The following is a 57,671-nucleotide window of genomic DNA, read 5'->3' as shown; positions in this document are numbered from 1 at the left end:
CTCGCAGCCCTTCATGCGGCGCGATCGCTCGATATAATTACCCCGAAGGAATTTGACCAACGGACTCGACATCTTTTAGCAGCATTGACAAAATTACCATTATTTGGTGGAGAATTGCCGAGTCGGGGTTATGATACGCGATCGCTGCAATCAGTAGATTATGGGGGAAATCCAGTTCCAGAAGGAAACGGTTGGTCAGCTTTAGATTTAGGTAGAATCCTAGCAGCGCTTTACAACTTAAAAACCTGTCATCCAGAATATACGGCTGCGGTAGATAAAATTGTGCTGGATTGGTCATACTTGCGTGTGGTGCGGGAAGGTATTCTTTCTAGTGCTACCGTTACCAAAGAGCAAGAAGGGCGATCCCTTACTCGCGTCAACCCCGAAACCCGCTTGGGATATGAAGAATATGCAGCTAGAGCTTTTCAATTGTGGGGATTTAATGTTGAACATTCTGCGGTTGGCGGTGAATATCAAACTGCCTTAGTAGAGGGAGTGAAAGTACCAATTCAACGCCGCCGCCCAGATACCAACTCAAAAGTTAACCAATATACAGTTAGCAATCCTTTCTTACTCTATGCGCTGGAGTTTGGACTAGATCCACAAATGCGATCGCTCTTTGAACCAATCTTTCAGGCGCAAGCTGAACGTTCCCGTCGCACCGGCACCCTCACAGCCTCAGCTACCACCTTGAGCGATCGCAAGCCTTACACTGTCCACAGCACAATCACTGGAAAAGGTGAGCCTTGGGTAGCTTTAGCAGATAATGGGCAAATTGTACCAAAGGGACGATTGGTAAGTACAGCAGTCGCTTTTGCCTATCATGCTCTGCTTCCAGAAAATAAGTACAGTCAAGAGTTACTGCAAGGAACCACTGATTTATACAATCCATTAGCCGGATTTTATGAGGGCTTCTATGAAACCACGGGTAAAACGGCAGTTGGTTTCACCAATAGCACCAACAGTATGATTTTGCAATCCTTGCTGTACAAAGTGATGAATCAACAACCTTTAATTCGTCCGAATGTCAACATGAAATCTCCTTGGTGGCAAGAAGTTGGTAAAGGAGATTCTGGGCGAGGTTTACCCAACACTACCAGACAACAAACCAAGTTAATTTCTGATAGTTCTGGAAGTTACTGGATTTCAGGTAGCGAAAAGACTCCCCTAGTAACTGGTACAAAAGTCACAGAGTAAGTTGAAACGCAATTTACTTTAAGCTCATCCCTTCAAGGGATGGGCTTTCCCGCCGACTTTCTGTAATTACCAAGTCGTGTTTGTTATTAATCAGTTGTATTTGGGAATACTTACCACATGATCCAGTGGCTTTCACAAGCAACAGACATCTGGATTCAAAATCCCTGTTTATTCGTTAATAGCAGCAAATCTGCTGGTTATAAAGACGCGGTAAATATATCCGGCTTTCGGCTATTTATCACCTACGGAATTGGCAAAGAAGATATAAATGGCAACAAGCGGCATCAAAAGCATGATTTTGCAATCAGTTTTGTACGCAACGACAAATCAACAACCCCTGCTTTGTCCAATTACGGCGACGCAGCAATGCTCTCCTACCCCATTTATGCTCATTGATGCCCCTGATAACTTTAACTCTGATGTTCAAACACCATCGCCACAAACCGTTCCAGAATGGAATGCTCCCATAGTCACGCCACTACCGCTAAAACCTGTTATTCCTTCGCAAACAACTTCTTTACCACGATTGACCCAAGAAGCGGATCGAATTGCTGCTAAACAGGCTTGGAAATATTTTGAGCGGAACTGGAATCCCCAAACAGGTTTAGTAAATTCGGTAGACAACTTGCCGTGGACAACTTGGTGGGATCAGGGTAGCGCCTTATTGGGAATTCATGCGGCTTACCAGTTAGGGTTATTGCCGCAAGATGTTTTCCAAAAGCGGATGAACACATTGCTAGAGACGTTGGAAAAACTGCCGCTACCACCAAGTGGTTTACCCAACAAAGCTTATAGCACCCGGACTGGCGAAATGCGCCAACTCAATGACACCCCCGATCCCAACGGTATAAGTGGTTGGTCAGTTTTAGATATGGCGCGATTTTTATTAGGATTGCATGTTATGCGATCGCATTATCCAGAATATAGCGATCGTATTAATCGCATCGTCGCTCGCTGGAATCTATCGAAACTTGTCAAAGATGGTTGGTTAAATGGTGCTATCCCTAGAGCAGGTAAACTTCTCGAAGTGCAGGAAGGCCGATTAGGCTACGAGCAATATGCTGCCCACAGTTTAAAGCTGTGGAATATTCAAGCTACTAATGCTCTCTCTAATCCACCAGTAAAGACGGTTCAAGTGGATGGTATTAGTCTGCAAGTCGATCGACGGAATCTAAAAAACTCTGGGGCTACTAACTACCTAACGAACGATCCTTACTTACTTTGGGGTTTAGAAATGGGTTGGACTGATGCTGTTAGACCTCAAGTGCAAAATCTTTTCAAAGTGCAATTACAACGATTTAAGCGCACTGGAATTTTAACTGCTGTAAATGAAGATTCTTTGGATCGTCTCCCTTACTTTCTCTATTACAGTGTCTACGCCAATGGTCAATCTTGGCAAGCCGTTAACACTAGCGGAAAAGCCTATCCCCAATTGCGGTTTGTTAGTACGAAAGCGGCATTTTCTTGGTTTGCACTCATGCCAGATGATTCTTATACGAAAAGACTGCGAGATTTTGCTCAAAATTTATCCGACAAAAATCGCGGCTATTTTTCAGGACGATATGAAAATACCAAATTAGGTATTAATACTTCAGTTGACATTAACACAAATGCGATCGTTTTAGAAAGTTTGCTTTACCAAGCCAGAGGCAGACATCCACTAGTGCTTGAAGACATGAGCCAGGGGAGGCAGCAGAAATAAAAAAATTCTTAACAACTTTTAATTCCCGATTCAGCATTTCTTACCATTGCACTATCCTTTTATATTCATTACTGGTACTAAGATGACTTCAGTTTCTATTAACGATAATTCCTCAAACTTTTCTGGTAACAGTCGCTCATTACTCAAAAAAAGAACGCTGTTATTTCGCTACCTGGCAGAAATAAATTTAATTTTTGGAATTTGGTATTTGCAATGGCGCATCACCCATTCCATTAATTTTGATGCCCTGTGGATCTCTATCCCTTTGCTAATAGCAGAAATTTATAGCTATTTCGGCGGCGTGATGTTTGTGATTGGGTTATGGCGACCTTTAGTGCGACAGGTTAAGTCTCTCGACCAGATGACCCCACCTCTACCCAGATCGGACTGGCCAACAGTGGATGTGTTTGTAACCTGCTACAACGAGCCGCCGGAAATTGTAGAAGAAACTACCAAAGCTGCTCTGGCAATGGATTACCCGCCAACAAAGTTATGTGTTTATATCTTAGATGATGGCAACTCGGCTGATATGCGGGCGATGACAGAAAGATTGCGTATTGAAGATTTGCAGTCACCACAACTACAACAAGAAGCAACTCGGATTGATGCAGAACACTCTTATTTGTTGCAGCGCCTAAAGCAACTGGAAAATCTCACACCTAACACTCAAGCCGCAGAAAAATGGCTGCAAGAATCATCATCAGAACCAGTGGTGAACCAGTTTGCTACTGAATTTGTGCAAAATCTACGACAGTTTATTCTTTGGCTACCTCCGACTCATCAAAGTATTAGCGAACGCCTCGCTACCGAGCGGAAAGCCTTAGAAGAAACTATTAGGAAAAAAGAACTAGAACTGTTGGAACTCTCCCGATTTCGCTACATTGCTCGTCCTAAAACTCCTGGCGTAGCGCATCATGCTAAAGCAGGCAACATCAATTATGCAATTTTTTCTGGAGAAACAGCAGGAACTTTTATTGTTACTTTAGATGCCGATCATATTCCCAAGCCAAATTTTCTCAAGCGAGTTCTGCCTTATTTCTACGCCTATAATCTTTCAACCGGAAAATACGACCAGAATCAAATTGCTTTTGTCCAGACTCGCCAGGATTTTTACAATATTCCTCCAGGCGATCCTTTTGGACATCGAGCAAATTTATTTTATGGGCCGCTTCAACAAGGTAAAGATGGCATGAATGCTGCGTTCTATACTGGCACAAATGCGATCTTGAGGCGTGAGGCATTAGTTAGTGTAGGACTGCAAAATTTTGCTGATGAATTTGCCAAAAATGAAAAACGTTTAGATGAATTTGATTTAGTCGGTGGGGTATCAAGTAATAGCATTACAGAAGATATGAATACAGCCATGCGTCTGCATAGTGCTGGCTGGAAATCAATTTATCATAATGAACTTTTAGCAGAAGGTTTAGCGCCAGATGACTTGAGTTCTACTCTCAAGCAGCGACTACGCTGGGCACAAGGAACTATCCAAGTGCTAGTTAGGGAAAATCCACTGACAAAATCAGGGTTAAGTTTTTGGCAAAGGTTGCAATATTTTAAGACGATGTACAGTTATTTCTCTGGTTTTGCAACTCTAGTGTTTATTTCTTGTCCAATTATCTATTTTTTCACGGATATTGTTCCAGTTAAAACCTACGGGTCTGATTTTGCCATCCACTTTTTCCCAGCTTTTATTATCAACCGTTTGACCTTCTTAGCAGCTACTTGGGGCATTCCAGCTACAGAAGTTTGGCGTTCTGAACAATATGCGATCGCTTTATTCCCCTTGCTAATCCAAGCCGTATGGAGTGTGTTTACAGGACAAAAACTCAATTTTCAAGTCACACCTAAGCAGAGGCAATCTGGTATTTATCTCCGGCTAGTTTGGCCGCAGTTAGTTATCTTTATCCTTACTATCCTGGGGATATTATGGAGCATTTACCGCTTTGCAATTGGTCATCTAAATAATCCTTGGGTTCATCTACTCAATGGTGGGTGGGCTATCTATAACTTGTTACTTTTATCCGTTATCATCCGTGCATCAGTTTGGCAACCGCCGAAAGAAGTCTAAGAGGGACGCAGGAACAAATAAAATAACTCCTAACTCCCTTATAAATCTAATCTAGGAAACATAGCTATGAATACTGATTCAGACTCAAAAAACTTTGGTCAACGAACCGTCTTAACAATTTATGCTCATGCTGATGATGAAGTTCTACCTGCTGCTGGCACTCTCAGTCTCATGTCCAAAGCAGGATGGAATATTCGTTGCTTAATTTTGACTGATGGCAGTCTTTCCAGTTCGCATATTAAGGGTACACGTCATCAAGAAGCGGATGCAGCAGGTAAAATCATCGGTGCAACTTACGAGTTTTATGCACTGGAGGAATATAATTTTTCAACCCAAGCAGTGATTAAAGTTACTGAAGAAGCAATTAAGCGTTGCCAACCCGATCTGATTATTACTCATGCACCACAACCGGAAAAATATGGACATAGAGATCATGAAGTGTGTGCGATCGCAGTTTCTAATGTTGCTACCCGCAAAAACATAACTTTGTGGTATTCCGCCCCACCTGTTTTTTTGCGTGGTTTTGAACCCAACTTTTTTGTGGATATTACTTCTGTAATTGAGGAAAAAGTTGCAGCTATTGGCTGTTATGAATCAGAACTCAATAAAGCATTTATGCAACTTGATGCCATACTAGTTTTATCTCGTTTTTGGGCCCGCGAGTTAGGTCAAAAAGATGGCTATTTTGAAGCTTTTGAAATTTCTAGACAATGTGTAGATGCTAGCTTTTTTACTGCAATAGCTAATAATCACCAAGCAATTAAACACAGCTAAATGCATATACATCACAAAATAATTACTATCTCTATTGCAGTTTTTCTGATGTCAATGCCAAAATAGAATTACATTTTTTTAATCAATAAATAGGACAAAACCATGAGTGTAATTGTGAAAGTACTAGAATTGTCTGGGATTTTAGATGGGATTAGAGGTAATGAACTGCGTCGTGAAGTTAGCGGTATTGTGGCAGACGGAGCCGATATTTTGTTAATTGACATGAAAGAAGTAAAATTTATCGATAGCTCTGGTTTGGGTGCTTTAGTATCAGCAATGCAAATAACGCGAAATGCTAATACTAAACTTTTTATATGTTCGATCAGCGATCAAGTCAGAATGTTATTTGAACTGACTAAAATGGATAGAATTTTTCAAACCTTTGCCGATCAAGATGAATTCAACCGCCAAGTATTGGCAACGCAATAAGCTATGAAACAATACTAAGTTTGAATGTACAGACTTGAATATACTAAGAAAAGTTAACTTTTACCAAAGATAAGTCATCATCAAGATTATCTTGAGCATTTAAGGCGAGAATGTTCGCTAAGAGTTCGTTTAAGTTATAGGTATCTTTCTGGCTATATTTCGTTAGCAAGTCAATGAAAGCATCAATACCCCAAATTTTACTATCTGACTGATTAATCTCATAAGCACCATCACTAAAGATGTACAGAATGCTGTTTTCTTCGATATCAAAAACAGCATCTTCAAATTGCACATCAGGTAAAAAGCCAATTGGTAAATCTAAAGAACTTAGCTGTTTAACTTGGATGCTTGTTGTAGAGGTATTAGATAACAGTAAAGCTGGTGGATGTCCGGCATTGGCATAAATAAGTTGACGTTTAAGGCGGTGATAAACTCCATACCAAATTGTGAAATATTTATCACCGTGCTTTGTCATTTGGAAGGCGTAATTGAGCGCTTTTAGGACTGCACTGGGTTGGCAAAAGTTAGTATTCGGTAGAGATTGCGATCGCAAAACATTTAGGACGGATACAGATAGGAGGGCTGAACCTACCCCGTGACCTGATACATCCAACAAATAAATTGCCAAATGATCCTCGTCGATCCAATGATGGTCGAAGCAATCACCCCCTAGCTGGGCTGAGGGAATAAACAGATTTTCTGTAGTTACTGTTCCTACAAGGGGCGAGGGTAAAAGCGATCGCACATAATCAGCAGCCTCAGCTAATTCTGCTTCCAAAATTTGCTTTTGGGTTTGTAAGTCTTGATTTAGTGTCTCCAAAGCTTCTTTTCGACTTTGTAAATCCTGATTTAGCTGGTGTAATCTTAGTCCTGCTCTTACCCGTGCTTTCAATTCATTCATCTCTATAGGTTTGGAGATAAACTCATCGGCTCCAGCGTCAAGTCCCCTAACTCTATCTTCCTCCTCTCCTCTAGCTGCTCCCCTAGCCGTCAATAGAATAAAAAAAGTGGTTGCCAACTCTGGATCTGTTCTAATTCGACGACACACTTCTAATCCATCTACCTGGGACATCATCCAGTCACAGATGATTAGAGCCGGATGGAGTAATTGTGCTTGTGTAATTCCTTCCTCGCCATTACTAGCTACAGTGGTATCATAACCCTGATTTTGGAGTGTTCTTTTCAGTACTGCTCGGACTATAGGGTCATCATCAATAACCAGAATTTTAAACATAAATTACAGTTCACTAAGTAAAATGATCGGTAAATAGTTGCTTTAATTTAACTTATATGCAATTTAGTTTTTAATGTATAGTATAAATACTCAAATTAAATAAACTAATGAACGAATATGATAATTTCAAAATATTTTTTTGGTTAAGAAGTGAAAAACAAAATTTATCTAAAAATCAATACAGACCTGACAGCTTCGCCTCAAGTGTTAGCTTGGTTTGAGCAAATAAATCAACCACCTATTGCCGATAGACAAATTTGGTGGCAATGTCAAACACTGATGATGGAAGGTTTTACTAATATTGTTGAACACGCACACAAAAATTTACCTCTTGAAACTCCTATTGAGATCGAAGCTGTGCGGTTAAATGAATTTATAGAAATTCGCATTTGGTCTAAAGGTGAACCCTTTGACTTAGAGCAGCAATTGCAACAAACATCTGAATTTGAGGAAAATGAGCAAGAGCGAGGGCGGGGTTTAAAAATTATGTCCGCCATTGCCGACAAATTGATTTATGAGCCGACGGTAGATAATCGTTACTGTTTATTTATTAGTAAATCTTACTAAAGTTATAACAGTAATTAGGAGTTAGGAGTGCTGATTAAAAATTCTTGGATGCGTTTCACGAACTCTTCTAAGCCTAAAATTAAGTTATTAGTACCTCGATCCTCTTGGTTATAAGCTAGTTGTTCTAGTTTTTCTGCTAACAGATGCATCGTTATAGCTCCAATATTGACACTAGCACCTTTAATTTGATGTGATTGAAGCGCTATTTGGTCAAAATCATGAGATGCGATCGCTATTTTAACTGCCTCTAGACGAGGTTGAATATCTTCAATAAATATTTGCAGTAGTTCTAATTCAAATTCTGGGTTGTTTTCTGAGAGTTGATGCAAGCGTTCCCAATCAATTGGGAGGTCAACTGAACCTATATTTGTTGTAGAAACTGTCCGATCTAAGACTTCTATTTCTTCTACTCTGAATATCATCCTTGCCCAATGATCTAGAGTCGCCGCTAATTTTTCTTTCATTACTGGCTTGCTCAAATAGTCATCCATTCCTGCATCTAGGCACATTTGTTGGTCTTCTTTCATCGCATTAGCTGTCATCGCAACTACCACAGGACGACGACCGCTAGCAAAGTTACTTTCTTGCCAACGAAGAATTTGTTTTGTGGTTTCTAATCCGTCGAGAATTGGCATTTGGCAATCCATTAGAATTAAATCGTAAGGAATTTTTTCTAAAAGATGCAACGCTTCTTTGCCATTATTTGCAACATCAGCACTATAACCCAGGCTTTGGAGTTGCTTCAAGGCTATTTTCTGATTCACCAAATTATCCTCAGTTAAGAGAATTCTTAATTTAGGCAAGTCAGAAGGACGATAATCACAGTTATTTTCAGAATTTCTCACTTGTAACTCCTGTACTGACGCAAGGACTTGCGCCCCTGCTGACTCCTCTGGAATAACAGAAGCGGCAATTGTAAAGTAAAATGTGCTGCCTGTATTGAGTTCACTTTCAACCCAAATTCTGCCGCCCATTAGCTCGCACAGTTGCTTGCAGATAGCAAGACCTAACCCAGTACCGCCATACTGTCGAGTAATAGAGGAGTTTACTTGGCTGAAGGCTTTAAATAAACGTTCCACGCGATCGCTCGGAATACCGATGCCTGTATCTTTAATATTAAACTGGATCTCGTCAGTATTTGTAGCAGAAGAACGATTAATATCTTTATTATTGCGGATAATAATTGAAACTTCTATACTTCCAGTTTGGGTAAATTTAATAGCATTACTGAGTAAATTTATCAAAACTTGGCGTAGTCGGGTGATATCTCCCACAATCGTAGTAGGAAGTTTAAGAGTATCTAAAAATGTAATTTTTAAACCTTTTTCTCTAGCTTGAGGCGCAAGCAAATAAAAAGCTTCATTAATGCAACTTTGCAGAATAAAAGGTTCCTCTTCTAGTTCCAAATGACCCGATTGTACTTTAGAGAAATCAAGAAAATCGTTAATAATTTTGAGTAAGGAATTTCCACTGCTATAAATGATTTCAACAAAGTCTTTTTGCTGACCAATCAATCCACAATCTAGTAACAAACTGGCCATCCCAATTACCGATGCGATCGGAGTCCGAACTTCATGGCTAATCATTGCTAAGAATTCTTGTTTAGCAAGTTCTGCCTGTTTGCGTTCAGTCATGTCTCGCAAAATGTAAACATAGCCTTGAAAATGCTCAACTTCTGTCTTAACAATTGAGTAGGAAAAAGCTACAGAAATTGTTTTTTTACTTTTGGTATAACAAACAGTTTCTACCTCTTTTAGTAAAGAATTTTGGTCTGGATTTAGGAATGTATCAATATTTTCAATATTTCCTATCTCTAATTTATAGCTATCGACTTCTCTAATAACTTTGGTGATCGGTTGACCGATGAGTTCTATTTCGTCATATTCTAACAATACTTGTGCAGCTAGATTCAGTTTTTTTATCTTTCCTGACAGTGTTGTTACCAACAATGCATCTGCCATTGATGTCACAATTTGGTCAATATATTGTTTAGAAGCCTTTAAATTACGTAATAAAAGATTTGCTTCATTTGCACCTTGAAATAAAGATTGCTCAAGAATCATCCTTTCTGTCGAATCTTCTACAATAATGATGAGGGGATTGATAGAAGAATTTTCTTGTATATTCTTAGTAATACGAATATCAATATATAAAGGAGAAGCCGCATCTTGTGAGCGCATAATTCCCTTTAATTCAAAGTTATCTTGCTCGCCATGTCGAATTGCATCAAAAATATCTTCAAGTCCCTCTAATTCGGGAAACGCAATCCGAACATCCTCACCTTGCTTGACTTCATCAGGAATGTTGGCCAAATGATTTAGTCCAACAGATATTTCTACAATTTTCAGGTCTTCATCAAGTATCAAATATTCAATCTTGCATACAGATAATATATTTGTCAACAATGAGTTCATTTTACTAAATTAAACGATGGGCTAAGGTTCTAAATATCTCATCAACATTATTGCCAGTTTTAGCTGAAGTTATATATGTGTCTAATATATTAATTTGATTTGTAAATTGATACATTTCACGGATGTTTTCTAAGTATTCACTCGCAATCATATCTGATTTATTCAGTGCAACAACAATATAGCTTTTAGGATTAACAGCTAAAAAAGTTTGAATATGTTCCCCTATATGATTGAGTGTTTCTGGTTGTGTAACATCACCAACTATCACAGCACCTTTAGAACCTTGAAAATAGTTTTGAGCAACTGCCTTAAACTTATTACTGCCTTCAATATCCCAAATTAGCAACTGTAAATTTTGCCCATCATGCAGGTATTTTGTAGAAACATTAACTAATTTGCGAGAAATTTTCACCCCTACAGTTGAAAGATATTCATCGCTAAATTGACATTCTACAAATTTGCGAATTAGACTAGTTTTGCCAACCCCAAAATCACCAAATAAGCAGATTTTTTTAGAGATTGTAGACATAATTGAATAAACGTAGGTAGGATAATATAAATCAGAGCTATTTTAACTTAAAATTGCTTGTTTATCGCTTCTAGAACTACACAACGGCTTAACCATAAGGGATGAGTTGGATCAATTACTGGTGGTAAACTTGTGCTACCAATAACCTGTAGACGAGATGGCTCGATACCTAATTTAATCAGTGCTTGTTGTACAGCTTTTGCTCGCGTAAGTGCCAAATTTTGAGATGTGTTTGTACCAGTATGGTCATAACTATAACCAATAATTTTTAAATGTTGATTTGGGTGCTGATTGAGGAAAGATTTGACCTGTTGAACCTTATACCCTAAATTCGTTTTGATTAAATTTGCTGAGTCGGGTTGAAAATAAAATCGAACTTCAATCCGCAGAGGTTCTACTTGCACCGCACTAGATACAAATTTTACGCCTGGAATTTGCTCAAATGCATGAGCAATAATCTGAGCATCTGCAATCTGATTGACAGTACCTTCGACAACCACTTTACCAGCACTGTATTGAGCGGAAATAGCTGTACCATTCGTCTGATTTAAAACTGTTGTAACTCGTTTAACTTCAGCAGCAGCTAATACAGGATCTGCTGGTACTTCTACTAATAAAATTTGATTGTCAATCAACCAATGGAGGGAAGTTGCTTTAACAATTTGCTCGGCTTTCTGGCGAAGGAATTGATTAGGTAATAGTCCTGTTAATTTTAATTTATTGTGTTCCACCTGCACGTTGAGCCGATATACGGCTAGTTCTGGAACAGAAGTTAGAGCCAACGAAGTTTTACTTTCAATAGAACGGATGACTCCACTATGGTGTTGCCAAATGCCCCAAGGAATGAGAATAGTGCTGATAACTGTTAAACCTAATATTACTAACGGTGATAATTGATTGGTTTTCTTTTTCGGCGGAATATCTGTACCTTTAAGTTCTTTTAAAACTGTATGAATTTCAATAGGAATTGTATCTCGATCGCCGTCAAATTGTTCAATTAAATTACCATGCTTTTTAACTATTTGACTAAAAGTTTGCCGCATTTTTAGAATAAAGCTTTTGCTAGTGTCTCCTTGCACAACGATCGCTAAATAACAATATCCGGCAACTTCTAAAATTATTTTTGATGTACCGTATTCAATTGCGTCTAATTCTGTTATGGTTCCAGATTGATTGATGCAATCATTGGCAAAGCTGCGAATCGCCGTCAGCATTCCTGCTACCATGTCAGCCTCTAGCTGCTGTGCATCAGAGCGCTGAATGTCTGAGATAACTAAACCAGATGTTTTATGAATCAAAAAAATTGCTTTAATTGTAAATGGGAGAGCTTCTTTAAGAATTAATTCTGCTTCGGAAACTCCCTGTAATTTGGCACGAATTTTACGTTTTATCCCTTCAACACTAAGGGTTTCTTCAACTTGTCGGTTAATTGCACGGATTGTCTCTGCCATATATTTGGCTATCGTACTACCAATAATTGGGTAGAGTGCATCCACAACAATATTCTGTTCAATTTCAATTTGCTTTTTTATGGCTCGTCCCATTGCAGGAGCGATCGCATCTGAAACTTCTTCTGGAGCAACAATAATCTGCTGAGTAATAGCTAGGGGAATTGAAGGTGCGATCGCTTGACTCATGCTAATTTTATCCTGTTCAGTGCGACTGCGGATAGTTTGATCGATAATCGGGGCAATTATCTGTACAATTTCCTCTCTAGACTCTGCAATCTTCAGCCTTAAAAGCTCAGAAATACATGGAAGGAGTAGATTTATTAGCTCTTTAGGTTCGTAAATTTGATTCTCTAATTTTATTAAATTTTGTTCAAACTTAGCTACAATACTATTTGTTTGTGATAATTCATCTCCGACTAATATATCTTTTAACTTTTGCAATGCATCATCTGAATTATCTGTATTTTCCTCAAAAGTTGCAAATAGCTCAATAGACTTCTCTAATTCGTCTTCGACAACTTTTGCAGAATTAGGTGCATTCTGACGAAAATTAAAAGTCGATTCTAAATAAGCCTCACATATTTCTATTGTCACTGGAGTGAGTTGCAATGCTTCAAATTTTGTTGTAGTCAGATTCTCATCACCACGATCGGTTTCAGATGAAAATGAAGAAAAAGATTGCTCAGGTGGTTCGATAATTTTGAGTTCGACAAGTAGATGCACTAAATTGTCAATTTGTATAGCTTCTTCCGGCTTTAACTCAACAGATTGAGAAATTGAATTTTCCACCTGAGTCATATCAGTAAGTTTTGTCTTTAAAAGTGCTGAGTTGAGAGTTAGGAGTGAAGAATTATCTCTTTAATCTTTTTTTGCCTATTGAGTGGATTACGAATGTATTTCTGCTGTATTGTTAGAGTGAGTTGACACTTTTGACAACTTTGTAGTTTCTAGAAGCGGTACAGCAGTATAGTTGTCGTTGTGTTCATCGGCTGCTTCTCGTAATTTAGGAATAAATTCAGTTTCTTTTAGGCGCATTCCCAAGGCAAACAAAGTTTCAGCCATATCGTCCTTAGAAACTTTAGTGTCTGTTAACTGCGAGAAGCGTCGATCTATTTCTTCTAAAATCAGATCCCGTAATGCTGTGACATCATCTTGTAAATGGACTTTAGTTTGAAAGATTTCATCTCGAATTGAGTTAGTTTGGTTATCTAATGTTTCATCAAGGGACTGAACACTGCTAGAGAACTTTTTATTGAGTCTATCAACTTGTTGCCGTAAGTCAAGAGTTTCTTCTTGAGTTGTCAGGTTGAGTGACTTCAGCTTTTTATCCAGCGCCTCAAACCCTGCTTTTAGTTCAGCCGAAAAGTTAGACTTGAGTTGTTCGACATGCAATCGCATTTGTTGTTGCAACAGAGATATGTCTGACTCCAGCTTGCTAAATCGATTTTCGTACTCTCTTAGCTGTGTTCCCAAAATAATATCGCGGATCTGATCGATATTGCCAAGCCGTTCTCGTACATCGTCTTTACTCATCTGACTCATCAGAAAAACCTCACTTTTCGGGAATTTATTGGGGATAGGAGGGATGAATTGAACTGACATTTAGGCTAAAGGTTCTCAGCATAAGATGCAGCTAACTCACCAAACCTACTTTTGGTACATCAAAGTTATTGTTCCCAATTATTCACAAGTTCTATCTTAAAAATAGGAAATGGGTAATGAGAAATTTATAATAAGCATTTTTCATGCTTACTCATAGAGAAATATCACTTTTGATAAGTTAATAAATATTATTAAATTCTCAGGCTTTTGGGTTGTTATCTTCACCGCTCAAAAATTCTTGGATACGTTTCACAAACTCTTCTAATTCCGAGATTAAGTTAGTACTACCTCGACGCTCTTGATTGTAAGATAATTGTTCTAGTTTTTCTGCTGCCAGATGCATAGCTGTAGCTCCAACATTAGCGCTAGCACCTTTTATTTGATGGGCTTCTTGCGCTATCTGGTCAAAATTATGAGTTGCGATCGCTATTTTAATTAGCTCTAGTCGAGGTTGAATATCTTCAACGAATATTTGCAGTAGTTCTAATTCAAATTCTGGGTTATTTTCTGAGAGTTGATGCAAACGTTCCCAATCAATTGGGAGGTGAACTGAACCTACATCTGTTGGAGAAACTGTCTGCTCCAAGGTATCTGTTTCCTTTTCCATGAATATCAGACTTCCCCAACGCCGTAACACCGCCGCCAATTTTTCTTTGATTACTGGCTTGCTCAGATAGTCGTCCATTCCTGCGTCTAGACACATTTGTTGGTCTTCTTTCATGGCATTCGCTGTCATCGCAATTACTAGAGGACGACGACCACTAACAAACCTGCTTTCTTGCCAACAATGAATTTCTTTTGTGGTTTCTAACCCGTCGAGAACTGGCATTTGGCAATCCATCAGAATTAAATCGTAGGGGATTCTTTCTAATAACTGTAAAACTTCTTTCCCATTACCAGCAACATCAGCGCTATAACCCAGGCTTTGGAGTTGCTTCAAGGCAACTTTCTGATTCACCAGATTATCTTCAGCTAAGAGAATTCTTAATTTATGGGAATCATAAGTCGGAAGGCGGCAGCTAGGAGAATGATTGTTGCTGTCGTTTTCGTAATTTTTCAGTTTTAACTTCTCACCCCTCAATTCTGATTCCTCTTGTTCCAACTGCGTTCCTAAAATAGTCATGATGGTATCGAGGAGTCGGGACGGCTTAACAGGTTTGACCAAATAAGCTGCAAATCCTATTTTTAGCGCTCGTTGGATTTCATCGCGTTGATTAGTAGAAGTAAGCATAATCATCGGTAGCCCCGCGATCGCTGAATTTGCCTTAATTTGTTCTCCCAAGGTCAGACCATCTATTTCTGGCATCTGCATATCAATCACAGCAATGTCATAAAGATTTTTTTGTTTGGCAGCCTCCTGAATAGCAATGAGTGCAATACTAGCCGAAGCAGCCTGATCTACCAACATCCCCCAACGGGTAGCTTGATGGTAGATGATTTTGCGATTAGTGGCATTGTCATCCACCACTAACAAGCGCCGATTAGTCAGAAGTTCGCGATCGCCCTTGGTGTTGTCGCTTTCTGTGGGAATCGGGTTAAGTTGTTGGGCGAGAGTTACTTCAAACCAAAATTTAGATCCTTTCCCCAACCGACTTTCTACGCCAATTTCTCCTCCCATCAAGCTTACTAGTTGCTTGCAGATAGCTAATCCCAAACCTGTGCCGCCATATTTACGGGTGATGGAAGCATCTACTTGGGTAAATGGGGTAAAGAGTTTGGATTGGTCTTCAGGGGTAATGCCAAGACCGGTATCTGTAATGGAAAAATAAATGGTGGCTGTAGTAGAAGTTTGCGATCGCAATTCCGCTCGGACTACTACCTCTCCATTGCTGGTAAACTTGATCCCATTGCCGATCAGGTTCATGAGAATTTGCCGTAAGCGGCCGGCATCGCCTTGGAGTTGGGTGGGAACGTTAGGATAGATTAACGCAGCAATTTCTAATCCCTTGTTATGGGCTGGGGGAGCCAATAATTCCAATACCTCTTCCACACAGGTAGATAAGTCGAAATCTAGAGTTTCGAGTGCCATTTCCCCAGCTTCAAGCTTGGACAGATCCAAAATTTCGTTGATTAGACTTAAAAGAGCATCTCCACTAATGCGAATTGTTTCGATAAAATCCTGTTGCTCCGCATTTAGGGGAGTTTCTAACATTAAGCCTGTCATCCCCAACACAGCATTCATCGGAGTCCGAATTTCATGACTCATGTTCGCCAAAAAGGCACTTTTGGTTTTAGAAGCTAATTCAGCTTGATGACGGGCAACTTCGAGTTCTTTTCGCTGTTGAGTTTCTGCATATAACATTTGGCCTTGGGCTAAGGCAATGCCTACTTGATCGGCTATTTGCCGTAAAAGATGAGTTTCAAAGCTAGACCATTGGCGAGAACTGCCGCATTGATGGACAATCAGCAAACCGCAGAGTTCTTCTTTGACAAGAATGGGTATAACCAAATTGGATTTGACCCCAAATTGTTCTAGTAATTCTATATGCCTTTTTTGGACTTCGACTATATCTAAGTCAGCAAGACCCTTACCCCTTTTTTGTCGATACTGCTGTAAATAGTACTGCTGTGCATATTCCGCTTGAAAGTAAGCATCAGTGAGCTTTTTCTCTTTAATTGCCAGCCAGCCAGAAAGTACTGCCTCAACCACAGTGCTTTCAGATCCATCTGCCAAGGGTTGATAAATCAAAACTCGATCGCTATGGAGAATTTTTTGGACTTCCCTAACACTGATTTGGAGAATTTCTTTGATTTGCAAAGACTGACGAATTTTGAGAGTGATTTCAGTAAATAGTTGCGATCGCAAATTTTGGCGTTGGAGTTCTTCTTCTGCCTGCTTGCGCTCAATAAACTGCCCTACTTGTTCGCCAATAGAATTCATCACTTTAGCCAAATCTGGGTCGGGTTGCTGAATTTCATGGCTAAAGCAGGTAATGACACCAAGAATGTTTTTACCACTAAAGATCGGAAAACCAAAAGCCCCGTGCAGTTCTGCTTGGGCAGCAATTTGAGAGCGGATGAAATCGTTATCTTTAACTACATCAACGATCCAAACAGGTTCAGCACTCGCCCAGACCCGACCAGGTAAGCCAATTCCTGGTGCAAAGGTGGTCTGCTGACTAAGGATTTCAAATTCTTGCATCTTGGAAGATAGTTTATACCAAGAATTTAGTAAATATAGTATATTTACTCGCTGATCTACCATCCAAATTTCACTGAAATCCCATCCCAAACTCTCGCAGATTCCTTGCAAGATTTGGGGCATGGCTTCGTTGATTGTAGTTGACTCTGCTAGGACACGGGTTGTAGAATACTGGGCTTTAAGATGCTGTTCTGCTCGTTTGCGTAAGCGAAGCTCGTCGGAGACATCGCTAACGTCAATACCTGTGCCAACAATGTATTCAATACTACCATTTTCGTCTTGCAAAATAGCGTTAGCCCATGAAATCAGCCGCCGACTGCCATCCTTTGCTACCCAATAGTTCTCATATTCTTTAAGTCTTTCACCAGTTCGCAACTGCTCAAAAACTGCTTTAACTGGTTCTACTTCTTCAGGAATTAGAAACAGGTTCCAGAAATGCCTTCCTCTCACCTCATCAAATGAGTAACCAGTTGTTTGTTCGCAAGCTTGATTGAAGCGAACGATTTGCCCTTGTGTATCCAGGACTATTACCAAAGCACTGGCTGTATCAAGGACTGCTGAGATAAAGTTGCGTTCTTGGTTTAGTCTTTCCTCTGCTAATTTACGTTCTTTTACCTCCCGATAAATGAAGTAGTAGACTATAGCCAGAATCAGAAAACTTAGGCAAATAGCGATCGCAAGTGTCAATACTGTGTTGTTTGCACTAGTTCTTGCAGCTTGTGATTGCTGTTGAAGCAACTTTTTATCCTCATTCTCTATCTTATTAATGACTTTGCGGATATCATCCATGAGATATTTCCCCCGATTTGTCTGGATTACCTGCAATGCGGCCTCAAATCCCTGATTTTGACGCAGGTATATAGTCTGCTTGAGGATGGCAAGCTTTGCAGCTATCAGAGATTCAAGGGTTGCAAACTGCTTTTCTTGGCTAGGTTTATCTGCGATTAAATTCTTCAGTTCGGCAATTTTTGGATCGATGTTTGCAACTACTGCTTGATAAGGTTCCAGATAAATTTCTTGTCCAGTCAGGATATAACCGCGTTGTCCAGTCTCCGCATCCTTCATCTCGGACAGTAATTCTTCCAGTTTATTGATTTTCCCTTGGGTTTTTTGTACCTGATTACTAGCATCAATCAATATACGTGTGTTTTGATAAGAAATCACGCCAATCAACATTAAAATTGCTGATGCTAACCCAAACCCTCCAGCCACTCTTTTAAAAAATTGTTTCCGTCCCTTCTGTGCCTGTTTGTGTGTATGATTCGCCAATACTAAACTTGCTAAATTGCGCCGCATTTCTAGTTGCTTGATTACTTGACGACCAATGATTCGCAATGCTTCAACCTGTTCTGGCAATAAGTTTCTTGGCACATGGTCAATTACACAAAGCGTTCCTAGTGCATATCCTTCTGGGTTAGTTAGTGGTACACCAGCATAAAACTGAACATTTGGATCGGAGGTGACTAGGGGATTTGTCGCAAACCTTTCGTCAAGTGTGGCATCAGGTACAATAAAAACTTCCGGTTGCAGAATAGCATGGGCGCAGAATGCCAAATCTCGCGGTGTTTCTAGGGCATCCAAACCAACCTTGGATTTGAACCACTGGCGATCGCTATCAACTAAACTGATTAAGGCAATAGGAGTTCCACAAATATATGAGGCGAGACGCGTGAGATCGTCAAAGGCCGCTTCCGAACGAGTATCGAGAATCTTATACTCCAAAAGAGATTCGATTCGCTGTGTTTCGTTATCAGGTAATGGTGCTTTCATTCTTAAGCCTTATCCCATTTTGGATTTTAGATTTTAGATTTTGGATTATTTATAGGTTTTGCCTCCTACCTCCTAAAATTTGACCCGCAACTGTCCTGTCACGGAATTACCACCATAAGCACTTCCCCCGGTTTCTTGATTTCGGACATTACTAAAGCTATAACCAAGGTCTGCCTCTATATTCGGTGAAACCTTTACCCTACAGCGCGTTTGATAGGTATTGGCGTTGTCAAAGTCTCCTTTAAGTCGCTGCTGTCCTAAGTTTGCAGCCAGGCGACAGCGTAAGAAATTAGCAATATCTCCTTCCCAAGCCACCTCACCGTTGTAAACTAGAAAATCAGGTGGGGAAAAATAGCCACTTGTGCGTTCTAAATCGCGATCAAAACTCCAACTAAATAAGTTAGCTGCCAGAGAAAATTGTCCAAACTTGCGCTCTAGCCGACTAAATGACTGCACCTCAGAATTACCATCGTTGTAACTACCCAAACGCAATGATGAAAAGAAACTGGTTTTACGGTCAATCTGCCAGTATAAATCAGGCCCAAATCGCCAAGCAGTAATTTGATTTTCTAAAGTTCGGGCATTGGATTTATAAGGCCCTTGTTCTAAATTACCTGATAGTACTACTGCCGAGAGCAATTGGCCAGATGACGAAACTTGCGGCGGCGAAATGGGAGCCTCCACCTTAGCATTCAGATTAATAGCTGTAGGTAAACGATTGAAGACATCGACTCCGGCTGCTGTTTGCAGAGTCACTTGCCCAATTTTTCCTTGCCATCCAACTTGCAAGGGGAAATTTGTAATTGATTCAACACCACGTTGCTCAAAGAAGTTAAAACCTGTCTTGAAAAATATTTTATTTCCATTACTCAATCGAAACTGAGCCGTTGGTTCAAAAAAGAAGTTGGTTTGGCCAAAGTTATCTGTCTCATAGCTATAGTCTGTATCAATGCTTTCCAAAACTGCATCCGGCGTTCTTGGTTCGGTGGAAGTTTTTGGTGGGCTAGAATTCTGGGGTGGTTCCGGTAACGCTGGCGGTAATTGCAAATCAGGATTGAAGTTTTCGGGTGCCGCCATCAAAATAGGTTTTGGCTCAGGATTTATTTTGGTGACTCCCTCAGTCAATTCTAAAGGTGATTTCCAGGTTTGATCTGCTTGGGCAGCTTGTAACTTAGCTGCTGAGAATGTCCAAATCCCTACGCTACAGATTACTCCCAATTGAACCTGTAGGCATCTCCAAATCAACCCATTGTAAGACCTATGTCGAGAAATAAAGAGATAAAGTATAAAACTATCTGCCATTGATCGATACTATAGTCGTAAATAAAAAACTTGCTGCCAAAGAGTTTCTGGCTGCTAGCTGATGTATTAGGCTTGGGATTATGATGCCCAAAATAGATGCTTGTTAAGACATCGCCAAGAAAAAAGGCTTTATTTTTATAGGGCTGTTCCCTGACTCTCTAATTAGTATTATTGGCGAGTAAGTAGTGGGCGAGAAGAATTTGATATATATAAAGAAATTAGGACTTACGCAATAAAGAAATTAGGACTTACGCATCAAGTACAAAATGTAGGGGCAATTCATGAATTGCCCCTACGGTAAATCAAGGCTTTCACTGCCTTTTTGCATAAGTCCTGACTCAGTTCTTGCCCGCGCTTCAAGAGAGCGATCTAGAAAAAGTTAAAGGGAACAACGAGAAGGGTTGAAATTCATCCCTTACCCTTTTCCCTTTAACCGAGAAGATTGCCTTTAGTGTAATATCGATCCACTGCCAACTGTTATTCTTGAGTCTGCTGTTCCGATTTCAGAGTTTTCAGAATTGTCAACCTCAAGAGATCGGAGCAATTCTCGAATTACATCTGTTGCTGGCCTTCCTGTCAAAGCACAGTAGTTTTCAAGTTTCTTCATTTCTTCGGTTGTGAGATTTACTGTTAGTCGTTTAACAGCCCATTTTTTATTCATAATCCTATTTTGTCTTTAATATGTTGCTTTGTGTCGAAATCACCAAGTCATTACGATTGCTCCCGCAGTGCATAACCTACACCACGGACTGTATGAATCAAACGCTTTTCATTATTCTCTTCCAATTTCAGTCGTAGATAACGAATATATACTTCAATGATATTAGAATCACCCATGAAATCGTAACCCCACACTTTCTCTAATATTTGATCTCTTGTAAACACCTGACGGGGATGTGAGAGGAGATATTCTAATAAATCAAACTCTTTTGCTGTTAACTCAATGCTTCGTTTTTCGCGAAAAACTTCACGAGTGCGGCGATTTAAGCTTAAATCTTCAAATTGCAATACATCCTCGTCTGTTTCTTGGGTGCGGCGCAGATGAGCGCGAATTCTCGCTAGTAATTCCTCAATGCTGAAGGGCTTAACTACATAATCATCGGCTCCTGCGTCTAACCCGGCGACGCGATCGCTCACTTCATCTTTTGCTGTCAACAAAATCACTGGTACTGTACTACCCGTTGCTCGCAAACGGCGACAAATTTCTAAACCCGTTAGTCCTGGTAGCATCCAATCCAGAATCGCTAAATCTGGCGATGAGTCTCGTGCCAAGGTTAAACCAGCAATACCATCATGGGCTACACTTACTTGGTATCCTTCGCTACTTAGTTCTAATTCGACAAATCGTGCTAGTTTGACTTCATCTTCTACCAAAAGGATATGTACTGTCATAAGTTTGTGTATTGATTTATGGTACAATTATTAACTACCCACACTTCCCGAATCAGATAGAACTGCTATATGTAGGTAGACTGATTGTAAACGTACTACCTTCGCCTAACTTTGATTGCACGCTGACACTACCTCCCATACCTTCCACAAGTGTCTTGACAATAGATAAACCCAAACCACAACCCCCAGTAGTGTGAGAGCGGGATTCATCTACGCGGTAAAATCTCTCAAATATCCGTGCTTGCTGTTGCAAAGGAATACCATAACCTTTGTCAGAGACTTCAATAATTGCCTTATCTTGAAGTTGATTCAATTTAAAAACTATGGGTGTATCAGCTTCAGAATATTGAATAGCATTATCAATCAAATTCAATAATACTTGTTTGAGACGGCTATAGTCTGCTTTCGCCTCAATTCGGTCAACTTCTGAATCGATTTTAATTATGCGATCGCTATACTTTTCTGCCATCATCACCACTTCTTCAACCAATTCATTTAGCACATGACATTTCATTTGAAAATATAAGTAACCATTATCGGCTCGTGCTAAATCAAGTAAGTCTTGTAGCAGACGGATGGTGCGTTCAGCTTCCGATGCAGCAGTTTCTAAAGCTTCTTGTTGGGTTGGGGTTAAGTTATTTTGCCTTCGCAAGACGCTTTGCAAGTAACCATGTACAATAGTTAGGGGTGTGCGTAGTTCATGAGAAACATTACTCACAAATTCTCGTTCTTGCTGCCAAGATTGGGATAAGCGAGATAAGAGCATGGTTAAAGTTTGAGCTAATTCTTTGACTTCGCTGGGTGCATTATCAAAATATAGCTGTGCTTGTCCTAAATCTTCAGCCGAAATCACAGAAGCCATTTGATTTAGCTGACGTAGAGGTTGCAGAGAACGTTTAATATAAAATGCGATCGCAGCAGTTAAAACAATAATTGCCAAAAAACTAATAATAACTAAACTCTGCACCATCACCACAAACATTCTCTGTTCGTGGGTAATATCCTTGACTACAAATAACTCACCCAGTAACTTACCCTGCACTTGTACAGAACTACCACATAAAACAAAATAGCTTTGGTTTATTTGATAAACTTGTGGTTTAATCGGCATCTTAGTCAGGGACATTAACTCAGCTACCGTAGTATCAGATAATAAATCCAAAGTAGCAGATTTCACTAAAATTTTATTATCGGGACTTTTTAGCCATAATAATGTGTTTGTATTTGCCAAGTTATTGATGGCCTTTTGTAATCCAGTCTCAGGCTGCATCATTTCACTATAAATTTGCACATCCTGCGGCAAACGCTTGGCAATTTCTTCTATACCATACTTATGACTATCAACTAAGATTTGCTGCATTTTCCAACTAGTCCATGTAGCAAAGCTACCTAATACCAAAGCCGAAAATGCAGCGATACCAATTGTGAGGCGTGACTGTAATGAAAATGGGTCTATATTTATTATCCAAAATTTTCTAATTTGCTTCACTGTTATAGTTACATTTTAGGTATTGAATCAGGCTACATCATTAACAATTCAAGATTCAAATCAGAATCTTAAGCATAAAGCTACTATTAACTGCTACATCTTTAGTTATAGCTGATTTAAACTTACCTCTGTTACATAGCTACAGTGAAAAGTACAGCTATTCCAAAAAGATTCTAAAAGATTTTTTTTAATCGATCTTTCAACTTGGTAAATTCTTGTCTAATAATAAATTAAGGTAATTTACTATGAATTAAATTAGTTTAAGATGAGAATTACCTTAAGTTTTCTAATTTTGTATTCTTGTTGAATCCAATAGCTGAAAACTGACAGTCTCATCTGCCTAACCATTGGTGTCTTTAGTTAGCGATCGCTCCTCTTAGACTTTCCAACACTGTTTTTGGTATCTAACTGCGATCGGTTGTAGTTATATTAGCTTATACCTGCGAAGATACAGCAGACGGCGGAATAATTTTAAGACCATATTTAGAAGCAGCAGCCAATGCTTTTTCCATATCTGCGGGACTAACGCTAGGTAATTGCATTCTCTCTGAGGCTGGCACACCTACTTCCATAAAAAACTTCTCTAACCCTGCTGGTGTGAACCAGCAAAGTAATTTTGCTGGCTTTGCACCAATATTTGAAAACCTGTGGAGTTGACCTTTGGGAGAGTGGAAAAAAGTTCCAGGAGTTGCTAGGATAATTTGCTCATCAAGCTGAAATTCCAATTCTCCCTCTTGAATATAGAAAGCTTCGTCTTCGTGACTATGAATGTGGGGAGGTGTACCGTTTTGTGGTTGAACGGTAATCTCAACTAGAGCATAAGCTTGACCAGTTTCTTCACCCACTGCCTTAAAGGTATACAAATCCCCAAGCACCCAGTATGAAGAACCTTGTCCCGGTTGCTGTAATATTCCTTGTAGATTAACTGTCATAGTAATTCCCTTTTAAGATGTTTTCTATTATAAATTTCTCAGAAAAACCTAATTTTTCAGTCTGTAAGTACTTAGATTTAAATAAACTTAACCATATAGCGTTTACTAATCACATGAGGTACATCATAGTCCCCTCCTCGCTTGCGGGGAGGGGGTTGGGGGTGGGGTTCTTGTACCTCACTCAACTGAGAACTGCTATATCATCGTAAACGGAGCAAACTTAAGTCAAGCGGTATCTACGATGGATTATGCTACATAATACTCTGAGATTGTTTGACTTGACTCGCGATGAAACCACTGATTTTTCAATATGTTATTTTGTATAATTTTACATTTAGTTAACTAAAAACTAATCATTTTGTTGTATGTAAATAGCATAATATCTCTAGTAGAATCTTTCCCTCAAAATAGTACAGCTTAGTCAAAATTACTATCCAGTAGATTTTTGAAATTACTTTCAGAACCAATGCAATAAGTATCCATGAACAAAACTAGTGACGATGAAATATTGTTGCACAATCAAACTTGGCAACGCGAGCGACAAATCATAATCCGTTTGTCTTCTTTAAACTATCGAACTGGCGAACTGGGCAGCTATTTGCACAATATTGCCTGCGGAGTCAGCGAACTTATTGGAGTTGATTGGACAGTTGTTACCTTTTGCCAAGAAGGGTTTGAAACTGTTCTAGCTAGTAGTCTTGAAATGGGCGAGGGTGAACATGTTTATTCACTACATGGTTTACTAACTGGTACTGTTATAAAAATGGGTCACTCATTAGCTGTGAAAGATGCTCAAAAAAACCCAGAGTATGGACAAGCACCAGAAGGCTATTGTGCATACTTAGGGATACCATTGCGGACTGCTGAAAATAAGGTGATTGGTACTATCTGTTCTTTTAATCACCAACCACGTGATTTTACAAAAGAAGATATTCAAATTGTGGAATTGTTTGCTGAACGAGCGGCAACAGCAATTGATAACTATCATCTTTATCAACAACAGTGCAAATTTAATCATGTTTTAGAAGCTGAGGTAGAAAAACGTACCGCAGAATTACAAGCAACCCAAGCCAAGCTTTTAGAGCATGAACGACTGGCGGCTATTGGTGAATTTGCTGCCATGATTGTCCATGAAATTCGTAATCCCTTGACTACAATGATTATGGGATTAAAATATTTCCGAAAAACCATTTTAACTGAATCTTCTCAAGAGCGATTAGCGTTGGCATTGAGCGAAGCTAGTCGTTTGGAGCGTTTGCTAAGTGAAATTTTGCTCTACGCCAAGCCCCAGCTATTGCAGCTTTGTGAGTTAGATGTGAATGAATTCATTCATGAGTTGCTGGCATGTATTCATGAAATGCCAGAAGCTTTGGAACGAGAAATTGAATTTATTCCGGTGTTGCCTACGGTCAAAATTTTGGGAGATAAGGATAAACTTAAACAAGTATTTATCAATATTATTCGTAATGCTTGCGAGGCAGTTACACCAGGAAATATTGTTAAGTGGAAAATAGAATTTTTTCATAAAAACAAAGTCTGTATTAATGTCATCAATGGTGGTAAACCAATTCCATCAGAAGTTTTAACTAAGCTTTCTCAGCCATTCTTCTCCACAAAGCCTGGTGGCACTGGGTTAGGTCTTGCTATTACCAAACGCATCGTCAATGCTCATAATGGGGAACTGTCAATCTGTTCTGACCTTTTAACAGGTACTACCGTTAGTGTTCAATTACCTGTAGTTCCTTTTCGGAGCTTTTAATTGATATCAAGTGCTTCTTGTACTATGGGTATCTAATTTAGGATTATGATATACAGTATTACATCATTTCATCAGGAAAATGGATAAATGGAAAGACATCAAAATAGTCCAAAAAACTGGTCACAAGAAACTTACATTAAAGCTTTAAAGAAAGCAGCACATGCACATCAAGGTCAAACAATTCCAGGTTCTGAAATACCTTACCTTATGCACTTAAATCTTGTAAGTATGGAAGTAATTGCAGCCCTAAGTGTAGAAACAGAATATGATGGAAATCTTGCTATTCAATGTGCTATTTTACATGACACAATCGAAGATACTAATACAACCTTTGAGGAAATAAGAACTGAATTTGGTGAATCAGTAGCTAATGGTGTACTTGCACTGACTAAAGATGAAAGTTTAGCAAAACACCTCCAAATGGCAGATAGTTTACAAAGGATAAAAAAGCAACCACAAGAAATATGGATGGTGAAATTAGCAGATAGAATCACTAACCTCCAAGCACCACCACATTATTGGACTCAAGACAAAATTGTTAGATATCGAGAAGAAGGTATTCAGATTTGTGAAACTTTGCAGGATGCAAGTCTATTTCTTGCTTCCCGCTTGGCTAAGTTAATTGAAGATTACAAAGCATTTATAAAGTAAATAGTCTTTTGTGAGTTAAATCACACTAGCAATCTAAGCACTGCAATAACATTATATGTCTACATAAAATATTACATAAAATGATGGAATTACTTGAACTAATCTTGGTGCTAGCTACAGTAGTTGGTGTTACAGATGGAAACACAATTTTGGTTAAAGATAATGGCGGACAAACAATTCCAGTCAGACTAGCGTGTATTAAAGCACCAAAGGCCATTGGTCAGCCCGATACTTTAGCAGCAACACAAAGGTTAAAACAGCTACTGCCGCCTAAAACTCCTGTCGTGATTAGAAGTACAGAACAACTTGAAAGTGGTCGTACAGTTGGTGAAGTTTTTGTGGATAATCGGTCAGTAAATCTCCTTTTGGTAGAGTCGGGTAATGCTGTCGTTGACCGAGAATCTTTACAAAATTGCTACGAGAGCAAAACCCAGTTTTTAATTGCAGAAGCTAATGCTAAAAATAAGCACCTGGGATTGTGGCAGCAATCAAAAGTTAAATTAAATTTTCATGCCAAGTAATATTAATTACAGTCGTTTTGGGGCAACCTCAGATGTAATAGATATTAGATAATCGACTTTTTAAATAAGTCGGATATCTGGACAAAGTGAATTTACCAATCACATAGCTATGGTTGCTTTTTTTATATCACCAATCAATTCATCAATCCTTGATTTAGTTGTGTTCCAAGAACACATAAAACGTACTCCTCCCACACCGATAAATGTATAAAACTGCCAGTTATTTGCTTTTAAGCTGTGAATAACTTGTTCGGGTAACTTAACAAACACGGCGTTGGCTTCTCTGGGAAACATCAAATCAACGCCTTCTATATTTAATAGTTGATTTTCTAAGTATTCAGCACATTTATTCGCATGTCTGGCATTTTTTAGCCAAGCACCAGTTTCTAATAAACCTAACCAGGGAGCAGAAATAAACCGCATTTTTGAGGCTAACTGACCTGCTTGCTTACATCGATAATCAAAATCTTCTGCTAACTGTTTGTTGAAGAAAAGAATTGCTTCACCTAATGCCATTCCATTCTTAGTACCACAAAAGCACAATACATCTACTCCAGTTTTCCAAGTAATTTCAGCAGGGCTTCTATTCATCGCAGCAACTGCATTTGCAAAACGAGCGCCATCCATGTGAATCTTTAAGTTATACTTTTCCGCAACTTCTTTTATTTCTAGAAGTTCTTCAAGAGAATATAAAGTTCCTAACTCTGTTGATTGTGTAATACTAATAACTTTAGGCTTGGGATAATGGATATCAGTCCGTCTAGTGACAATTGCCTCTATCGATTCTGATGTTAACTTGCCATTTTTCCCTTGGGCTAGTAACAGTTTAGAACCATTAGATGCAAATTCAGGTGCGCCACATTCATCTGTTTCTATGTGAGATGTTTCATGGCAAATGACGCTGTGATATGACTGACAAAGGGCTGCCAAAGATAAAGAATTGGCGGCTGTACCATTAAAGGTAAAAAATACTTCACAATCAATTTCAAAGAGTTCCCGAAAATAATCTGTTGCTTTTTGAGTCCATTCATCATTTCCATAAGCTAGAACACTACCTTGATTTGCCCTAAGCATATATTCCAGCGCTTCTGGACAAATACCAGAGGAATTATCACTTGCAAACTGCTCTGAGTGGTTACTCATAATCTCTACTTGGATTTTTCTTAGTAATTGTTACAATAGATGAATATACTATTAGATGAATCTGCTAATGTCCACAGAAAGCTGGAGTTTTAGTTTGCATTTACTGAGACGTTAAGTTACTACGGTGCATTCCTCAGCCTTGGGTTCTGGGGATTCTGGGACATCAAGAATGGCAAATAACTAAATATTATGCTAGAAAAATAAAGTTTGCTAATTAAAACGCTAATCATATACTTATAATGTACTATACAATGGTCTGCCAGTAACTTGCTTCCTGGTAAGAGTACAAATTGGGGAACCCGCCCAAGGCACTGGCTCACCAATGACTAATGACTAATAACTAATGACTGAACCATTGATTGAACTGAAAGGTGTTTCTAAGTCCTTTGGTAGCCATAAAGTTCTAGATAATGTAGACTTGACCATTTACCGGGGAGAAGCACTGGGGATTATTGGGCCATCAGGGACTGGTAAATCAACAATTTTACGGGTAATGGCGGGGTTACTTAGTCCAGATGAAGGAGAAATTTATGTGCAAGGGGTGCGGCGAGACGGTTTGATTGAGGATGGTGGCCAGCAGGTTGGCATTGGTATGGTGTTTCAGCAGGCGGCGCTATTTGATTCGCTGACGGTGGAGGAGAATGTGGGATTTTTACTTTATCAGAATTCAAAGCTGCCGCGATCGCGCATTCGAGATTTGGTACGAGAAAAATTGGAGATGGTCGGTTTGCCATCAATAAGTGACCTTTATCCAGCTGAACTTTCTGGGGGAATGCGAAAACGGGTAAGTTTTGCCCGTGCGATTATGTCTAACCCCGATAATCCCTCAGAAGGCCCAGAAGTTCTACTATACGACGAACCAACAGCCGGACTCGATCCCATTGCCTCAACAGTAATCGAAGATTTAATCCGCTATTTGCAATGTTTACATGGAGTTTGTAGTACATACTCTGTTGTTACCCACCAAGACAGCACTATCCGCCGGACAGCTGATAGACTTATATTTCTCTATGAAGGCAAGGTGCAGTGGCAAGGTACAGTTAGTGAGATATACAACACAGAAAATCCGTTGATCAAACAATTTATAAGTGGAAGTGTGAAAGGGCCGATTCAAGTCGTCGGTTAGAAAGTGAGAAGTTAGGAGTGAGGAGTTAAAAGTGAGAAGTTAAGAGTTAAAAGTGAGGAGTTAACAATGAGGAGCGAGGGTTAAATTCAACTCATAACTCATAACTCATAATTCCCAATTCCTAGCCCCTGACTCCTAGCTCTCAATTCATAACTCCTAACTTCCAACTCATAACTAATTATTGGGTGGAGGAAAAAAATGCGAGGTCTGATGACAAGCCGCTTCGCGTCTGGGCGAACATTTAGAGAAGGCTCTGTGGGGTTGTTGCTCCTGCTAGGAATAGGGGTATTTGGGTTACTCTTCTTGTGGTTAAATAGATTTACTGCTGCTGGCCGTTCATACAAAATTATTGTAGAATTTGCTAACGCTGGCGGAATGCAAAAGGGAGCAATAGTTCGCTATCGAGGTGTTAAAGTCGGAAGTATTGACAAGATTCTACCAAAGGCGAATGCTATCGATGTAGAAATTGAAATTGCCCAAACTGACTTAATTATGCCCCGGAATGTACTGGTGGAAGCTAATCAAAGTGGATTAATTAGCGAAAGTATTATCGACATCACACCAAAAACAACATTACCTACTGGGGGTATCCTTGCTAAACCCCTGGATAAAAGTTGCGATCCCAGTCTCATTGTCTGTAATGGCTCTCGTTTAAAAGGTCAGATTGGCATCAGTGTTGATGAACTAATTCGCAGTTCAACTGAGCTATCTGCTGCATACAATAACCCCAAATTTTATAGAAATGTCAATAGGGTTCTAGAAACTACCACAGGCGCAGCATCGAGTTTTACTGAACTAAGTCAGGATTTACAAGGTTTGACCAAAAGCTTGCGACAACAACTAAATACATTTTCAAGCACTGCTAATTCAGTGCAACGAGCGACAAATCAACTTAATACATCCGCAAATCAAACAGTAAATAAATTTGGTGAAACAGCAACTCAAGCAAATCATTTGATCAAAAATCTGGATAATCTGTTGACAACAAATCGTTCTTCGCTGGTTGGCGCTTTAAACAATATTACCCAAACCAGTAACCAACTACGTGTTACAGTCAGTAGCCTATCACCATCGATCAATCGATTGACTCAAGGAGAATTACTCAACAATTTAGAAACTCTTTCAGCAAATGCAGCCCAAGCTTCAGCTAATTTACGCGATGCTTCTAAAACTTTAAACGATCCTAAGAATGTGGTTTTGCTGCAACAAACTTTAGATTCAGCACGAGTCACCTTTGAAAATACCCAAAAAATTACATCTGATTTAGATGAATTGACAGGCGATCCTAAATTCCGCCAAAATTTACGGCAATTGGTGAATGGTTTAAGTGGTTTAGTCTCTTCTACACAAGATATGCAGCAACAAGTGCAAGTTGCTACTACCCTAGATTCGGTAAAAGCTGCTGCGAACAAACCAAATAATCTAATTCCTACCCCAGTACCAACTAAACAGGCGATGTCTAATGAGAAGTCGCTACCCGTCTATGGAGTTAATCCTTCACCTGCTAATTTTGAAAGTGCTGAAATCACCCTTGAACCAACCCCCAGTCCGTCTATCCCTAACTCATCTCAAGAAGTTCTGTTGAAACAGCTGCGGGAGTATGGTAAGCAACGGGAGCAACTGGAGACAGGAAAATAAACAATACAGCTTGACAATTTTAAGTAAGAGTTTCCAGCCGATCGCTACTGGGTAATCAACACTACTAAACCGCCACTAATCCAGCAAGTACCAAGCGCCATACTTGGGCAAAGTCCCTATCGATATTTGGATCGCTCCATTCAGATGCGTGGGCTGGATGGTGAAATCGAACTGTTGCTTGAAATACTGCCTTGGCTACTACTTGCGGATCAGTTACTCTAAACTCGTTAGTGGAAATACCGCTCTCAATGATCTGAGCGACTTGCCTAAGCAGTTCAGTAACGTGAGCTTCAACTACCCCTCGCGCCTCTTGGGTAATCGCTGAATAGGTTGCAAATAACTCTGGTTCTTTTAAGACTTTTTGACGTTTCAGAGTCATGAGTTGCTCAAACCATCGGTGCAACCGTTCTCTGGCGGAACCTGGCTCTTGGGCGATCGCTGCTAGGGGTGTGGAAACCCGATGCAGCCACCGTTCTGCCACTGCATCGCGCAGGGCAGCTTTGCTGGGAAAATGCCGATAAATCGTGCCGTGGCTCACCTCTAAAAAGCGAGCCACATCCACGACTGTTGCCTTTGCCAGACCGTAACGACGCAAAACTTCTTCTGCTGCATCGAGAATCCGCTCCGGTGTCAAAGGTGAATCATTCATGCGATAACTTTTTTACCTCTTTTCACTATCGAGCATTGCCATTTGTTCTGGGCTATAGCGATCGCCAGCTACGGCATTTAGTGGCACGGCTGCCTCAATCCGGGCGATATCATCCTTATTTAAGTGTAAATCCAATGCACCCAGAGCTTCATTTAAGCGATCGCAACGCCGTGCGCCAATTAGCGGGATAATGTCGTTTCCTTGCGACAGCACCCAAGCAATTGCCACTTGAACAACCGTTGCATTCCGTTCTTCGGCAATCAGGCGCAGGGCTTCGACTAGCAACAAATTGCGATCCAGATTCTCTCCAGAGAAGCGGGGTAGATGTCCTCGATAGTCTTGCACTTGCTCAGAGCGTTCTTTCGACCAATGACCGCTCAACAATCCCCGTGAGAGGACTCCATAAGCGGTGACAGCAATGCCCAATTCCCGCACGGTTGGCAAGATGTCATCTTCAATGCTACGACTCAGCAAGGAATATTCGATCTGAAGCGAAGCGATCGGATGAGTCTTATGAGCGCGGCGAATTACATCTGCACCCACTTCAGATAAACCAATCTGGCGAACATATCCAGCTTTCACCATTTCGCTAATCGCCCCAATAGTCTCTTCAATAGGCACTTTCGGATCGAGCCGGGCTGGTTGGTAAAGGTCAATGTAATCGGTTCCCAGTCGTTTCAATGTATAGGCAAGTGAAGTCTTCACGGCTTCAGGGCGACCATCGAAGCCAAGAAAGTTGCCATCAGGAGAGCGCAGCGCACCGAATTTAACAGCAATGAAGACATTTTCCCGCCGTCCTGTTAAGGCTTCGTTTAGCAGCATTTCGTTGTGTCCCATGCCGTAAAAGTCGCCTGTATCTAGTAAGTTAATACCTGCATCAAGGGCTGCATGAATTGTTGCAATACTTTCCTTGCGATCGGCTGGCCCATAAACATCAGACATACCCATACAGCCAAGCCCAAGCGCCGATATTGTTGAACCGTTTTTTCCGAGTTGACGCGACAACATAGCAACTTCTCCACTGTGGTGATAAAACTATGATATCAGTGAAATGACAAAAATCAATATCTGTTATTCAATTTTTGTTAGCAACCTATTCGCATCATGTCTGATTAGCCGTGCTGTAGGAGCGATCGCTAGTTGTTATTTTTTGCTCAAGTCAGGGAACTCGATTAAAAATGACGAATTACGTTAGCGTAGCGGGGCCTTAGCCCATTACGAATTATTTTGACACTTGCGCTAATATATCCCCTATTGCCTTCGTGCAATGTACGTGAGGAGTAGTGCAGGTTAAATACGAACATGACGGAAGAATTCAATACACAGCGTGCAGAAAATCTAGTTGCGATCGCAGATCAATTTGCTCAACAGGGAAAGGTTACAGGCGTTAAAGCATTCGGCAGTGGTAATATTAATGACACCTTCTTAGTGGCTCTAGATTCTTCAAAAGAACAACATTTTGTCCTGCAACGCATCAATACGCAGGTGTTTCGTCAGCCAAAACTGATTATGCAAAACATGTGTACCTTCACTGAGCATGTTCGTAAACGGTTACAGCACACCCCACTCAATCGTCGCTGGGAAGTACCGCGCGTACTACTAACTAAGGATGCTGAAGACCATTGTAAGGATGCAGACGGCTCCTTTTGGCGGGCGATTAGCTTTATTGAAGGCTCGCAGTCTTTTGATACTATGGGCGATCGCGCACAAGCACAAGAAATTGGTTATGCCTTGGGGATGTTCCATAATTTAATCAGCGATTTGCCACCAGAAAAACTCGCTGACACCCTTCAAGGATTCCATATTACACCGCTTTATCTCCAGCATTATCAGGAAGTTTTGGCGAAAACGAGTGTGCATCAATCTGCGGAAGTTAATTATTGTTTAGAGTTTGTTAGCGATCGCCAAGCCTTTGCACATATCCTAGAAAATGCCAAAGCTGAGGGTAAATTACCTCTGCGTCTGATGCACGGCGATCCAAAAATCAATAACGTCATGTTCGACGTTGTTACCCAGCAAGCCGTGAGTGTGATAGACCTCGACACAGTGAAACCCGGTCTGGTACATTACGATATTGGCGATTGTTTGCGATCGGGCTGCAATCCGGTTGGAGAAGAAACCGAGAATTGGGAAAGTGTTTATTTTGACACCGATCTATGTCAGGGAATCTTGCAAGGCTATCTGTCTGTAGCGAAGGCGTTTCTTACCGAGAATGACTATGCATATATATATGATGCCATCCGTCTCATCGCCTTTGAATTAGGACTGAGATTTTTTGCTGATTATTTAGCTGGGAATGTCTACTTTAAGGTTAAGCACCCAGAACATAACTTAGCAAGAGCGATCGTGCAGTTTAAGCTTACCGAAAGTATCGAATCTCAAGAAATTCAGATTCGTAACATTATCAAAGATGTGAAATGAACGAGCAGACATTTTCCCTACAACCCTTTCCTTCTAATGAATCGCCGCCTAATTTTAAAATTTCAGGTAATATCGCTCGAAATGGTAATAAACTTGCCATCCGCTATATGCTTGAAGGCGATTTAAAAGAAATTGCGATTTTTCCACCATCAAACACACCATCACGCAAGCATGAATTGTGGAAAAATACATGCTTTGAATTTTTTCTTGGCATTAAGAATTCTGCACAATATTGGGAATTTAACCTTTCCCCCGCCGGACACTGGAATGTCTATCGCCTTGATAGATACCGTCAAGGAATGCAAGAGGAAACAGCTTTTAAAAACCTAGCGTTTAATGTTCAGAATCAAGCTGATGGTTTAGCACTTGGGTTAGATGTCGATTTGGATAAAATCGTCTCAGTCAACCAAGTGATTGAAGTTGCCATTACTACAGTTATTAAACACAGAGATGGTGAGGTAACTTACTGGGCGTTAACTCATAGAGGCGCAAAGGCTGACTTTCATCTGCGAGACAGTTTTATTATTGAGTTATAATTTAAGTATTAAAGAGTACAGTGATTTAAACTAGATATGTCCTACAGTTCTGGAATAAAAAATGTTAAATACTTATTTATTGATGGTGGCTGTTTAGACTCACTACTAGAATCCTTTTCAGACAAGCTTTTTGGTAAAAAACAGCTTGAAATAGATTACTGTCGGTTAGCAAATGGTTATCATAAAGTGTTCTATTACGATTGTCTACCTGCTCAAAAGCAAGGAGAAAATCAAGTAGACTACCAAAATCGTATTAAGCCTAAAATTAAGTTATTCAACCACTTAAAATCACTGGATAGATTTCATGTATATGAGGGTACTGCTCGATTCAGAGATAAGCGAAGAGGGCAAGAGCAAAAGGAGGTTGACATTATGATTGCTGTAGACATGTACAGGCATTCTTCTCGGAAAAATATGGATGAAGCAACTTTGCTCACAAGTGATTTAGATTTTAAGCCTCTGATTGATGCTCTGGTACAGGAGGGAATGTATGTATCATTGTGGTATCCAAAAACTAAAGCCAATTATGAGCTAGTTGATGCTGCTGATTCTAGACAAGCGCTGACAGTTTACACTGTTTGGGGATGGTTAACTGAAGATTTTAGGAAGAAGGTTAGCTTACCTATATTTGAGAAATCTAGTCTCCTCCCTATTGATGATTCTTGGACACAAGTTGACAATATAGAACAATCAACTTACGAAGTATTTGTTTATGAAAAAGAAAATAACTATATTGCTGTATTTCAAACTATAGAGGGTGACTACAACTTATACCAACACAACAATTTAGACCAGTTGAAGTTTTTTATAGTTCATATTCATAGCCCAGATGTGATCCGATATTCATAAGGTAGTATACCAAAAGCAGAAGTTAAATATCTGTTCTGTGGTAATGAAGTATATATTTTATACTGAGGCACTGACTGAATATTCTCAAGCAGTTTAATATTATGCTATTCAATTGTTTTAAACTTGAATTATTGCCGTAAATTTGTGTGTAGCTCTTGACCATGACACAAAACACATTGAAGATTGATGCATTTTGGGATAAAGATGCAGAAGTTTGGGTTGCAACTAGTGAAAACGTGCCAGGATTGGTAACAGAAGCTTCTACAATTGAGTCTCTTACACAAAAGCTTAGACAAATAATACCAGAACTCTTTGTACTGAATCGAATTGTACCTTCTGATTATGTGGGTTCTATTTTTCAGGTAGGAGCAATTCATGAATTGCTCCTACCGCGTATAGTTTTGTGTAAGTCCCTAAGAGTGTCAATCAGCAGATGAAACACTTGGTATTGCAGAACGAATTGCACTAATAAAATTTTGAGCATAATTCTGCGTTGAGAAATCCAAGGCGCGTTGCCTAGCAGCTATTCCCGCATTTTGGGCAAATTCTTGCTCGTCAAGATAGCGGAGAATTGCGATCGCTAATTTATCCGCATCGCCGTAAGGTGTTAATAGTCCATTCATCCCATCGGTAATAATCTCCGTCGGGCCACCTGCATCACCAGCAATCACAGGTTTACCCAGCGCCATCGCCTCAATAATCACAATTCCAAAGGGTTCTTTATCCGAAGCATGAACGAATACATCCATCGCCTGCACCCACTCCGGGATATTACGCTGTAGTCCAGCCATAATTACTTGCTCTTTCAAACCCAAGTTTGTGATTTCTGCTTTTAAGAAGTCTTCATAGTCTGGTTCAAAATCGTGCTTACCGCCAACCACCACACAATGGGCATCAGGATACTTCTCTAAAATTTTCGGCATCGCTTGTACTAATACGTGCATTCCCTTCCATCGTTGCAATCGTCCCACAATTCCAATTAACGGGCCGTGTAAAGGTAAGCCGAGTTTGCACCGTGCTTCTTGTGGAGTTGGCAAAGCATTAGGCTCAAATCGGTCTAGTGCAACACCAGGATAAACTAAAGGTGTTGGTCTGTGCGGCCAAATTTCTGCTTGTGCTTGCTTGCCATTTTGGGAAAGAGTGATAATTGCGCGGGCTGGGATTAAAGTAGCGAGTCGCACCAACCAAGTTTTATCGCTAGGTACTTCTAGCTGATACCAGACAGCAGGCAAACCCGCCAGCATTGCCGCCAAGCCTCCAGATATATGCGTAATCCACATCCAATTGATAATTATATCTGCACGTTCGCGGCGTGCGATCGCAGCTATCCGAAAAACAGCGCCAATAAAACGGTGGATTTGGCGTAAACGTCCACTTTCCACAACTCGCGCATCAATACCGAGAGACTTTACTTGTTCTACCATTGGGCCGGATTCTAAAAATATTACCAGCCACTCAACACCAGCATTACGTCCTTGTTGCACCAAATCCCAAAGCATCATTTCACCACCGCCTCGTTGCTCGGCTAGTGGCATTACAATAATTGCTTTCATAATTTATATCAGTCCTAATTTAAGTAGTGAGATTTTGTTTTTTAACTCAATTGATATAGCGATACGCTTGGATTAAGCATTTTATTTTTTCTTCTCTCTGTGTTCTCTGCGCCTCTGTGGTGATGCCTCCGGCACGCTCCGTGAACGTTAAAAAAACTGACTTCTACAAAGAGCTTCAACCTTAACCCAAGAGTATTGATTTATATAGCAGTCCTAAATGAGTCGTGAAAAATATAGATAAGGAAACGAACCGTCAAGGACGCAAAGGGAAGAAAGAAGAAATATGTAATTTTAACCAATGCTTTAGGATTGCTATATTTATGAATTATTTGAATTGCTATAGTATTTATGTCCTGCCATAGCCATAGCTAAAAATCCCCAAAGAATCATCCCTGCTACACTCAACATCCCACTACCAATAACTAACTGTGTAGCAGAACTGATACCAATTGCGCGGGCAGCACTGATAAAACTATCAAAACGTCCCTCACCATAACTGCTAACACTAATAATTAACAAGATTAATCCACCCATATAAAAAATGGCTCCAAACCAACCAAGGGTGAAAAACATATCTAAAATGCCACTATCAATCACCACTACTTCAATTTGACCAGTTTTTTCGTTGACTTTCCAGATATTTCCTAAGCCGTTACCTAAACCATTAGAAAGGGCTAGACCAAGGTTTTTGTCATAACTTCCCGATCTATCTTTAAAACTTGTATCATCTTGAAGATTAGTAAAAGTTTCCAAACGGGCTGATACAACCCCAGCAATTGGCTCAATAGTTGTCAATGGCACAACACAAATTGCCATCACCACAATTATGGTGATTAAGCGCATTTGAATTCGGGCTTTAACTGAACCCATAATTATAATTATTCCAAACAACCAGCCTCCCCAATTAGTCCGCGCTTGTGTCAACAAGAAAGATAAATAACCAACGGCTGAAGCGGGAAAAATTAAACTTCCCGAACTGGTAAATAACAACAGTAACCCAGCTTGCATCACGGAACCAAAGGGGCCGACAGAGTGCAATGTACTCCAGACGCGCATCCCGAAAGGCACAGGATTTCCAGAACTCATGAATAGTTTCGATTGGATGAGCCAGTACCTATCCCACTCAGGAGCTACTACAAATTGATATACACCATAAGTTCCTAAAATTAATACACACCAGAGAAATGTTCGCTGAAAATTCTGGCGATAACTGGGATAATCTCGCCAATTTATAAATAAGTGAAAAGCGAAAATAATCGGACTGAGCCAATCCATTAAACCGCGTGCTACAGGGATTGGTGGATTATAAATCAGACCAATTAGAAAGCCATAAAAGACTCCAATAAAAGCCAAAACAAATGGTAAACCCCCTTGACGAGAGGCGCGGGGAAAATGTCGCAAGAATGTTGCGATAGTTACAAACACCACCAAGTATGGTGCTATGAGCATCTGACGGGTAGCATCCCAACCTACCTTATAGTCAACCAAGCGGGTAGCTAAGGGTGTGAGAAACCAGATCCACCAGGTAAAGCTGATGTAGAGAATGGGATGCCGCAAGTATAAAAATATGGCTACTGCTAAAGCCGTCACCGGATAAATTAGACGCAATGCAGCAGTAGCACCAGCAAAATAGCAAACTACAGTTAGTAGTATAAAACTTGCGATCGCCATCCACCCCTGTTGCGATCGCTCTTGTGGAGAATAGCTTTGTTGTGAAAAACTATTGAAAAGTATCTGCTTAGAATTCATTCAATTTTATATTTTGGATTTACCAAAGGTTTGTAGTAAGCACTTCAGTGCTTACTACAAACTTGTTTACCCATCAATTTCAACTTGACAGACCACTATAGTTAAGAAGAAATTGAATTCATTTTTAATTACGAATTACGAATTACGAATTACGAATTGTTTATATCCTTGCCAACGCCCCCGCCAAGATGCCAGTAATTTTTTCCCTGCCAATTGCCCTTGACTAGGTAAAAATCTCAGCCATTGTACGAAACCCAAGCTATCGCACGTACCTACAAATACAGCCCAGAACAAAAATACAATTCGGCGGATAAATGGCAGATGCTCTAGTAAAACTAAGGTTTCATTATGGACTAAATTAATAAAGGCAATCTCGTTAAAGTTATTTCGCTGATCTTCATCAAAACGTTGTGCAGGATAATGATCTACAGCAACATTAGGATCGTAAATTATCTTCCAACCAGCCCGCTTTAATGTCAGAGTAAATGCCATTTCAAAATGTACTTGCGCCCCAGTACCACGCATCCGCTCGTCAAAGCGTAATTGTCCGATGGCCTCTTTACGAAAACTCATGTTTACGCCCTTGAGAACATCCACCTCACGCGGTTCTCCCACTCCCAGATGATGGTTGCCAATCACTCGCCCAAACCACTGCAACTGTCCCACTACTGGGCGGGATTCGTCTTCTAATTTGCTGCCGTGATATACCCAATCACGCCCTCCCAGACCGCCAAGGCGACTATCTGAGGTAAAATAAGCGGCGATGCGCTCTAACCAATCGGGGTGAGGTGCAGCATCATCATCAGTAATGGAGACAATATCACCCTCCACTGCTGCTAGTCCGGCGTTGAGGGCTGCTACTACGCCCGGTTGTGTGACTTTCACAGGATGCAGAGGTAGATTGGGCGCGTTTAATTGCGCCAGAAATTCCCAAGTTTCTGCATCCGTATCGCGGACAACCACTATCACCTGATCGACGGGTTTAATTTGCTCCTGTAGCGCCAAAAGGCAGCGTGATAGGTCTTGTGGACGGCGATAAGTCGGTATGAGAACGGTGTTCCGCATTCTTGCTTAACTCCTCAAATAGATCCACATAAGTTTGTGCCATAGTATTCCAGCTATGTTGTTCTGCCACTGAACGAGCAGCTTTGCCCATCTGTTGGATCAGGGCGGGACTACTCACCAAAGTCAGCAACGCCAGAGCCAAAGCATCACTATCATCTGAGTCGGATAAGACGATGCCACATTCTGGTGTCACTAACTCTCCGCCCCCGGTGGCTGTAGCAGTAATTACTGGCAGTCCTGAAGAAAGTGCTTCTAACAATACGAGGCTGCAAGCTTCGTATCGGGAAGGAAAAACAAATAAATCTACTGCTTGCATAATTTGGGGGATATCACGGCGAAATCCGACAAAATGCACGCGCTCATTTAACCCCAAAGATGCTGCTAACTGTGGAAAAGGGCTACCTTGGGTGTGTCCCACTACCACTAAATGTAAATCGGGAACTTTCACCAAGGCGTGCAGTACTGTATCTAAGTTCTTTCTGGGTGTGCGGATGTCTCCAGCGAATAATGCTAGGGTGACATTCTCTGGTAAACCTAACTTTTGGCGATTGCTTTCACCAGGGGCAAATTCTTCTAAATCAACGCCATTGATAATTACGCGAATGCGAGAACGCGGTACACCAATGTTGACTAATTCCTGCGCTACCTTTTCGGATACAGCGACAACAACCTGCGCCTTCTGGAAAGCCTGTTTTTCCCAACGGGCATTGAAAGCCGTGAACAGCCATTGGTATAAACCATATAAATCTCGGCGGTTGCGGGAAATATGAACAGGCGATCGCAACCATGAACTGTGGACAAAATGTACAGCATTCACATCAGCCGCAGCCAGATTAATTGCGCCATTGACTTTAACTAAATCAATCTCAGAGCGATTTTGACGCAACCAATCTGTACTTTTTTGGGCAAATATGAAATTACGTACAAATTCTGTCGGATAGTCTTTGACTGGAATTTTAATGCAATTAACTTGACTATTATCTTCTAGTTCTGGTGCTACTTCACTAGCTAATAATGTCAGTTGATGACCACGACGAATTGCTTCATTAGCAACCTCATAGTTTACTCGTCCCTGTCCATCACCTTTCTTAATTTTATGAGTAACAATACAAAGTTTCATCCACTACCCTCTTTAGTAATACAAGCTTATGCAGAACCGTAGCCAAAAAACTTTAACTAATCTTCTTTCATTACCTTCGCGTTGATTCATTAAAAATAGAGTTTACGCAACCTATAGGCAAAAAGATAAATTTTCAGGTAAGGGCAATTCATGAATTGCCCTTACTCTACTATTTAGACAACTCTATTAATTTATTTGCCAAAAATTGTGGAGTAAAACTAAGACTTAGTGCAACTAATGTTCGCGCATTAAATTTTTGTTTAGTCAGCGCGTGCCAAAAATAAGGACGTGCTATTGCTATCTGTTTACTTCGCAGTAAACCAATTCCCAAAGTTGTATTAGCCTCTAACCATTTCTGTTGAAAATACGTCTTAAATTGCTGTAAACTAGCGTCTTCCATAAATACTTGATAACAGAACATTTCGCTTTTGGCTTTGCGGACTTTTGCCTGTACATCTCGACTACCACTAAGCATAGTATCAGTTTGCTCATGGGCGCGATATCGCGTCAATCTTTCTGGATAGTAGTAAGCGCTATAACCAGATATACAGCAGAGGTAGGTCAAATATAAATCCCACATTCCCCCAACTTCTGAAGGAATACTATCCCAATCAACAAATTGATTCCGAATTACACAAGATGCAGCAGTTGGGATACTTTTATCTATCAACCCAATTTTGTAGAAAGGTTGATAAATTCCTTTTGCTAGTTTATCTCGCTTATAATCGCGGGTATTTTTTTCAGTCCCCGCATGATTAATTATGCCATTTGCATCTATTATATATTGGTCACAAAAAGCGATAATTAACTCAGGATTTTCTTCTAGTGGTGGTACAAGCTTTGCTAAAAAGTCTTCATTCCACATATCATCATCATGAAGACTAGCAACATATTTACCTCGTGCCATTTTAAAGGCGTGTTGCTGATTAGCAAGCATACCCACATTTTGCTCATGTCGCCAAAATCGAATGCGTAAATCAGCAAAAGATGCAACAATAGCTTGGGTATTTCCTTCGCTACAATTATCTGAAATAATAATTTCGATATTTTGATAAGTCTGTTGAATAGCACTAGCGATCGCTTGCTTGAGATATTCTGGTCGATTATATGTGGGGATAATAACGCTAACTAGAGGCTGTTGGTATTCTTGAGAAAATGACATATTTTTTCCCTTTATATTTCATAGATAAAAGATGCACTATTTGAGATTTTGATCAAAATTAGCTTATTTAACTTGAGGGATGCTATATAAGTTTTTCGCTCTCAAAGGAAATTCAGCTATTGTTTTTGTATAAATTGTTCGCAGATTATTTACATGAGCAGCCATTGTAAATTCTTTCATCAATAAAGCATGGCCTTGTTCGCCCATCTGTCGGCTTTTTTGATGATCTTCATACAACTCATGAATAGCATCAACCAGATTTTTGATATCATTACCCGGAACCAAAATACCTGTTTCTCCATCTCGTAAATGTTCTGGAATCCCTCCGACTGCACTACCAATTACAGGTCGATAATTAGAGTATGCTTCTAGAGTTACAAGACCGGCAGGTTCAGGCCAGACACTAGGGAAGATGACTGCAAAACACTGTTGATAAAGTTGATTTATTTTGTCAGCATCACACCAACCATGCCAAGTAATCCGCTTACTTAATCCGAGTGTGTTTGCTAACTTTTCTAACCGTGGTCTTTCCCAGCCTTCACCTGCAATATCAAGTTGGATTTGCGGATTTGTATGTATTAAACTTTTAAGCAGCCATTCTAAACCTTTATCAGAAACAATCCGTCCCGCAAATAAAATTCTATGATTTTGGTGGATTTCTAAACTTAGGGGTGCGGTTGTTCTTTGCGGTACAGAGATACCACAGTGTAGCGTTACAATTTGCTCCGGGGGTAGACCGTTTTTAATTAACTCTTGACGCACGTATTCGCTATTAGCAACAAAAGTAATTTTTACCTTTTTTAAGGTATCCAATAACTGATGAGTAATTTGAAGTTCTTTAAGAGTTTTTAACGGTCTACGGCTACCGCATTTATCTACTAGTTTACCCCAGGTACAACCTAAGTAAGAAAAGTTGCGATCGCAGATTGTTCGTTGTCCTGCTAAATACTTTGTGCCACTAGGACAGTACAATGAGTGATTATGAACACTAAAGACAGCAGGACATTCGCCCGTAAGCTGCAATAGTAAATCTGGGCTGTGGATGTGCAGCAGCTTGAATTGACGTTGGTCAACACCCTTGAGTGATTTTATCACGCGATCGCTAACTTCAGGTGGTCGATGTTCAAACAGAGAAGCTAAATAAGTTTCAACACCTCCACCCTCGCCTACATTAAAATTTGAGCATTGATAAATCAGGTCTTCTTCAAAAATACCTCTGTGCAATTGTTTCTCATTTTGCTTGGTATCACTGATTGAGTTAAGCATTAACCACCATTCTTTACGTTATTATTCATTGAAGTCCTCATATAAATAGAAGTTTACTTCATCAATTTATATGCCAACATTAAACCAAAATTTATGTCTAACATCACTCACATAATGTCTGAGAGCAATGTTTTTACTTGCAGATTTATCTGGATAAATAAACTGATCTTCTACATTGAGAACATATTTATTTGAGCATAGAGGTTTACCATGATTGTGGTGCATGGTCAAATGTACAATTGTTTGCTCAGTAAAATAACTAGGAACTTCTGGAAGATTTGCTAAACGTTCAATGGCAAAACTCCAGTCAAATTCATGCCTAAATATTATAAATCCACCATTTACAGGATTCGATTTTTCAGACTCATCATAAATAATTCGCTCGTCAAGCGACATCGAACAATCAGGTAGATAAAGAGAGTATTTATCCTCCAACTTACTCAAATCAATTAAGTCAATCCCGCCGGGGAAAAATAAGATATCTGAATCAGTATAAATCGTAGTACCATTAATAGGAATTGACATTAATGCCGACAGTTTTCTGCCCATTGGATGCAGTTGGGCATAATCAAGAACACATTGAGGTAAATCTGTCCTCAGGAAGTTTTGTAAAAGTATTACCTGAACGCAGGGATGGATACGGCGGAGTAAATTACAACTAGAATCAGTATAACTGCCATCAGAAACTACAGTAAATGTCTCTGGAATGCCGACATGACGAATGAATGACCGAATACTTACCACTTGTTCTGGTAGATCGCGTTCGCATGATAAGGCATAGACACTTATCGGAACTTGCCGAGTTTGTTTGATGGGAATGCTAGCAATCTGAGAAATAGCTGCTTTATATAGGGAGCGATTAAATTTACCCTGAACTTTAGCAGCATGATAGCCTATGTTTACCATTTATTTTTCCTGATTAAAATTATAAATAATTAGCTAGGAGAATAAATTCGTAATTCGTCAATTACGAATTACGAATTACGAATTACAAATTACGAATTATAGTATTGCATTTGGTGATATTCCCAAAGCTTGCCTTGGCGTGCGAGTAGTTCTTGATATTTGCCCTGTTCTACTATTCGCCCTGCTTCCAACACTACTACTTTATCTGCTTTAGAAATTGTAGAAAGACGGTGAGCGATCGCAATTACTGTTCTACCCACAGATAGCTTTTCTAATGAATCTTGAATTAAGCGCTCAGATACAGAATCTAGGGCGCTAGTTGCTTCATCCAAAATCAAAATTTCGGGGTTCCGTAGTAGCGCCCGTGCGATCGCAATTCGCTGTCTTTGTCCTCCAGATAATCTAACACCCCGATCTCCCAATTGGGTATTAAAACCTTCGGGCATTTCTAAAATAAATTCCAGCGCATTCGCTAATTTAGCAGCTTCTTGAATTTGCTCATTAGTCGCTTGTGGAGTGCCATAAGCAATATTTTGCCAAACATCAGTATTGAAGATAAATGTATCCTGACTCACAACAGCTATTTGACGACGTAGAGAGTTAATTTCAAACAGTTTTATATCAACTTCATCGATATAAACATTTCCTTCCGTGGCATTATAAAAGCGGGGAATTAAATCAGCAAGGGTAGTTTTACCAGCACCAGAAGCCCCAACTAATGCAGTCATTTTTCCCTTTTCAATGGTTAAGGTAATGTTATGCAGCACTATGTTCTGCTCGTCGTAGCCAAAATCTACAGATACTAAATTTATTGCCCTTTCTAAAGCCTTATACTCAAGCTTTCCATTTTGGAAATAATTTTTATCATCACTTTTCAACAGATTCTTAATGTTGTCTGCCGAGCCATGTAGAGTACTGAGGAATGCTCTCGTTCCATTAATATCTTGAACAAACGGGATGAAGCGAAATAGCACAAAGAAAAATGTTAGCAAAGAAGCAACTTGTAGTGTTCCATTACTAACTAGGCTAGTGAATGCCAAAATAATCATTCCGACCAATACTGTAGTAGCTACACCTTCAGCAATCGGCTTAACAAGTGTCCAAGTAAATACAACTTTAGTTGTAGTACTTACTACCTTATCGCTGGCTTTGTAGTAACGCTGGCGCTCAAATTCTTGAGTACCACAAGAATGAACAGTGCGAATACCATTAATAAATTCTATGGCTGTTGATGTAAAATTAGCATTAGCAGTTGTCATGCCAAAACTTGATTCTCTGACTCTGGCATTCAGATTAGATAACCCTACACCTAAAAGTGTAAATAGCAATGCTGAAATTACAGTCAGTTGCCATGATATCAAGAACATTGATATTAAGTAGACAAAAGTTGTTATTCCCCTGGTTACTAAAAAGGCTGCACCACTGAAACCCTGTCTGATTCTTTCGATTTCTGTGGTGATTGTGTTAATTAGTTCACCAGAACGAGTTTTGGCAAAGTAACTTAACGATAAGGATTGTAACTGTTCAAAAATTTGTTTGCGTAAGCGATCGCCAAAATGCAGTTGAGATAATTCAGTATAGACTTGTCCAAAATAATTGAAGGCAACACGCAACCAAGTACTCAATAATATCAGTGAAGATATGCGGTATAAACGGTTAATTGCCGATGTCTTAGAACCCAAGACTAAAGTATCAAACCATTCTACTCCTGTTTGGACAGGTTGAGCATTTGGACTAGTTAAGCTTTGTAAGAAGGAGAGTAAAAAACCAATACTCACACCTTCAAAGGTTGCTGCTAAAATTGAGAATGTCAGAGCTAAAATTACTATTTTGCGAAAGTGTTTAAATTCTCGCAATAGCAAATAGTTGTCTTGCCAAAAGCTAGAAGCTTTGAGCAGACTACGGAATTTTTGAAGAAATTGAGAATTCATGGATTTTATAATAATAGTTTGGCAAGGTAGATAGACCGCTATAGACGCTACGTAAGCAATTTTTGGGTTAGCTTCAGTGCGGTAGATGAAATACCGCACAGATAAGTTACAGTGTTTGGCTATCTAGATGTAACAGGTGAGACTGTGCTTCTACTTCCCATGCAGCTTTAATTTCTGGTAGTTTATTTAGCTGTACTGCATCTTCTAAAGTCCAACCACGAGATCCCGTCAAACTCATGTCACCCCGCAGCACGTTAAATAACTGCGGCAGATTATCGAGACTGTATTTACTTATCCAACGCCCTAGTGGTGTGATGTTGTGCGTGCAAAACTTTATTACTTGAAAGAGTTTACCCCGTTCTCCAACATGCCATTCACGACAAAAAAGCGATCCTGTCGAGTCAATCTGCATCAACACAATCAATCCCAACATTACTGGACTTACTAATAGCAGCAAGACGAAAGCAGCAATCCAATCAATTAGTCGCTGCAATTGTCTCCACGGTTGGTTAGGCAGTTTATTGCCAGCCAGTATGCTGAGGAATATTGGTTTATCTGCTTCTTTGCACGCATCTGCCCAAAACCTCAGCAAAGCCTCACCCAGCTTTGGATCTATGCTTACCAAATTTACAGGAGAATGTTGTAAGCATTCTACTAGCGATCGCTTACTATCTAATGAAGGCAGATAGGGTTGTTTCACTCGTCCAGGCTGCTTTACCAATAACTGACCCCGCCGCCATTGGAGTGTGCAGTACCCACGACGATCTTGCTGTTCTTGGGTTACATCATATAAATTCTCTAGAGTTGGAATTATTGAAGCTGTCATAATGTCTTTGGGTTTATACAGGAGTGAATTAGTGAGGCGTTATCAAAGGCTATCAATGCCAAAGACCCAAATCCGAATCTTGTTGTAAGTCCAAAAAGTTGGAGATAATTGAGGGCAAAAATATGTTATTGCTATTTGCCACTCAGCCAAGCACATATCGTCCAGAATTCCGGTGGTGTAGAGGTGTACAAATCAACGTTACTATCAATATTCATGGACAATCGGTATTTTCCGGTAACTACTGAAAGTAGAAATATGTAGAGGGAAATTACCCATAAATCGATATTTACGTTTAATTGCACTGAGGTGTTTCTTGTATCGATAGATGTAAAAAACCCAGTCTGCTCTTGTCTTCTAGCCTTTATGAATGTGCTTTCATCTCTAGAATATAAGACTATCTAGAAACAGCGATCGCTCAACTAAATTCTTTATTTACTCTTTAAATAGCCAGTGATTTCTCTGAAGCCCTATAAAGATAGTATAAATATACTAAAATTTTCCTGATGGCAATAAAATTAAATTTTGTTCATTTCATTAAAAAGTAGGGTAGCACATCTGTGCTACCCTACCACTTGGTTTGTAGTGAGCGCTAAAGCACTCAAATCAAGGACTAAAGTCCTTACTACAAACTCTTGAAACTAAGTACTAGTTACTTTTCTACAGCTTGACGCAGGGCCAATTGCTGTTGTTTTACATAAGGTACGTAATTACTGCTAGAGTTTGATACCCCGTTGGCCACAACCCCAATCAGATTTAACTTACTTAGCATGGCTGTAGCCTGAGTCAGCTGGCTTCGGGTCACAATCCCAATGCTTGCCACCATGACTACACTACGACAAGATGAAGCGGTAAGCATGGCATCCACCAAGCCAAGAACTGGGGGAGCATCTATGAGTACCAAATCATAGTTTTCTTCAAAAGCTGCCATCAATTGCATCATCCGAGGGGAACTCAACAAATTAGCTGGGTCAGCAGGTTTGGGGCCAGCAGTCAAAATATCGATGAAGGAGGAACCTGAATATTGAAGACTAATCTGATTAGGTAGAGTTGCATCACTCGCTAATAGAGTTGAAAGCCCCTGTTCATTAGGAAGATTCAGTTGTTCGTGCAGACTGGGATCGCGTAAATTGGCATCAATTAGTAACACCCTTTTGTGTAAACGGGCAGCACTCATCGCTAAACCTAACGCCAAAGCTGACTTACCCTCATCGGGTAAAGCTGAAGTAACCATCAAAGACTTCAAGTTAGCAACAGTATTTAAAAGTTCAATGTTCTTGTAAATCAGATCCAGCGATTCCCAACGCGGTGGAGATTGCAATACCTGAATTGTCCAAGGGGCGAGAACTTCTGGCTTACCAAAAGGCAACTTGATCATTGATTCTTTGGGTTTGGCTGGTGGTAATTTAGGAGTTGTTCCCAACAACGGCATAGCCATTTGCTTCTCTAATTCAGCGGTGGTGTGAACTGCATCATCAGCCGATTCTCGAATAAAGGCAGCAATGCCTCCTAACATAAACCCAACGACTCCACCTAACAGCAAATTCTGCTGAAGATTGGGGCCTAATTGTCCACCTTTTTGAGGTTCTTCCACAACTTCCCAATTAAAACCACCCTTGGAAAGTTCTTGCCGCAATTGTTGTTCTGCTCTTAAAAGTTGCTCTAACCTTTCACGACTAAATTGCAACTGCGGTAGCATCCGATTGTAATAAGCTAACAGGGGCGGAAAGCGTTTGATTTCCAAACGTAGCTCATTTTCTTTTTGAGCTAAACTTTGATCGCGAGCAGTTAAAGCAACTATAGTTGTCTGCGTTTCCACTAACTGACCAGCAAGGCTAAGATCAATTTGGCCAAGTTGTCCTTTTTCGAGAAGAGAGTCTCCAGAAGTGAATCCACCAGCAGATTTTTCGCCTAAAGTTCTTCCTACTTCTTGTTGCAATAATTCCTTCTGACTCTGAAGCTGTTCTTTGAGTTTTTGCACACTCGGAGTCTGATCTGTAAAGCGTAAACGTTCTTGTGCTAGTGCCAGTTCGCTTTTTTGGATTTCGTTCAATAAGCCTTGATAGCGAGTAGACTGACTCAAACGAGAAGCAACTAGAGCATTTTGAGGAGAGCGGTTAAGTTGTTCTTCCAGAGATTTTTGGCGTGCTAAAGCTTCCCCATATTGAGCGCGAGTTGTCTGTCGTTCTTGGGAAATATTGTTCAAAGCTGTTTCAATCGCTTTGGCCTGTGACTCTGGATCGATTAAGTTCTGATTTCTGCGGAATCTTTGCAAATTTGTCTCAGACGCGTTCACTTCTTCACTGGCTTTACTTAACTGTTCCCTAATAATTTGCAGACCTTTTTGTAACCGCGAATTCTGTTGTTCTTTGTTATATTCCACATAAACTTGTCGAATTGCAGCCAGGACTTTTTGTGTCTTTTCTGGATCTCCAGCAGTATATTCTACTTGAAATATTTTAGTAGCGACATTATCTTCTTTGCTCCTTAATTGAGTTAAGACCAAAGAAGTTTTAATTTCACCTGTACTGATGTCTGGATAATCAGACTGAAGTTTATCAACTGCTTTTTGAATGAGTCCAGAACTCTGCATCAAGTTAAGCTGAGTTGCAGTATCTATCACAACATTAGAGTCAGTAAACTGGCTGTCTACTCCCGCTCCTTCTTTCTTGCCTTGATAGTTAGGCTCTACTAGCAGTTGCATGGAACTTTTATAAGTAGGCTTGGTCTTTAAAGTTACTATACCTGCAATAGCAATAGAACTAATTAATACTGCTAAAAACCAAGGAAATCTTCGCACAAATACGGCAAATAACTGTCCGTAACCTGGCTCACTTTCAGAAGCTGGAGTTATTTGAGGATTTAGACTAGCTTGAACCACTTTTATTATCCTTGTCTTCGAGATTTACGCTAAGAGATATTCCGAAGAATACCTATTTTTTTACGAACCGCCCTTCGGGTTCACTAGTCGCCTACGGTAGGAAACCCGCCTACAGCGATGGTTCACCAAGTGCGCCAAGTACGCGAAGGAGGAGAGAGAAATAAATAGGTATTCTTAATAATGGAAAGAGATTCAGAAATCAAATGAATAATTGATGCCCACCACAAGCCTGGTTAATAATTTGCTCAACCTTACCAAAGAAGGCATTTTCTGAAAAATTTGCTACTGCATGATTACGGATGCGATCGTAATCCCAAGAAATGCCATTGGCTTCTAGTAATGCAACTTGTAAAGATTCGGGTGTTTGTCTTTTGAAAAAGACTCCTGTTTCACCTGGTATTTGAGTATCTAATACTCCACCTGCTCCATAAGCGATAACTGGTGTGCCACTAGCATTAGCCTCTACTGGAACTAACCCGTAATCTTCTAAGGCTGCGACAATAATAGACTTGGCTTTGGAAAACAAGTCTTTGCGGGTTCTATCACTTACGTGTCCCAAGAACACAATATTTTTTAATGCTTTAGATTTTAACCGTGCTAGTTCTGGCCCGTCACCTGATATTAATAACCGCCATCCTAGCCAGTTAAAAGCTTCGACTATTATATCAAGGCGTTTATAGCTAATCATCCGGGCTGAAGCCAGATAATATTCATCTTTTATATCTGAAAAAACAAATTTACTAGTATCAATTGGATAGTTTACCATCATTGCCTTTTTGCCATAAATATTTTCAATCCGGCGGGCAACAACACTAGAATTCGCAATGTAAAGGTCAGGTTCCTGTGCATATTTCAGGTCTACCTTTCTCATTACTTGAAATACTTGTTCGATTAAAGGTGCAAAATATCTATAGTCTCCGTACTCTCTTAAATAGGTTGCTGTATCCCATAAAAAACGGGTGACGTTATGGCAAAAACAAATGTGGCGGGCATTGGGATTTTTTCGGACTGCTTTGGCAAAGCTGGTGCTACTGCTAATAATTAGATCGTAGTCTTGCAGATCCAAGGCACGAAATGCAGGAAAATATAGAGGAGCCATTGCCCTAAAATACTTTGCTGCACCAGGAATCTTTTGTAAAAAGGTTGTATTGACTATGCGATCGCCTAGATCGATAGTTTTTTGAGGATCGTACAGAGATGTGAAAATGTCTGCTTCAGGATAACGCTTACAAAGCAGTTCAAATACACGCTCTGCCCCACCTCGCTGGGTTAAATAATCGTGGACTAGAGCAATTTTCATCAATTTGACCTAAAGTTTCGATCGGGTGTGTTTCAACGCTCCCCAGCCAGTTATATAATGTTCGGGCAATTAAGCATAATCCCCGGAACCCCACCCCGCCAAAGCTACGCTTTAGCTCCCTTCCCCGCCTGCGGGGAGGGGTTGGGGGTGGGGTTCTTTATTATGGGTAATTTGGCGAACATCATAATTACTATCAACAACTTTAGTGTTCAGCAGTATAGCTTCCTATCCTCTTTACGAAATTCTGGCTACAAATACGTAGGGGCGTACAGCTGTACGCCCCTACAGCCGATTTATTTGTTGCTATTACCCAACTGCTACCAAGATTTTTTCTGGAGCGAAATAAGTGTTTTGCTCAGTTCTTAGTTGGTCGCAAAGTCTATCTTCAGGTAATTCTACATCCTCATAAGTGAGGACTTGATCCTTAGAAATATCCCGTTTCAGGCGACACCCTTCAGCTAAACCAATTGGTAGGAGATTTTGCTGTTGGACGATGGGGGAATTCTCACATTGTCCGTAGGTCATGTAGTAACCGATGCCATCTAGGGTTTCTCCAGCTTTCAGGTCGATTTTGGCAGTGGTGACAACATCTACTAGCGGGCCTGCGAGTGGAGACATAACGGCATCACCGAACAGGACAGCACGCGCTACGGACAAGGGAACTTCAAAATGACAGAGGTGATAAGGAGTGTAGAAGCTGTAAAGTGGGCCTTCGCCTAATTTGTATAAGTTGAGATAGTGGCGTTGCTTGGGGTCGTCGTGAGTGGCAAATACATACACGCCTGGGCCTGGTTTTGCTCCAACTACATAATCGACAATGCCGCCCAGTTCTTTGAGTTGTTCAACATCATATAAATGGGTCATTTCCTCGACATAACCGTTGAAGTCATATCCCAGCATTCCCCGTTTGGCGACTTTCATCCCTGTGGCATTGGCAACGATCGCTTGCTCAAAGGAAATTTTGGTTCCGTCGGCGAAGCTAGCCACCATGTGGGGCTTTTGACCCCAACGTTTAGCAAATCCTTCCTGGGTGGTGGGATTGCGATAAGGGTCTTGGAGTCCTTTAATGTTACCGCATAATAAGGGAGTTAAACCAATGCTTTTGACAAAGCGGTAGAGGTTCATTTGCACCCCTGGCTGATCGCCATCACAAGCAGTAAGAATGACACCTGCTTTGTCAGCATAGACTTTGAGGATGGGGCCAATAGTGCCGTCAAGTTCGGCATTCATCATGATCACATGTTTGCAATGAGCGATCGCTTCCATAACGATGTGAGCGCCAAATTCCACTGCACCTGTGACTTCGATTATGGCCTCGATGCCCTCAGCCCGACACAGTAACTTAGCGTCTTCTGTGACTGCATACTTACCGTTTGCGATCGCATCTTCTAATTCGCTGACAGTTGCAACAACTTGAATCTCTTCAATCCCTGCTTCCGAATAAGCTTGTTTAGCTGCATCAATCTGGCGATTGGAGATAGCAACTAACTCCATTCCTGGCACGGAATTAACAATTTGGTTGGCAATTCCTCGACCCATAAAACCAGCACCGATCATTCCCACTTTAATAGGATTTCCTGCTGCTGCACGGGCTTGTAAGGCGCGATCGATAATAATCATGAACTAAACTCCTTTTTGGAACTGTTGGTTGTGATACAAATTGTCTATAAACTTGTACTTAATAATTTTTTACAGCTAAATCTTAAGTACATTCTCATGGCAATTAAGATTAGTGATGAATACTAACTGGTTGTTTGCTAGATGCTGTAGAACCAGTATGTTTTTTCTGGCTGTGATTTTCGATAATTTGCTCCACAACATTTCTGTAGACTTGAGCAAACTTTTCTTTAGTATGATTTGCTCTTGCATATTCCCAAGCCTGACGAGACATCAGCCTTAGCTTTTCTTCAGGCAAATTGGAAATACTTATAACTTTCGCCTTAATTTCTTCAAGGGAAAGATTATCAAAAATCACACCAAAATCGTGAACATCGACACCAGATTCGTAGCTTAAAATAGGAATTAACCCAGCTTGTAAACAACTAATTACCGCTCCTGATTGTCCTTCAGAAACGGAAGGGTAAACTAGCCCTAAACAGCTATTTGTAACCTCTATAAAGTCAGGGCTACTAACATCAATCCACCCATAAGTATGGATATTAGGTGTTTCGTATAGTTCTTTATAGAAAGCTTGCTCAAATTCTTTGTCATTACTTACCGGGCCACAAACTGTTAAATGGTATTCCGGCATTTGGGCAAAGGCATCTAAAACTAAATCTAATCCTTTGAGGACTAAAGCACTACCACCAAACCAGAGAAAACGTTTTCTTACCGCTTCAAAATCTTTCTTATCAGGATAGGGATAAACGACAGGCGAAGAAATTGGGATACGATACATTGGTTTATTAGCATACTTGAATGTATCAGTTGTGAAATCGTTACCCAACACAATTGCACAATCTGCATATTCAATTCCCAAATTAGGAACCTCAAATCGCTGTGGTTTTAAGGTTACACCTTTGCGCTGTTGTACTTCTAAAAGCCTGTTGCATTCAGCTGCATTGCGAAACACCATATTTGCAATGTCAACATGAAAAATTTTGATGCAATCTTTATTGAGTTTTGGTGCAAGCGCTTCCATCCGATGACGGATATCAATGAAAAATGCGTAGTGCTTTTGCGGAACGAATTTATCATTGTGGAACTGGATAACATCAACGTTATAGCCCAAGTCTAAAAAAGTTTGGGCTATTTGCCAAACTTCCCAGTACCAAGTATGGTCATTAGGCATTGCCTGACCAGCTTTTAAGAGAAATGGCTCAATCCGATAAGAAAGAAGTAGATTCCCCTTAGAAGGCTGTTTTGGCTTTAGAGAAACAACCTGTAATGTTTTCACGTAATTAATCCGAGCCTGGACTTTTTGGGAGACAAAAGAGATAGTATTTCCAACGCGAGATAGAACATTTGACATTTATTTATACCTAATTTAATTAAGTTAATAACTCAATTTTAATTAGTAATTGATAATTGCGTATACATCAATCCTAATTTATTTATTTACTTCGCGCTCTTTGCGTCCTTCTCTAACGAGACGCTGCGCGAATGCAGTTCGTTAGAAAACCATTTAATACCACTACACTTATCTAGAAGTACCACCAACAGTCATCATTCTCAACAAAGGCCAACTTAAATCTTTCTCAGATATTTCAGTCACATCTAGAGGCCAATCAATGGCAAAGAATGGGTCGTCATAACGTAAACCCCTCTCATATCCTGGCGTATAAAATTCGCCTACTTGATATACAACTTCAGTCTCATCCGTAAGTGCTTGATAACCGTGAGCAAACATTTCTGGAACATACAAAGCGCGGCGGTTTTCTGGGGTAAGTTCCACTCCAATGTGTGATAAAAAGCTGGGAGATTCAGGACGCATATCAATAATTACGTCATAGATAGCGCCTTGAGTACAGCGAATTAACTTCGTTTCTGCTGCTGGCAGAACTTGATAGTGCATTCCCCGGATAGTGCCTTTTTTGTAGTTAAAAGATAAGTTACATTGGGCAACCGTTGGCTTTAATCCGTGTGCTTCAAATTCTTGAGCGCAGAAAGACCGAGCAAAAAAACCACGGTGGTCTGGCTTTTCTTCCAAGTCAATGATAAATGCGTCTTTGAGTGCAGTTGTGGTGAAAATCATGTGATTGTTTTGAGATGAATGTTGAGTAAAGAAAATACGCCAGAAAATAAACGAACCACAGAGGCGCAGAGGGCACAGAGATATGAGAGTTTGAGAGATATTTTGTGTTAGTCATAAACATACAAATTTGAAGCAACGCTTCTTCTCTTCCTCTGTGTTCTCTGCGCCTCTGCGGTTAATTAAATTAATTTAAGTCGAAACTTTAACTGCATCAGATGCAGAGCATAACTCTACTCTGTGATAAGTATCATCCCAATATTGGGTGCAGAGGTCTGGCCGTTCAGGGGGATTGGTGGTGTAACACAAGAATAATGTTGACCTATCTTCTGTGCGGACTGTGCCGTGATGCAAAGTATTTTTCGTATCTACAAGAATGACAGTACCTGCTGGGCCTGGGCAGGATTTCCAAGCTGATTTGGGGATAACTGATTTTACTTCTTCATCATCGATACCCATATAGCTGGACTTCCAAAGTTTGTAGTAAAGTCGAAAATAATCCCAACTAAAGAAAGGAGTTAAAGAGCGGGGAAGGTATTGAAAAGGGCCTGTTTTTTCTTCTACATCATGTAAGTACATAATGATTTTGATAATCCGACGGTCTTCTGCATCGCTATGCCATAGTAGCGTCCCAAACTGATTTGCATTCTTGAAATCTTTGCGTAAATGTACACCATGAAAAGCAATAGGAAGACCGATATAATTTTCGATGATGTTGAGTAGCCTTTTCTCTACTCCCCAGGCATAAAATTCTGGTAAACCTGTAACTGTATAAATTTGTGGCAAACGTTCATTTAGATGCTCATTGGTGGGATTTTCCATCTGAGATAATTGATGGTAAGCAGCTTTGAGCATTTCAGAGCTAGAGTTGAACCCTAAATCTGCCAGTGTTGTAACGCAAACACCATCTTTTTTGAGAGTATTAAGGATGTTGCGATCGCTCCCTTCCAATGCTGGCAAATTTCTGCTATGCTTCCAACGATCTACGTAATATTTAAAGTCAGACGAAAGTGTAGCTATTTTGTGTTTAATAGCGTTAAACATGGCGTAAATCCTTCTCTTGTTGATATATATTTCTTAGTAGTTTCGTAACCTATGGTTTATAGTTACGCACTTCTTGAGTAGAGATTTCACTCGTTTCTGCTAACCCAAACTCTTTAGAAACCATCACATCAAAAGCACATAAGCTGACTAAAGCCAAAAATGGAATTACTGTTTTGATGGCGGACATCGGCCACCTTCTTAAAGCACCCAAGAAAACTTTCAAATTGACTTCTTTGCCGTTTTGCAAAAGCATCCGCCTACAAAACTGCTTAGAATATCCACTCTGTTCTAATTTCAAAATCACTTCGGGGATATGTTTGTATTGCATTAAGAGTGCTGATTTTGGTTCTTTCTGCCAATAACTCACACCAACAATACATTCTAAATAAGTTTCTTTAGTGACAATTACCCTGCCATTAGCAGCACAATATCCGGCTAGATATGCCAAAGATATCCAGTTATTCTCAGCATCTTGCCAATTTTGGAGAGCGCGTTTTACTAAGTCAGTGCGGTAGACTGTAGCAGTCAGAAAAATGACTGCACCGACACTCTTTGAAAAACAATGTTCAAATATAGTTTTACCATCACCACCGCCATCTTCACTATCTATATCAAACCAGCGATTACCAACAATTGTTGGTGGATGCACTGGTTCACCAGTAATTTGGTTCCGACCAGAGAAATTAAGAAACAATAATGATAAATCTTCATATTTTCTGAGTTTATTAATTACATAAACAATGGCTCTATCTTGAATTGGATCATCATCGCCGACTGTCCAAACATATTTTGTTGTTGTATAATTTAGGCAATACATAATATTTTTAACTACGCCTAAATTTTTGGAGTTTCTATTTGATTTAAATGTGATATTGTTAAGTATTCCTTGCCATTTCTTGATCACCTCCTGAGTATTATCTGTTGAACAATTATCAGAAATTAAAATTTCACATTCATCTTCAAAACCTTTGATAGCTTGAGCTAACCAAGTAAGTTGTTTATCTAGAAGCTGGGCCCGATTGAATGTAGGAATAGCAATAGTCAGTAGTTTATTCATATTCAGATCAACTCTGTAGTTAAAAGGCTACTAAGAGCAGCTTATTAATTAACAAGCTGCTATCCAGATTATTTTTTTTAGTTTGATAACAAAAGCTTTATAGAACTACGCCTTTTAATTACTTTTCACCTATTGTCTATGTTTATAATGACAACATAAAAATAGTAACAAAAGGCGCTTTTTGGGTTATATATAGTAATTACGACGCTATTAAAAGTCTATCCGGAATCGGACACGGATAAATTTTGACTTCAGGAATAGGCACAACAAACTGTCCACCCCATTCACCAATAAATGCCATTTGCTCCATAATTTCTTCCTTGAGATTCCAAGGTAAAATTAGGACGTAATCTGGTTTAGTTTCGCGGATTTTGTCTGGTTCAAAGATGGGAATATGAGTCCCAGGTAAAAATAAGTCTTGTTTGTAAGGATTACAATCGACTGTGTAATCGATAAAATCTTTCCCAATCCCACAGTAATTAAGCAATGTGTTACCTTTGGCTGGTGCGCCATAGCCAACAATTAATTTCCTTTCTGCTTTGGCGCTTATAAGGAAACTTAAAAGCTTATGCTTTGTTTCTTTGACTTTTTCAGCAAATGTAATATAAGTCTCCATCAGATGGAGTCCAGCAGCAATTTCCTTTGCTTTTAGATGCTTAACTCGGTCACTGGTGCTAGAATTATCAGCATTATCATGTTTAGCATAAATTCTTAAAGAACCACCGTGAGTTGGTAATTCTTCTACATCAAAAAGTTGCAAGTTATGCGCTGCGAAAATCTTTTCGATAGTGAGAAATGAGAAGTAAGAAAAATGCTCGTGATAAATTGTATCAAAC

At 40.0% G+C, this 57,671-nt stretch carries 48 protein-coding genes and 2 pseudogenes (2 of these 50 cut by a window edge); 17 read left to right on the top strand and 33 right to left on the bottom strand.

Annotated features, from left to right (window positions below; translation table 11 throughout):
- From V7K55_RS07080 to V7K55_RS07055, 6 genes are all read left to right on the top strand, one after another.
- Positions 1–1,197, top strand: the final stretch of a protein-coding gene (locus tag V7K55_RS07080; protein WP_334829587.1) for a DUF3131 domain-containing protein. It extends 1,644 nt beyond the left edge of the window; 1,197 of the gene's 2,841 nt are visible here — the last part of the coding sequence; its start codon lies beyond the left edge, outside the window; the stop codon is at positions 1,195–1,197.
- A gap of 117 nt (positions 1,198–1,314) precedes the next feature.
- A complete protein-coding gene (locus tag V7K55_RS07075) occupies positions 1,315–1,593 on the top strand; it encodes a hypothetical protein (RefSeq protein WP_334829585.1) in 279 nt (92 codons plus the stop codon).
- Positions 1,583–2,899 carry a DUF3131 domain-containing protein gene (locus tag V7K55_RS07070; protein ID WP_334829583.1) on the top strand — a complete coding sequence of 439 codons (1,317 nt, stop codon included), beginning with the start codon at positions 1,583–1,585 and terminating at the stop codon, positions 2,897–2,899. The genes V7K55_RS07075 and V7K55_RS07070 overlap by 11 nt, the downstream gene beginning before the upstream one ends.
- Before the next feature lie 82 nt (positions 2,900–2,981).
- Positions 2,982–4,967, top strand: a complete 1,986-nt coding sequence (locus tag V7K55_RS07065) for a glycosyltransferase (protein WP_334829581.1) — start codon at positions 2,982–2,984, stop codon at positions 4,965–4,967.
- A gap of 66 nt (positions 4,968–5,033) precedes the next feature.
- Complete coding sequence (locus V7K55_RS07060) at positions 5,034–5,741, top strand: PIG-L deacetylase family protein (protein ID WP_334829579.1); 708 nt, start codon at positions 5,034–5,036, stop codon at positions 5,739–5,741.
- A gap of 102 nt (positions 5,742–5,843) precedes the next feature.
- Entirely contained in the window at positions 5,844–6,170 is a 327-nt protein-coding gene (locus V7K55_RS07055; RefSeq protein WP_334829577.1) for an STAS domain-containing protein, read from the top strand.
- A 43-nt stretch (positions 6,171–6,213) separates the two neighbouring features.
- On the opposite strand, the gene V7K55_RS07050 is transcribed toward V7K55_RS07055, so the two are convergent.
- Positions 6,214–7,404, bottom strand: a complete 1,191-nt coding sequence (locus V7K55_RS07050; RefSeq protein WP_334829575.1) for a SpoIIE family protein phosphatase — start codon at positions 7,402–7,404, stop codon at positions 6,214–6,216.
- 150 nt (positions 7,405–7,554) lie between these two features.
- On the opposite strand from V7K55_RS07050, the gene V7K55_RS07045 reads away from it, so the two are divergent.
- Entirely contained in the window at positions 7,555–7,971 is a 417-nt protein-coding gene (locus V7K55_RS07045) for an ATP-binding protein (protein WP_334829573.1), read from the top strand.
- A 14-nt stretch (positions 7,972–7,985) separates the two neighbouring features.
- On the opposite strand, the pseudogene V7K55_RS27475 reads toward V7K55_RS07045, so the two are convergent.
- The 11 genes and pseudogenes from V7K55_RS27475 to V7K55_RS06995 all read right to left on the bottom strand — a co-directional run.
- A pseudogene (locus V7K55_RS27475) lies at positions 7,986–9,242 on the bottom strand (ATP-binding protein); the annotation flags it as partial.
- Positions 9,243–9,392: 150 nt separating this feature from the next.
- Positions 9,393–10,034 (bottom strand): annotated as a pseudogene (locus V7K55_RS27470) (histidine kinase dimerization/phospho-acceptor domain-containing protein); the annotation flags it as partial.
- 355 nt (positions 10,035–10,389) lie between these two features.
- A complete protein-coding gene (locus V7K55_RS07035; protein WP_334829569.1) occupies positions 10,390–10,914 on the bottom strand; it encodes a Rab family GTPase in 525 nt (174 codons plus the stop codon).
- A 47-nt stretch (positions 10,915–10,961) separates the two neighbouring features.
- Positions 10,962–13,163, bottom strand: coding sequence for an OmpA family protein (locus tag V7K55_RS07030; RefSeq protein WP_334829567.1), 2,202 nt, complete (start codon positions 13,161–13,163; stop codon positions 10,962–10,964).
- 87 nt (positions 13,164–13,250) lie between these two features.
- The gene (locus V7K55_RS07025) at positions 13,251–13,907 is read right to left on the bottom strand and encodes a hypothetical protein (protein ID WP_334829565.1); all 657 of its coding nucleotides are present in this window, start codon (positions 13,905–13,907) and stop codon (positions 13,251–13,253) included.
- 259 nt (positions 13,908–14,166) lie between these two features.
- The gene (locus V7K55_RS07020; protein ID WP_334829563.1) at positions 14,167–18,879 is read right to left on the bottom strand and encodes a response regulator; all 4,713 of its coding nucleotides are present in this window, start codon (positions 18,877–18,879) and stop codon (positions 14,167–14,169) included.
- 72 nt (positions 18,880–18,951) lie between these two features.
- Positions 18,952–20,181 (bottom strand): hypothetical protein, encoded by a 1,230-nt coding sequence (locus tag V7K55_RS07015; protein ID WP_334829561.1) that lies wholly within the window; start codon positions 20,179–20,181, stop codon positions 18,952–18,954.
- Between the two features lie 448 nt (positions 20,182–20,629).
- The gene (locus tag V7K55_RS07010) at positions 20,630–20,842 is read right to left on the bottom strand and encodes a CopG family transcriptional regulator (RefSeq protein WP_334829559.1); all 213 of its coding nucleotides are present in this window, start codon (positions 20,840–20,842) and stop codon (positions 20,630–20,632) included.
- A 50-nt stretch (positions 20,843–20,892) separates the two neighbouring features.
- Positions 20,893–21,573, bottom strand: a complete 681-nt coding sequence (locus V7K55_RS07005) for a response regulator transcription factor (RefSeq protein WP_334829557.1) — start codon at positions 21,571–21,573, stop codon at positions 20,893–20,895.
- Between the two features lie 52 nt (positions 21,574–21,625).
- Entirely contained in the window at positions 21,626–23,062 is a 1,437-nt protein-coding gene (locus V7K55_RS07000) for a sensor histidine kinase (protein WP_334829555.1), read from the bottom strand.
- A 434-nt stretch (positions 23,063–23,496) separates the two neighbouring features.
- Positions 23,497–23,994, bottom strand: coding sequence for a quercetin 2,3-dioxygenase (locus V7K55_RS06995; RefSeq protein WP_334829553.1), 498 nt, complete (start codon positions 23,992–23,994; stop codon positions 23,497–23,499).
- A 481-nt stretch (positions 23,995–24,475) separates the two neighbouring features.
- Between V7K55_RS06995 and V7K55_RS06990 the strand changes: the two genes are divergently transcribed.
- The 3 genes from V7K55_RS06990 to V7K55_RS06980 all read left to right on the top strand — a co-directional run bounded on the left by V7K55_RS06990 (position 24,476) and on the right by V7K55_RS06980 (position 26,925).
- On the top strand, positions 24,476–25,753 hold the full coding sequence (locus tag V7K55_RS06990) for a GAF domain-containing sensor histidine kinase (protein WP_334829551.1): 1,278 nt from the start codon (positions 24,476–24,478) through the stop codon (positions 25,751–25,753).
- A gap of 87 nt (positions 25,754–25,840) precedes the next feature.
- The gene (locus tag V7K55_RS06985; RefSeq protein WP_334829549.1) at positions 25,841–26,404 is read left to right on the top strand and encodes an HD domain-containing protein; all 564 of its coding nucleotides are present in this window, start codon (positions 25,841–25,843) and stop codon (positions 26,402–26,404) included.
- Between the two features lie 80 nt (positions 26,405–26,484).
- Positions 26,485–26,925: a thermonuclease family protein gene (locus V7K55_RS06980; protein ID WP_334829547.1), complete on the top strand. Its 441-nt coding sequence runs from the start codon at positions 26,485–26,487 to the stop codon at positions 26,923–26,925.
- Between the two features lie 99 nt (positions 26,926–27,024).
- Here the strand turns inward: V7K55_RS06980 and V7K55_RS06975 are convergent, their stop codons facing one another.
- A complete protein-coding gene (locus V7K55_RS06975; protein WP_334829545.1) occupies positions 27,025–28,068 on the bottom strand; it encodes a threonine aldolase family protein in 1,044 nt (347 codons plus the stop codon).
- A gap of 343 nt (positions 28,069–28,411) precedes the next feature.
- On the opposite strand from V7K55_RS06975, the gene V7K55_RS06970 reads away from it, so the two are divergent.
- Entirely contained in the window at positions 28,412–29,194 is a 783-nt protein-coding gene (locus tag V7K55_RS06970) for an ABC transporter ATP-binding protein (protein ID WP_334829543.1), read from the top strand.
- Positions 29,195–29,392: 198 nt separating this feature from the next.
- Positions 29,393–30,832 (top strand): MlaD family protein, encoded by a 1,440-nt coding sequence (locus V7K55_RS06965; protein ID WP_334829541.1) that lies wholly within the window; start codon positions 29,393–29,395, stop codon positions 30,830–30,832.
- A 64-nt stretch (positions 30,833–30,896) separates the two neighbouring features.
- Here the strand turns inward: V7K55_RS06965 and V7K55_RS06960 are convergent, their stop codons facing one another.
- Both V7K55_RS06960 and V7K55_RS06955 read right to left on the bottom strand, forming a co-directional pair.
- On the bottom strand, positions 30,897–31,481 hold the full coding sequence (locus V7K55_RS06960) for a TetR family transcriptional regulator (protein ID WP_334829539.1): 585 nt from the start codon (positions 31,479–31,481) through the stop codon (positions 30,897–30,899).
- Between the two features lie 12 nt (positions 31,482–31,493).
- Positions 31,494–32,489 carry an aldo/keto reductase gene (locus V7K55_RS06955; RefSeq protein ID WP_334829537.1) on the bottom strand — a complete coding sequence of 332 codons (996 nt, stop codon included), beginning with the start codon at positions 32,487–32,489 and terminating at the stop codon, positions 31,494–31,496.
- A 43-nt stretch (positions 32,490–32,532) separates the two neighbouring features.
- Here V7K55_RS06955 and V7K55_RS06950 point away from each other — a divergent pair, with 43 nt between their 5' ends.
- The 5 genes from V7K55_RS06950 to V7K55_RS06930 all read left to right on the top strand — a co-directional run bounded on the left by V7K55_RS06950 (position 32,533) and on the right by V7K55_RS06930 (position 35,724).
- A complete protein-coding gene (locus V7K55_RS06950) occupies positions 32,533–32,676 on the top strand; it encodes a hypothetical protein (RefSeq protein ID WP_334829535.1) in 144 nt (47 codons plus the stop codon).
- A 107-nt stretch (positions 32,677–32,783) separates the two neighbouring features.
- Positions 32,784–33,902: a phosphotransferase enzyme family protein gene (locus V7K55_RS06945; protein WP_334829533.1), complete on the top strand. Its 1,119-nt coding sequence runs from the start codon at positions 32,784–32,786 to the stop codon at positions 33,900–33,902.
- A complete protein-coding gene (locus tag V7K55_RS06940; protein WP_334829531.1) occupies positions 33,899–34,438 on the top strand; it encodes a DOMON-like domain-containing protein in 540 nt (179 codons plus the stop codon). The genes V7K55_RS06945 and V7K55_RS06940 overlap by 4 nt, the downstream gene beginning before the upstream one ends.
- Positions 34,439–34,474: 36 nt before the next feature.
- A complete protein-coding gene (locus tag V7K55_RS06935; RefSeq protein ID WP_334829529.1) occupies positions 34,475–35,287 on the top strand; it encodes an NYN domain-containing protein in 813 nt (270 codons plus the stop codon).
- A gap of 161 nt (positions 35,288–35,448) precedes the next feature.
- On the top strand, positions 35,449–35,724 hold the full coding sequence (locus V7K55_RS06930; protein ID WP_334829527.1) for a DUF1902 domain-containing protein: 276 nt from the start codon (positions 35,449–35,451) through the stop codon (positions 35,722–35,724).
- Here V7K55_RS06930 and V7K55_RS06925 read toward each other — a convergent pair.
- From V7K55_RS06925 to V7K55_RS06840, 18 genes are all read right to left on the bottom strand, one after another.
- The gene (locus V7K55_RS06925) at positions 35,710–36,840 is read right to left on the bottom strand and encodes a glycosyltransferase family 4 protein (protein ID WP_334829525.1); all 1,131 of its coding nucleotides are present in this window, start codon (positions 36,838–36,840) and stop codon (positions 35,710–35,712) included. The two genes, V7K55_RS06930 and V7K55_RS06925, sit on opposite strands and share 15 nt — an antisense overlap.
- 318 nt (positions 36,841–37,158) lie before the next feature.
- Positions 37,159–38,589, bottom strand: coding sequence for an O-antigen ligase domain-containing protein (locus V7K55_RS06920; RefSeq protein ID WP_334829523.1), 1,431 nt, complete (start codon positions 38,587–38,589; stop codon positions 37,159–37,161).
- Positions 38,590–38,724: 135 nt separating this feature from the next.
- Positions 38,725–39,654 carry a glycosyltransferase family 2 protein gene (locus tag V7K55_RS06915; RefSeq protein ID WP_334829521.1) on the bottom strand — a complete coding sequence of 310 codons (930 nt, stop codon included), beginning with the start codon at positions 39,652–39,654 and terminating at the stop codon, positions 38,725–38,727.
- Positions 39,572–40,774 carry a glycosyltransferase family 4 protein gene (locus V7K55_RS06910; RefSeq protein ID WP_334829519.1) on the bottom strand — a complete coding sequence of 401 codons (1,203 nt, stop codon included), beginning with the start codon at positions 40,772–40,774 and terminating at the stop codon, positions 39,572–39,574. The genes V7K55_RS06915 and V7K55_RS06910 overlap by 83 nt, the downstream gene beginning before the upstream one ends.
- Positions 40,775–40,943: 169 nt before the next feature.
- Positions 40,944–41,936, bottom strand: a complete 993-nt coding sequence (locus tag V7K55_RS06905) for a glycosyltransferase family 2 protein (RefSeq protein WP_334829517.1) — start codon at positions 41,934–41,936, stop codon at positions 40,944–40,946.
- Positions 41,937–41,999: 63 nt separating this feature from the next.
- Positions 42,000–43,202 (bottom strand): glycosyltransferase family 4 protein, encoded by a 1,203-nt coding sequence (locus tag V7K55_RS06900; protein WP_334829515.1) that lies wholly within the window; start codon positions 43,200–43,202, stop codon positions 42,000–42,002.
- A gap of 66 nt (positions 43,203–43,268) precedes the next feature.
- Positions 43,269–44,108, bottom strand: coding sequence for a hypothetical protein (locus tag V7K55_RS06895; protein WP_334829513.1), 840 nt, complete (start codon positions 44,106–44,108; stop codon positions 43,269–43,271).
- Positions 44,109–44,197: 89 nt separating this feature from the next.
- Entirely contained in the window at positions 44,198–46,039 is a 1,842-nt protein-coding gene (gene hepA, locus V7K55_RS06890) for a heterocyst formation ABC transporter subunit HepA (protein WP_334829511.1), read from the bottom strand.
- 106 nt (positions 46,040–46,145) lie between these two features.
- The gene (hepC, locus tag V7K55_RS06885) at positions 46,146–46,865 is read right to left on the bottom strand and encodes a heterocyst development glycosyltransferase HepC (protein WP_334829509.1); all 720 of its coding nucleotides are present in this window, start codon (positions 46,863–46,865) and stop codon (positions 46,146–46,148) included.
- Positions 46,866–46,996: 131 nt separating this feature from the next.
- Positions 46,997–47,167: a hypothetical protein gene (locus V7K55_RS06880; protein WP_334829507.1), complete on the bottom strand. Its 171-nt coding sequence runs from the start codon at positions 47,165–47,167 to the stop codon at positions 46,997–46,999.
- Between the two features lie 347 nt (positions 47,168–47,514).
- Entirely contained in the window at positions 47,515–49,743 is a 2,229-nt protein-coding gene (locus V7K55_RS06875; RefSeq protein WP_334829505.1) for a GumC family protein, read from the bottom strand.
- Positions 49,744–49,942: 199 nt separating this feature from the next.
- Positions 49,943–51,043 (bottom strand): glycosyltransferase, encoded by a 1,101-nt coding sequence (locus tag V7K55_RS06870; protein WP_334829503.1) that lies wholly within the window; start codon positions 51,041–51,043, stop codon positions 49,943–49,945.
- A 306-nt stretch (positions 51,044–51,349) separates the two neighbouring features.
- The gene (locus V7K55_RS06865; protein WP_334829501.1) at positions 51,350–52,663 is read right to left on the bottom strand and encodes an NAD(P)H-dependent oxidoreductase; all 1,314 of its coding nucleotides are present in this window, start codon (positions 52,661–52,663) and stop codon (positions 51,350–51,352) included.
- 109 nt (positions 52,664–52,772) lie between these two features.
- The gene (locus V7K55_RS06860) at positions 52,773–54,014 is read right to left on the bottom strand and encodes a glycosyltransferase (RefSeq protein ID WP_334829499.1); all 1,242 of its coding nucleotides are present in this window, start codon (positions 54,012–54,014) and stop codon (positions 52,773–52,775) included.
- Between the two features lie 168 nt (positions 54,015–54,182).
- Positions 54,183–54,737: a dTDP-4-dehydrorhamnose 3,5-epimerase gene (gene rfbC / locus V7K55_RS06855; protein ID WP_334829497.1), complete on the bottom strand. Its 555-nt coding sequence runs from the start codon at positions 54,735–54,737 to the stop codon at positions 54,183–54,185.
- Between the two features lie 189 nt (positions 54,738–54,926).
- Positions 54,927–55,778 (bottom strand): phytanoyl-CoA dioxygenase, encoded by an 852-nt coding sequence (locus V7K55_RS06850; protein ID WP_334829495.1) that lies wholly within the window; start codon positions 55,776–55,778, stop codon positions 54,927–54,929.
- Between the two features lie 49 nt (positions 55,779–55,827).
- Entirely contained in the window at positions 55,828–56,835 is a 1,008-nt protein-coding gene (locus V7K55_RS06845; RefSeq protein WP_334829493.1) for a glycosyltransferase family 2 protein, read from the bottom strand.
- A 199-nt stretch (positions 56,836–57,034) separates the two neighbouring features.
- Positions 57,035–57,671: the 3' portion of a class I SAM-dependent methyltransferase gene (locus V7K55_RS06840; RefSeq protein ID WP_334829491.1), read on the bottom strand. 632 nt of this gene lie beyond the right edge of the window; only the last 637 of its 1,269 coding nucleotides appear in the window; its start codon lies beyond the right edge, outside the window; its stop codon occupies positions 57,035–57,037.

This window comes from Nostoc sp. (assembly GCF_036919895.1).
Classification (GTDB): domain Bacteria; phylum Cyanobacteriota; class Cyanobacteriia; order Cyanobacteriales; family Nostocaceae; genus Nostoc.
The sequence above is the reverse complement of the archived record's forward strand: the minus strand, read 5'-3'. Positions and strand labels throughout refer to the sequence as shown.

Bases quoted from the DNA above. Each gene is read 5' to 3' on its own strand.
- V7K55_RS06960 (WP_334829539.1), bottom strand. From the start codon at position 31,481: ATGAATGATTCACCTTTGACACCGGAGCGGATTCTCGATGCAGCAGAA.
- V7K55_RS06985 (WP_334829549.1), top strand. From the start codon at position 25,841: ATGGAAAGACATCAAAATAGTCCAAAAAACTGGTCACAAGAAACTTAC.
- V7K55_RS06935 (WP_334829529.1), top strand. From the start codon at position 34,475: ATGTCCTACAGTTCTGGAATAAAAAATGTTAAATACTTATTTATTGAT.
- V7K55_RS07060 (WP_334829579.1), top strand. From the start codon at position 5,034: ATGAATACTGATTCAGACTCAAAAAACTTTGGTCAACGAACCGTCTTA.
- V7K55_RS06900 (WP_334829515.1), bottom strand. From the start codon at position 43,202: ATGCTTAACTCAATCAGTGATACCAAGCAAAATGAGAAACAATTGCAC.
- V7K55_RS06950 (WP_334829535.1), top strand. From the start codon at position 32,533: ATGACAAAAATCAATATCTGTTATTCAATTTTTGTTAGCAACCTATTC.
- hepC (WP_334829509.1), bottom strand. From the start codon at position 46,865: ATGACAGCTTCAATAATTCCAACTCTAGAGAATTTATATGATGTAACC.
- V7K55_RS06895 (WP_334829513.1), bottom strand. From the start codon at position 44,108: ATGGTAAACATAGGCTATCATGCTGCTAAAGTTCAGGGTAAATTTAAT.
- V7K55_RS07030 (WP_334829567.1), bottom strand. From the start codon at position 13,163: ATGACTCAGGTGGAAAATTCAATTTCTCAATCTGTTGAGTTAAAGCCG.
- V7K55_RS06870 (WP_334829503.1), bottom strand. From the start codon at position 51,043: ATGAAAATTGCTCTAGTCCACGATTATTTAACCCAGCGAGGTGGGGCA.
- V7K55_RS07055 (WP_334829577.1), top strand. From the start codon at position 5,844: ATGAGTGTAATTGTGAAAGTACTAGAATTGTCTGGGATTTTAGATGGG.
- V7K55_RS06850 (WP_334829495.1), bottom strand. From the start codon at position 55,778: ATGTTTAACGCTATTAAACACAAAATAGCTACACTTTCGTCTGACTTT.
- V7K55_RS06930 (WP_334829527.1), top strand. From the start codon at position 35,449: ATGACACAAAACACATTGAAGATTGATGCATTTTGGGATAAAGATGCA.
- V7K55_RS07010 (WP_334829559.1), bottom strand. From the start codon at position 20,842: ATGAATAAAAAATGGGCTGTTAAACGACTAACAGTAAATCTCACAACC.
- V7K55_RS06915 (WP_334829521.1), bottom strand. From the start codon at position 39,654: ATGCGGAACACCGTTCTCATACCGACTTATCGCCGTCCACAAGACCTA.
- V7K55_RS07075 (WP_334829585.1), top strand. From the start codon at position 1,315: ATGATCCAGTGGCTTTCACAAGCAACAGACATCTGGATTCAAAATCCC.
- V7K55_RS07050 (WP_334829575.1), bottom strand. From the start codon at position 7,404: ATGTTTAAAATTCTGGTTATTGATGATGACCCTATAGTCCGAGCAGTA.
- V7K55_RS06945 (WP_334829533.1), top strand. From the start codon at position 32,784: ATGACGGAAGAATTCAATACACAGCGTGCAGAAAATCTAGTTGCGATC.
- V7K55_RS06990 (WP_334829551.1), top strand. From the start codon at position 24,476: ATGAACAAAACTAGTGACGATGAAATATTGTTGCACAATCAAACTTGG.
- V7K55_RS06965 (WP_334829541.1), top strand. From the start codon at position 29,393: ATGCGAGGTCTGATGACAAGCCGCTTCGCGTCTGGGCGAACATTTAGA.
- V7K55_RS07035 (WP_334829569.1), bottom strand. From the start codon at position 10,914: ATGTCTACAATCTCTAAAAAAATCTGCTTATTTGGTGATTTTGGGGTT.
- rfbC (WP_334829497.1), bottom strand. From the start codon at position 54,737: ATGATTTTCACCACAACTGCACTCAAAGACGCATTTATCATTGACTTG.
- V7K55_RS06910 (WP_334829519.1), bottom strand. From the start codon at position 40,774: ATGAAACTTTGTATTGTTACTCATAAAATTAAGAAAGGTGATGGACAG.
- V7K55_RS07065 (WP_334829581.1), top strand. From the start codon at position 2,982: ATGACTTCAGTTTCTATTAACGATAATTCCTCAAACTTTTCTGGTAAC.
- V7K55_RS06845 (WP_334829493.1), bottom strand. From the start codon at position 56,835: ATGAATAAACTACTGACTATTGCTATTCCTACATTCAATCGGGCCCAG.
- V7K55_RS07025 (WP_334829565.1), bottom strand. From the start codon at position 13,907: ATGAGTCAGATGAGTAAAGACGATGTACGAGAACGGCTTGGCAATATC.
- V7K55_RS07020 (WP_334829563.1), bottom strand. From the start codon at position 18,879: ATGAAAGCACCATTACCTGATAACGAAACACAGCGAATCGAATCTCTT.
- V7K55_RS06955 (WP_334829537.1), bottom strand. From the start codon at position 32,489: ATGTTGTCGCGTCAACTCGGAAAAAACGGTTCAACAATATCGGCGCTT.
- V7K55_RS06995 (WP_334829553.1), bottom strand. From the start codon at position 23,994: ATGACAGTTAATCTACAAGGAATATTACAGCAACCGGGACAAGGTTCT.
- V7K55_RS06980 (WP_334829547.1), top strand. From the start codon at position 26,485: ATGATGGAATTACTTGAACTAATCTTGGTGCTAGCTACAGTAGTTGGT.
- V7K55_RS06920 (WP_334829523.1), bottom strand. From the start codon at position 38,589: ATGAATTCTAAGCAGATACTTTTCAATAGTTTTTCACAACAAAGCTAT.
- V7K55_RS06925 (WP_334829525.1), bottom strand. From the start codon at position 36,840: ATGAAAGCAATTATTGTAATGCCACTAGCCGAGCAACGAGGCGGTGGT.
- V7K55_RS06940 (WP_334829531.1), top strand. From the start codon at position 33,899: ATGAACGAGCAGACATTTTCCCTACAACCCTTTCCTTCTAATGAATCG.
- V7K55_RS07005 (WP_334829557.1), bottom strand. From the start codon at position 21,573: ATGACAGTACATATCCTTTTGGTAGAAGATGAAGTCAAACTAGCACGA.
- V7K55_RS06970 (WP_334829543.1), top strand. From the start codon at position 28,412: ATGACTGAACCATTGATTGAACTGAAAGGTGTTTCTAAGTCCTTTGGT.
- V7K55_RS06905 (WP_334829517.1), bottom strand. From the start codon at position 41,936: ATGTCATTTTCTCAAGAATACCAACAGCCTCTAGTTAGCGTTATTATC.
- V7K55_RS07015 (WP_334829561.1), bottom strand. From the start codon at position 20,181: ATGGCAGATAGTTTTATACTTTATCTCTTTATTTCTCGACATAGGTCT.
- V7K55_RS06975 (WP_334829545.1), bottom strand. From the start codon at position 28,068: ATGAGTAACCACTCAGAGCAGTTTGCAAGTGATAATTCCTCTGGTATT.
- V7K55_RS06865 (WP_334829501.1), bottom strand. From the start codon at position 52,663: ATGATTATTATCGATCGCGCCTTACAAGCCCGTGCAGCAGCAGGAAAT.
- V7K55_RS06860 (WP_334829499.1), bottom strand. From the start codon at position 54,014: ATGTCAAATGTTCTATCTCGCGTTGGAAATACTATCTCTTTTGTCTCC.
- hepA (WP_334829511.1), bottom strand. From the start codon at position 46,039: ATGAATTCTCAATTTCTTCAAAAATTCCGTAGTCTGCTCAAAGCTTCT.
- V7K55_RS07070 (WP_334829583.1), top strand. From the start codon at position 1,583: ATGCTCATTGATGCCCCTGATAACTTTAACTCTGATGTTCAAACACCA.